Origin of the sequence: Phormidium tenue FACHB-1052, from assembly GCF_014696675.1 — a bacterium.
Lineage (GTDB): Bacteria > Cyanobacteriota > Cyanobacteriia > Phormidesmidales > Phormidesmidaceae > Nodosilinea > Nodosilinea tenuis_A.
In genome coordinates this window covers 1-57,671 of sequence record NZ_JACJQN010000024.1, presented here as the reverse complement: position 1 = coordinate 57,671, position 57,671 = coordinate 1, and the positions used below count along the sequence as shown (strand labels likewise).

The following is a 57,671-nucleotide window of genomic DNA, read 5'->3' as shown; positions in this document are numbered from 1 at the left end:
TGAAGACACACAGCAACGGGAGACTCAATTAGAGAATAAATATAAGACTGATACAGAAGCCTGGAGCTTAGACAGGAAAACCTTTGAAAGATTGATCGCTAGAATTTCTACACGTCAGGGAAATCAGCAAGGTCGAGCAGTTTTGCTGTCAGGCGATGTTCACTATGGATTTGCCACTCGGTTTCAGTACTGGGCAGATAAAGTTTTCGAGCAAGATGAGCTAAGTCAAGAAGCCCAACTGGTTATGGCTCAACTTACCTCTAGCGCACTCAGAAACGAAACGAGAGAAGGCTGGTGGAGACCTAGCAAGCTATTCAGTAGTACTTATAATCTCCACTGGGCTGGAGCAGTTATTGTCCCGCTCAGCCGCAGCAGAAGTTTTGTTGCTTGGGAAAATCAGAGCGGAAATGTGGTGGGGGAAAAGGTCTTTTTCCCCGGTATAAGTGCCGATTGGCTGATTCAAGAAAGTCCAGCAGTTGAAAAGCTATCCAGCCAAGTCAATTACACCGTCAAAAATGCCAGTCAACCAGATTGGATGTATCGAATTGATTTTATTAAGGGAGATAAAGAGGCTCCTGACCCTAGCAAAATTAAACCAGTGGCAGATCCTAGTACATCAGACCGTAGTGCCTTGCTTCAGCAACACAGCATGATGGCTAGGAATCACCAAAGCTACACCCGTGACTTGGGTGCAGGTCGGCAACTGGTCGGCTTGAACAATCTGGGCGAAATCAGCTTTCTAGATGACGGTCAATTGCAAGTGAGACAAGTGTTGTATTGGTGGGAAGACGCTCGAATCAATCCAGCGACAGTATTACCGATTCGCACAACTTATCAGGTGCCTCTTGATTTTGAAAATGCTGATTATCCCAGACCAGAGATCTCCGTGGAGTGATGAACTGATGCCCAGCTTATATGCGACTGTTCTACAGCAGCTTACCTATCTAATTTCTCCCCTTGCTGCTGCCAATAGTCCTGACAGCCAAAAGCTGCTGTTTCAAACAATCGGTTGGGACTTGGAGCAGATTCCTGGCTTTTCCAGAGTGAAATTAACTCAAGTTCTCAATACTTTTGCTGAACTAAAAACTCGTATTGAAACGTTATCAACAACTTCTGAAGCAACATTAGAAGAGTTACTAACGATCGCTCAAGATAGTAGAAACTTACTGCGATCGCTCCAGGATGATTTACAGGGAATTATTGAGCCACCAAGCTTACCACCACCCCAGTTTGAGCAAATTGGTCGCGACCTGATTGCGTTATTATTCACAACCTACTTACGACAGTGGCAACCTCAACTTTATGCCGTTGCAGTTATCGCAGAGTTGATCACGTTCACTGACGCGCAAGCTGAAAGTAGTGTTGTTGTAGAGAATCGGCTGCTGCTGCGGCTTCCCCACAGTCGCCCCCAGGTAAATCTCCAGCGACTCGGACAGTTCTTCAGAAACCCCTTTGCTGAGGTAGCTCGCGTTTATCACTGCATACCATCAGAATTAGGAAGTGAGACTCAAACGACTGCAATTCGCGATCGCCTATTGCCTCGTTTAGCCGCGATCGCAGAAGAATTAAATATTGGTGCCTTACCCGGTATCGCTGAAGACGACAAGTCTATCTTTGCCGGTGCAGTTGATAACTTTGGGCTGAAGTTAGGAGAAGATCTGATCACGTTCATTATTGCTGTCAATGAGCAAAATCAAGCGATTGGAGCCACCGTTGCCGTTTCCCCTCCGACTCCTGGAAATCTCGGTGTTGTAATTGCTCCCTTCGGCCCAAATGCCAATGCTGAATTGTTGCTGAAGCAATGGTTAATCCGCTGGCAATGGACAGATACCGTAACTGCTTTTGCAATTGGTTTTCCTGGTTTAGATAGCAGCGGGCAAATCATCCCTGGCACTCCTACCTGGGTGACTGACTCATCCCCCCTGCCGCCAGAGGCAAGTGCGACTCTACAATTCATTAAACTTCCTAACGAAGAAGGGTGTGCCTTACTAATTGGCAATCCATCAGAAACACGCTTGGAAGTTCAGCAGTTTCAAGTTACAGCGAATTTTCTCCTGAAAGGTGCACCTTCAGCAGGTGAAGCACCTCAAACCTATCGCCTGATTGTGGATGCCGGAGCCACATCTCTAGTTCTGGGACAATTCTTCGCACTGAGCTGGGAACAAGCCGAGTTCAACTTCAGTGCAGGCACCAGCACCTTTGTCGTCGAAGGGCTTCGCATTGCCAGTCCAGCCTTGTTAGAATCTGCGATCGCAGGTAAGCTCCAACTCCAATTTCAACAGGGCAATCTCGATTCCAATCCAGAGAGTTCCTACTTCGATCGCAATGCGCCCAATGCTGACCTGCGCGAGCGTATTGGCATCAATAAAGCCTATCTCGATCATCAATGTTTGGTGGTGGCATGGCAGGAAGAACAGGTCAACTACTGGCTCAACCGCCTAGTGCCCAATTTCCTGGAAAAAGGCAACCGTTCAGTTTCCAATGCTCTACTCCGTATCCTATTCGATTGGTTTTCACCGAACCCAATTCAGAAAATTCGCCTTGATTGGGAAATTGCTGGGAGCGATCGCCGCTTTGATTTACCAGGATTCTCCATTCAGTTGCCGGGTACTGGACAATTCAGTCTCCTGCTAGGTGCTGGACAAGCAGGAGAAGCCCAAAACTCGTCCCGGCTGAATTCTGCCAACTTAGTGCTGACTCTAGAACCTGGGCAAGTAATAAAGTTGCAAAGTAACTTTGCTTGGCAGCGTCCGACGGGTAACGTGGTGGAGCGCGAACTTCAATCCGATCGCCCTCAAGAGGGACCTCAGACAGATCAACCTCTGTTTAGTATTGAATTAACTACTGACCGCAAAACCAGTATTTGTTTAGCTAGCTTTACAATTAACCAAGACATCTTAAACCCCAAGCTACCCACTTTTTTACGTGATCTGAAGACTCCGCTCTCAACCCTCAGCACTGCTCTAGAAGCAGCAATTAATCCCCAAGACTCAAACCAAAAACAAGAAGCAATCGCTGTCCTCCGCTCTCGAACAAACTTCAACCTGTCAGAATTTATCAATCAAAATAATTGGAGAACACTCAAACTCCGGCTAGGTCAGTTGACGTTACCGTTCCTGAATCAGCAGGGTGACGTTAAACAATTCATCAGACTTGATAGTCTCAAAGAAGTTGAGGTTCAACTTAGTAAATCAACGACCAACGACGAAATTCCACTTGAGGAAATTCCAATTCAGTTTGATGCACTTGTTCAATTTGGTGAAATAGCACTTAAAACGAGTTTTACCGCCAAGCTCAACTTAAGAACTCTCGCGCTCTCTATCAATCACGATGAGGGAATAAGACTTTATGGCGACATAGATGAGCTTGCAAAGCCACAACTCCCTCACCTCGGACTAAGTTGGAGTTTTCAGGGACGCAATAAACATCCGGATGCTGCAACCGATCCAGATTTAGCAAAAAAGGTTTATATTTTTACACTCGTCACTCAGAATTATAATTACCAGCTTCAACAAGCTCCAAATACAGAATTCACGCTTGAATACACGGCAATTAGTAAAGAGCCAATCCGTTTTAAGATTCGTGATTTTATCCTCTCTGATAAAGGTATTAGCTTGAGTGCTGAAGTCACAGATGACCCAGTGACGCTCAATAGTTTAGATACCCGTTTCCGTTTCCGAAATACTCGGTTAGAGATTAAGGAAAATCAGATTAGTGATTTCACATTGAATGGTTCTGGACCTTTACCACCAGCATTAGTGGGAGAGGCGATCGCAGACATATCACTACAATTCAAGCAAGTTGATCGGAAAAAGCTTGCCTTAGTCACGGGTAGTGCCGAACTGCAAATGAACAAGCCCTTGATTTGCCAGGGAACTCGGTTTCAATTCTCTGTAAATGCACTTGGGCTTAAGTTTGTTGATGATGGGCACTATCATCTTTACTTTACGCTCACTGGAAGCGCTCAATTTGTCCCATTACCATCTGATGATAGTAATGGTCCATTGGCACTTCTACAACTCATTCGCATCGATTTAGTAGAATGCCCCATCACCGGAAATGCCCGTGTTTTGAGTCAATACGTACAATTTCTCATCAACTTACCCAGTCCCAAAACTTTTAGTTTTCTGGGTTGCTTTGAGATGGAAGTCAAGGCGATCGGCTTCCTGCCCCAGGCAGCAGTTTTTGGGGATGATGGAGCAATGATGATTACAGGGCAGTTGCGCTTTGCTCAGGGTGTAGGCGATACTCCCAACCCTAAACCCGACTACCATACTTTGTTAATTGGTTTACCCAAGCCCAGCGACTTTAAGCCGCGCATCCACTTCAAACAACTGGCAGTTAGCCTAGACTTTGGCGCAGCCTTCAAACTTACTGGTGTGGTCAATTTCTATGATGACGACCCCAACAAAACAGGATTTGACGGCGAGGGTACACTGGCAATCCAGGGACTGCCACCCATTGCTGCGAGCTTTGCCTTTCTTCGGGTGCGCCGTGATGAAATGTCTCAATGGTTGCGAGCCTGGTTTATTTATATTGAACTGCGCCAGGTTAGCTTCCGGGTTCCTGTCGTAGAGCTGTATTTGCGCGAGATAGGGTTGGGCTTTGGATACCGGTTCACCCTGGTTAGTATCAAGGCCGCCGATCGCGAGAACGATTTACGGCGACTGATTGGCGAATTGCGTAAGCTGTCGAGAACTCAAGGCAATCTTGCTAATCGTGATCAGTGGGCAATTGATTTAGAAGAACCTGGTCAAGATCCACGCTGGACAATTGCCTTACGTGCATTAATTGCTCAAAGTTCGGCATCGGTTTCTCCACTAGAGTACGACAAGGTTAAAGAGGAGAACCTACCCTGCGCTTACCTCTTTGATGCTGTGATCGCTTTTCGCAGCGACTTAACTTTTTTCATGGCTGTAAGAGGTTGGCTAAATACCAACTATGATTCCTTCGTCAAAAACCGAGATAACTTGAAAGAGAAACCACTTTTTAGTGGTTTTGCACTCCTCTCACCCCGTCAGAAGCGTTTTCTGGCACAAGTTTCCTCGAATCCAAATGGCTACCTGGGCGATCGCCCTCGCTTACCAGACTTTATCCAAAAAGCTGTTCGTAACAGCCAGTTTGCAGCCACCCTTCTAGTTGAACCAGGGTTGATTCACTATGAGCTTGGTTGGCCCAATATGCTGCGTTGGAGCGATCGTTTAGGCCCACTGCTCATGGAAGTTCGCGGTGGGTTCATCTTCCGAATCTCGCGGCAGAACCTTGTCATCGGTAGCAGCATTCTGGCAAGAGGGCAACTTCGACTGGATGCAGAAGCCAATTTAGGATTTGTTGGTGCGCGGGTCAGTGCTGAAGTCAGTGTTGCCTTCGGTGCACGATATATCGGGGTTTTAAGGAACTATGCCCAACCCAAAAAATTAGAGACTGCGTTCTATGCTGCTGTTGGTTTAGAAGCTCGCATTGAATTAAGCATCGAATTTTGGATTCGGATTAATTTATTGTTCAAGAAAATCACTAAATCCTTTCGGCTTAGTACCACAATTGGCTTCACCGCAGGAGTTGAGTTTGGCTTAAATAATCTAGAACCTGGGTTATCTGGGTCTGGCACTTTAGCTGTATCTGCAATGGGTCATAGTCTTCAGCTAAGCGTTCGTTTTGGACTGAATGAGGGAGCGCTGCGGGAAGCGAAAGAAAAAACATCTGAGTTCCTCCAAATGGGCTTGGAAGCCACGGATGTTGAAGGGATACCTGGTGTCGATCGTCCAAGAGCATCTGTTATGTCAGCAGGTACTACAAGACGATCTGTGCCAGCAGGTCCTTCAAGTAGGGCTGTGGGAATGAGTTTGACTGGAACACCGTCAACTGTGACCACGCCTGTAACCTCAACCAGTGATTCAACAGCCAGCCCAACGAATCCCACAGAGGATGAAATGAGCTTGACTGGAATACCGTCAACTGTGACCACTCCTGCAACCTTAACCAGTAATGGTTCAACAACTAGCCCAACGAATCTCATAGAAGATGATACGACTGACACTACTGTTGTGGCTAACGATACGAGTGAAAGTGTTAAACCAAAGTTTCATGCTCCAGACTACATCACTTTTGTTCTAGAGACTCAGGCAGAGCAAAAAGAAGGGGGATTTGTCTATTTCCTACTCTTGCCTCAGGGTGAGTCAAGCAATCAGGAGTTTGCTCATGAACAAGGATTTTTGCCTGCCCCACCTAAAGAAAGTTCAAGCGAGGATTTTGATCTGACACTGCTTGAAGCAATCTCTGGCTTGGAAAAATTCCAACCATCACAAGCTCAGGTAGCTACTGAAGTTGGCACTTGGCAATCTGTGTCAACGAATCAAATAACATGGCGAGGTAATTGGGCATCTATTGTGATATCTAATTCGGAAGGAGAATCTGATGAAAAAGAAACGGTAGAACATCAAATCGCTGAGAACGGAACTCTCTCGAAAGAATCAGTAGCAGGGGATGATATTTCCCTAAAGGAATATCTCGCCTATGCATTCATTTTCAAGCAATTTGGAGATAGTACACAATCACTAGAAGCACTTGGAGATCCAGAGCTGCTGCCAAGCAGTAAATCAATTGAAGATCCACGAGTTTTTAGTCCCTCAGATAATGCCTATGAAGCTGCCGTTCGAGGTGCAATTGCACAATTTCAGGGATCGCCTTATTTCAAGCGAGATCAGCAAAATAGTGAATACGATCGCTTATTAGATAGGTCTCTTGACAGTAACACCACCATCTACTCAGAAACTGGGCAAGTTACGTCAGTAAACCAAACAAATGGACAAAGCACTCCGGAAGCTCAAAAAAATCAACAAGCACTACAACTGCGGGGAACCATTATTCAAGATATGGTTGCTGATTTAAGAGACTACGTAGCAGCCGTTGAGCAACCTGATGGTAGTCGCGACGAAGGTCAAGGAACTGAAATTATTCAGCGATCGGTTGCTTTTCAAATGGGCTTAGTCTTCCGGGTGCCCAAACAGAACGCACCAGACTGGCTGCTGAAACTGACAGACGACAGCATGACACCAACCATTCACCAGCGCTTAGGAGATCAATCACTTCAAGATTCAGAAAAACGAAACGTTCGCACTTTCAATCCGAGCATCACAAGATTCAGTGAAACTCCACCTCGATTCGAGCGAGTCCATCAATTAGTCGATACAAATACGATCGCCTTGGGGTGGAATTTAAGCTGGGACGACACACGAGTTTCAACCACCTCCAGTGCCAACGGACAAAGCTTAACTCAATGTCAAGCTGATCCAAGACACCACCTTCAGCATTATGAGGTGCGTCGCACAGCACTGAATGGATTTAGTAATGACAACCAGGATGAGATTTATACAGTCACTCCCTGCGATCTTCTACATCGTGAATCGAATCAATTGATCCATTTGCAACCTCGTTTTCAAGTTGTTGACCACTTCAATCAAGAATCAGCAGAAGAACAAGCGGCGATTCCACCAGAGGGGATATCTTATCGCTACGTTATTACTCCCGTAGACTTTAGTGGTCATCGAAGTAACAAGCCACTTGTCTTGTTTGCCACACGCTACCCAAATACACCACCGCTTGTACCGACAGACGGTGAATTAGTCATTACCTACGATGCAGAAGAGCTAAATATTAGTAATAAAATTCCAGTTTGGGGCGATCCTGGCTCTGGTCTTAGCGCAAAGGACTTACTAGCCGTTTGGCAACCCGCTAGGTGCCGGATTGAATGGTCAGATCCACCACTTCCTCAAAGGGGTCCTAAAGTACCCATCAATCAATACCGGCTGATCTTCCGGCGAGAAAATACGTTACCGATCGGCACTTATGGGTTAGACAACAAAACTCAAGGGTCTCGGCAGACGTTACTGCCAACAAGTAATGCCCGTCAGTTGTCAACTGATATTGTGGTTGAAATTGACCGTACATCGATCGAATCAATAATCATTACGAATGATGCTGGGCAAGACAAGGAAGGAAAGGGCACTGATATCAAACTCGATGATCTGAAAGATGAAAACATTTTGCCCAGGGCTGATTTATCCTGGAGACCGGAAGCATGGCGAGTTTTCTTGCAAACGGAGTCCTGGAATGGTGTGAGTTCAGCCCTTGCACCAGTACGATTACGTCTACAGTTTGAAAAGCCAAAAACGGATAAAGAAAAACGATTTTTAGAGGAGCGCCGTCCGGCAGCTCTGGAATGGATACTAAATCACCGCTTTGTGTTTCCGGTGCTGCCGCCTAAAGACCATCGCGATGAGAAGGGTGATCCAACTGATGATGGGACCATTCCTTTTCCCGGAGATACAACACGAATTGCTCGGTTTCCGATGCCGTTGCCTGAGCGATCACTCAAGTTTGAACCGGAATTATCGAATATAGGGTATAGTCCTCACCCATCAGGAACTCGGTGCCTTCGTCATCGCTGGAATATTGCTCCCAGTAGTCAGCCCAATTATCCATTGGACTTACACGCTGGCTATCAACTATTCCGACTCGATGTTGACGCTCATCCAGATTCTGTTTTTGATGATGTTGATCAGTTACCAAAAGCGATACGCCTGACTCAAGATGTTCAACTCATCCCCAATGATGAACTGTTATTAGAACCAGGCGACACCCTTAATCCTGGACAGTGGGAAGCCTGGTATCCCAGCACAATGCGCCGTCTTCGTAATCAGGAACGTCGTCAAGGAGCAAATTTAGCATTAGGTGCCTGGTCTTCCTGGCGTGAGTCCTATTTAGTATGGCCCACCTGGTTGCAATGGCAAGAAGGACAGTTTGTTAAAACAACTGAGCGGAGCGATCGCCTCCACGGGGTTCTTCAAAGGCTAATCGAGATATTCAGCAAAAACGAACAGGGGAGTGAAGAATATATTGTAGATGTTCAAGCAGTACCACCTTTACAACCTTGTAACTTTGCAGCATTTACCAGAAGTACAGCCTCTGCTTCTGATCCCTATGGCTGGGGGATCTTACAGCAATTCGGATTGTCTGTAACATTCAGTTTACGTAAAGCAGACGGCAAAGTTCTTGCAGGAGATGAACTGTTGCCACGAATTACTGAGGCATTATTACAGCTTAGAAAAGAAGCTGAGAACACCCCTGCTGCTGAAATAGCTGAGCATCTGCATATTGAGTTGCTATTTCAACCAGGTCGAAGTGTAGAACTTCAGTCTACAGGAGCAAATCCAACTGCATTGTTGGCGATCGTTCAACTCAGCCTCAGACCCTATCCTAAGCAGCGATTGCAGTACAGCACCATTATGATTCGTGGTTTTGCAGGCAGCCAAATTGATGTTGAAATTGAATTGGCAGGTCGTTGGAGCTTAATTAATCAAGCTGACTCGGCAAATGGCCAGCAGGAGTCTTCTGCGGATAAAACTAAGGTTGATTTCAAGGTAACACTGCCACCATCTGGTGTTGCCAATCTACTACTGCGGAGCGAAATTCTCTCAGGCCCCAAGGAACTTCCGAAATTTAGGATTATCAAGTTTACGTATGATCAATCAGAGAAAGCAAATGAGGCACTTACGAATTTAGCGACAGAGCCAGATCTGAATCTGTCCAATTTGCCCAGTGAATCAGTGATGACTCACAAGATTCTTGTGACGGATGCGCGTACCGCTTATTTTGCTACAAGTCCTGACAACTTGGCCAATGCTTTCTCACAACCACCTGTTCCTGATACTGAAGGGCTATCTGATACAAGCCAGCAATGGCAGCGATTCAAAAACTATATTGAATCGCTTAACAGTAATGACCCCGATCTTGACCCAAAACAATTCAAAATTGCGATCCCCACTGATGAAGCAGGGCTAAAGCAGTTCCTACAGGAGGACTTCCTGGGCTGGTCGCAACGATTCTTCGATTTTTGCGGGGACATCAATCAAACTGAAGTAACGACATTAGATAAACCCTGGGTTGCAACGGCTTATCCTAAAACTGGCTCTCCCACTTATGCTGCCCCAGATGATGGTGGACGCATTACGTATGATGAACTGATTGAAGATCGTTATGCCCATGCATATCGCTATTTTGCTCATCCTTATGGTCGCTACGATTTACTCCTAGACAGCCTACGTCAATCATTTGCACTTTTCTCTGAAGCACTATTTCCAGAACGTTCGTTACCAATACCAAAGGTTGGAGGTTTAGATATTGTTTTACATCGAACTGAGCCGATCTCCATGCCTCTGGTACTGTCCTCCAGGCGGTTAGATCCTGTTGTGCCAGAAGGGCAATCCGTTGTTCCTGGTACAACCTGGGAAGTGATCATTGCACGCCATTTAGAACAATCTCTCAGTGAACGCAATCAAACCCTAGTGCGTCATCTCTCGTTCCGGCAAATCGCATTTACTCTGTTACGTCGATTCTCAGACCGAGAATTGTCTGACGATCTAGAGGAAGTCTTTGGTAAACGTCCCGTTATTCAGCCAGTTCAAACTTATCCCGAACGGGAGATTGCCATTCCGCAAGAGTACCCTGCTCGTCCGGTGGAGGTTAGGTCTACTCAGGAAGAACGCCTGAGCCTAGACTTACCTGCTCGAATTGGAGATTTTCAACAGGGTGCTGTGGTATTGCAATGGCAGGGCTTACCCTTCTACTATGAACATCGCTTACTGCTGATTGCTCAAAGCAGCACGACTGTCTCAGCAATAAACAAAATTACTCAGCGTGATTTCGAGTATCAAGCCCCCTCACCGATCGGTGCATCTCTCAGCGCAATTGACAACGATTCACTTTCTAACCTACGAACCCGACAAGTAAAATTGCCGCTGCAACGCTTGTGGGACAGTTTACCACCAGCAGCAAAAGGGCGATGGGCTGTAGAAGATCCGGCAAATGCTTCAGGTGAAGGTCGTTACTATAGCTCATTACCAGATCTAGACGTAGTTTACCAATTTGTTGAACTCTTTAGTGGCAATGTTGAAGTTCAGGGAGAAGTTTTCTGCGATCGCAAAACTCAATCATCCGCATCTGATAAATCTGATTTTCAGCATCGGCAACTTGGACAGCGTCTACTACTCAACATTACAGCTAAACAAGCTCCTACAACACCCCCGGAGGATTACTATCTCACCATTACTCTAGAGCAGGTAACAGAGCAATCCCTAAAATGCACCTACGACTTGAATCAACTCAGCAACGCTGATGCAGCACTCAAACAAAAACTCCTTAACTCAACCTTAAGCACTCTCAAAATTAAGAATGACTTGACAATCAACGAAGTTGAGAAAATTGTTGGCATTGCTAATGGAACAGCACAAGAGCAAGAACAGGATAGAAAAGCTTTACAGGCGATCGCGGCTGATTGGATGAGCGAGGCACCCATTTCTATTACTCTTCCTGATTCAGCCTTGAGTGGTTTGCCCGATCATCTTAAACAACGAGTCCAAACTATTGATGCACCAAACAGTATTCTAGTTTGGGAAGGCGGCATGACAGAAGTAGTCAGACAGCAGATTAAGGCAAGAGCTGGATCTGCATTATTGCAAAATGCCCTCAAAATGCTATCAGATATCACTCCTCCACCGCGCCCCACTCAGCAAGATTTACCCGATGCGCTTAGAGAACGTCTTGAAATCAGCTTACAAGCTCTGCGTTGGCATGGTGCGACTCCCAACAATGTTGAAAAGTTAGCACTACGCAATCTCAAAGTGGAGTCTCAAGCGCTTGATGCTAAATTTAAGGCAGCGATTGACGCTCTAATTGAGCGGGCCGGCGACAACCGGGATACTGCCGCCGTTACAGAGGTCTTGCTACCAATAATCCAACCAACTCAGCTATCTGTCACCGGCTTACTAGAAACTGCTGCTGCGGATTTACCAGATGAACTGTTAATTGCAAACGCTCTAATTCGTTTTCAGGGTTTAATGACACTAACTGATTTAGCAAGTTTACAAACGCTCTACCCAGATAAGCGCGATCGCTTGGCGCTTCGCCGCCTCTATACCACCGCCCTTAATCGAGGATTAAATGGTCGTGCATTGTACTTAAGAACCCGACGCGGTAGTGCTGCTCCTAGTCCGTTAATTCCCCTTGAACCCCTACTTATGCCATTGCCATGACTACTATTCCTGGGTTGCCTAATATTAAGATCAAAGGTCCTTTTTGGCAGGCGGATGCAAAGCTCATTCGATTGCGTGGACCGAGTGCAAGCACTGAACAGTTTGCATTCCGGAACTTACTAATCGAGAATTTTGCTCGATCAGCCATTGGTCACAACAATCTTTATCTTTCAGGCACCATAGAAGCACTGTGCTTCGTAACCCAGATGGAAATTAACTTAGGTGATGCGAACCTGAAGTGGGTGCGAGAATGGGTCGCTTATACAGTAAAAACCCGGAAAATATCGTCAGGGGAAGAGGTTGAATCGTTAGCTGACATTGCTGAGAAATTTTATGGTGATCGAGGCCAGAATAAAAAGATTTTCGATGGCAATCGAGACATTATTTCTGATAAAGATTTGATTAAGCCTGGTTGGATACTCCGAATTCCAACTACCTCTTTTCCGGATTTTCCAAAGCTGGATGCTTTAATCGAGAATCAACAAAATGGTGAATTCTCTCTACTTGTACTAGAATCTGACCCGGAAGCATGGACCGCTACGGGAGCACCTGCCTTCACCTGCACAAATGGTGAAATTCACCTGGTAAAAGGGTTAGTTCCTGATACTAATGCCCAGCAACGCCTTTATGACATTCTAGGATTACGTCAAGAACCTGACCATTTGCAAAATCGTGTCCCTCAAGTTAGCAATTTATCTCAACCTGATCAGAAGAATCTAGCTCGTTTGCTCAGTGCTGTGAGTGCAGGAAGCAGTGGATTAAACATATTTGGTTCAGTCGAGATTCCCTGGTTACAAGGCAAAGATAATCGACGGAATGTACCTTTTCAGTTTTTACCAATCTTCAGTGAAGGTCTAGAGCAGTTTACGAAAGGTCAACTTTTTCCCGATGCTCTACGCATGACGTATGAAGAAAGGTCAGAGTGGCAGGAGGCTTGGCAGATGCTCCAACAGCTGCTGTCAAACCCTGGTTCAAAGGAACCTCAGTGGGTTACTCTTGATTTGCTGAAGCTTGGGAAAAAAGATATTCCCAATATCTACTGGCATGTTGATCAACTTGACGCTGAAGTCTCGATCAAACTACAATTTCTTGCCAAGCTACTGCTAGCAGACCAGTCATTAAAGCGTAGTAGCCGATCGCCCGCTTCGTTTCTAGAAGTTGCAGTTCTAGTTGAACCTGTACGGACAGATGATGTGTTTCAACTGATTCTGTCTGCCACGAACGGTTCTCATGGTCAACACAGTCCACAGGTATGTGATCTTCGTTATAAGTTTGATAGCAATCAATCCTCTAATAAGGAAGAGCTTTCCTTAGCCGGATCAAGTACGCTCACCCTCGCCTTCAGTCCTGTAGAAGTTCCTCAACTATTGCGAGAGAAGCAGGGATTGTCAGAGCCAGTTTGGTTTAAGCGTGCTGATGACTCCAAAGCAGAGATTCCAATAGCACCTGCTGTTGTATGGGGATTTATGCCGCTGGAGAATGGGTGGGCACAGTTACCAATTCCCAATCTTAGTGAACAAATTTATATTGATACCCAACTTGCAAGAACAAGCGATCAGCAAGGTCAGACTGGTAAGCGTCCTTCAAATTTGAATCAAACATTGCTACAAGGTGCAGTTATTTTTAGCAATGAGGTCGCGGCAACTCAGACTGATCAAGATACTCACGAACAACCGTGGAGCTTTAGTCTCTTAGATGCTGCCTATGTCAACGGTTCTTGGAACTTTGAGATCTCCAATGATCTAACTGACAGTCAACTGAACCTTGACTCAGTTGAATTGACTATTGGCGCAACCAAAGCGCAATTGGATGGTTTCTTTTGGCTCGCTACAGGGCAACCGACTATCCAGGATGCTATTCCAAATCTGGAAAATTGGGTCACAGGTTTACAATCAATACCCCTACGCATTCCCCAGATCGACGATCCTTTTCCTGCTCTAATGCTCCTTCAGTTTGATCAGTTGAATTTACGCCCTCATCCTAAGCGGCAAGGTGCAACAAGTCTGGACGAATGGTCATTTACTTACAGCATCGATCGTGCAGCGTTACAAGGTTTCATTGATGCAAAGGTTCTTCCCAAAACGTCATTCAAAGCTCTGCCCCTACTGTGGTTGCACCACCCTTATCTACCCTTCATTCAATCGCTACCACTCACTCAAAATCAGTCTCCCCCAAATTATCCCAGTGCCAGCCGACAGCTAGCGCCATTTGAGCTAGAAATTGTGGAGGACGCAGGAACTTCTCTGCCTGCACCCTCCTGGCAATTTGGAAGTGAAGGCGCATCTCAGTGGTGCAAATTAACTGACAGTAGTACCGCATTAAAGCCAAGCAACGAGTGGAAAAACCTCAATGACCTACCACTAGTATCTTTGTCGCTCCCTGGACTGATTCTTGATCCAAATCGAGAGCATTCTACTGCTTTCACAAGCCTCCTCCCAGAGCTGTTTCTACAGTTTCGATTTGATCTACCTTACACTGACGAAATCAATGCTCTGGCACAGCTACCTAAACTTAAATTAGATAAACCTCAAGCAGGGACTTTATCCTTCATTGGTCAGCCAGCTACAGACTATGAAACTGTACCACTGTCTCGTGATACTTCTTTAGAACACTGGCAGCAATTGGCTAATCAGGCAAGTCTCGCCGCCGCAGATGCTGTAACGGCTTTACGCCAGAACAATGGTTCAGTTACTGTTCAAAATTTGGTACAACCCTACAAGTGGATAGTCACACCAGAATTTAAGCTAGAGTCATATCCCGGCTCTTTCACATTGATGGAAGGCAGTGGCTCAGCAGCACTTGAGTTAAAAGAAGATCGATCCCTTGGAGGCATCACTGGTAGCTTTCAGCCTGATGCAAACCGTAATTTGCAATATCGTGGTGAAGACACCTCTGATCCCTCTTTGCTACGGCTGATTGCAGGTAGCTTACTGGCTTTTGGGGACGAACAGGGACAACTTGATCAACGTGGATTGTATCGGCAACCAACACAGGTTTCTGAGGGAGCAAAGTTGGTGACAACCAATTTGCAGTTGATTCAGAAAGAAATAGCTGAGGATGCTAACTTTATATCAACGACCCTGAAAACTCCTTTAAAACTGCGAACAATCGCAGAAGTTGACGACTGGTCGCTTTGGTTCCGTGATCTACCTTTTAAGCTTAAAGAATCTTCCAACGGGTCTTCAGTCAGTGAACCAATTTACTACTTTGATTGGACTTTTACCCGTCCTGATGTAGAAGATAGCGATTTTCACCACATCTTTTCTCAAGAAGATGAAGCAGATACTAATGATCCCTTAGCGCTCAGTCGCGAACGCAATTACCTAAATGGTTATGAGTGGCGTCTATGGCAGCGAGATGGACGACCACTTGATCTCTGTGGATTAGAATTCTATCCTCTGACGTTGTGGTCGGCGAAACGGGATCTTCAGCAAATTCAGGAAGTTCAGATTCTAGGCAGACTACAACTGCCTTTAGCAATACCATCTGAACAGGAACACATTCCCAGTTATGTCAAGGTGACGTTTAAGTTGGCAGATGGGAGCGATCGCCTTGATCTGCACGCTGCCGAGGCATTTCCGAGTGATACAGAGCAAGTGTGGAATCTTGACTCAGAGTCCAATTCTAATGGGGGTGTTCCCCAGTTGATTTGGAGGCAGGTTCGCTTTGATCAGAGTAATCAGCAACTTATCTTTTCTAACCTCGCATTGCGTTTCTCTTTATTTGGAGTGAGTGGTAAGGTTAGCGAACCAGATGAGGGTGAGCTATTATTCCCCTTCAATTCTCCAAATTCAACTCAAACTTTGACGTTTCAGGTAACGCAGTCTGGTTCACTTGCTCTTCAAGCTCTCCGGATAACATTACAACCTCCTGACTATAGGGTGTCTGCCCATTTGTCTGTCCGATTGGGGCGGCAATCTGCCTCTGCATTCGCAGCAACCCTTAAAGTGCCAATCTTGAATGAATCAACAGAGAATCTCTGGCTTGAGGGAACTTTATTTAGTGCATTGTCCCTCACATCAATAGACAAACCCAGTCTGGTTGAAGTTGGCACAAAAAGCCTTCAGTTTCAATGGCAAGACTGTACTCCGCTTATTAGCGGAATGCAGCCGCCGCAAGTTTTACCAGGAATGAGCCTTGATACCACTCAGGCTTCCGGTTACTGTGTAATTGCGTTTGATGTAGTCGGTGGTGTTGATCAGATTCCACAATTTCAAGTTTCAGCAGCAAGCTTAGAGCTATTGTTGCCCTGTAAGTGGGGCGAGTTTTTGCAGTCTAGCTTATCTCCCTCTGATCCCAAGCAAATATTTGCATCTTCAGCAGGAGATTTGATAGTAGGTTATGTCGGCGAAGGTACTACTGGGTCTAATCGTGCAGAACTAAGTTGGAAGGAATCACTTTTATTCAATGGCTTTCTGGAGGTTAGAAATCTGATTTCTTGGGCGTTATCCCTAAAATCTGACGAACCCGAATTCAGTTTAGTAGTGCCTGCAATAACTTCCCAATCTCCAAATCCAAATCCCCAACTGAACCATACTCGCCACAGTATTCGTATCCTATTGAATCAGCATCAGTTGATTCCTCAGATTCCGCTAAGCGGAACCGATGCCATCCTATTTGATATTCATTCTGACCGTCCCTGGCAATTTCTAGCTGTTGTAGAGCATCAGCTAGTTGATGTCATGCTTCAAGATGAACAACCAGAATTACCGTTAAGCAATGAGCGACGCTGGACGGCTGTTCAAGAAGTGCGATTATGTACGCCTCAAGGCTTTAAGGCTTTTCTTGAATCACACAACAATCAGAAGATGTTGGATCCCTCAAACGGAGTAATTGATATTTCATCTGCTACCGATGGCTATCTGGGAACTCCTATTCGATCGCGGCTTACGGACTCAGAGTTAGACCAGCTAGGGACAACACTCTTAGTAGAAGCGAGTGCCCCTCATTGGCTGCGTCTAGCGAGTATTCCTCAACGCGAATCTGTAACGCTACAGTTTTTGCCTGATGGATGCCAGATGGGCATTCTCAGTGACCCTGATGATTTTGGTGTCTCTGATCCGGTTTCGCCAGACTGGTTACTTATCATCACCCCATTTTTTGGTCGATTACAGCAATCGCCCGCTGATGGTTTAGAGACTCAAGCGGCTCAAGGACAAAGTCTCTTGCAAATCGATCCAATTCTGACGCTGTTGCGATCGCGATCGCAAAACAGGCCGCTACCAGAACTTTCCTTAGGATTGACACATTGGGCTGCTGGTGAGGAGCCACAACGGATAAGCTTTTCTGGTTTTGATACCCTCGCTTGCAGTCGCTGGTCTCGTTTAGATCCGCTTTCACTCCGCGAGAGTTGGTTTCGGTTACAAAATCCGTTGAGTGATTCTGCATCTCAACTCCTCAGTAATGAAAAGCGATCTAATCCACCCCTTCAAAGTGTAACGGCTTCCTTGGTTGACTCTCCCGGTCGTAGTAGTCGTCCTTCATCGCTCAAGCAAGCCTTCGATCCGCGTCGCACGCTGGTGCCACAATCTGCTTCCGCTGATGTAGATGTAGACTCTTCGTTGTTGGTGTGGCGTTCCGATCGCCTGCTAACACTACAGTCTAGTAATACTTTGCAATTAAGTGATATTCCCTATGGTTGGGCTGTTATAGGGTTGCTACTCCGGCAAGCATTTGAGGCTGTAGAAGATAAAACCAATTTCTACTTTAGTGCAGCAACCGCTATTCCGGCGCAACTTAAGGTTGAAGATAAACTTAAGGTTAAAGATAAACTTAATCCTGTGCCTGTGAGTTTAGCAGTTAGCCCCTATTTAAGTTTGGCGTTTCAACCCGCCGGCCTGAGACGCGAACTCAAGCTCATTACCGCAGAGTTAGTCTGCTTTGATCTTGCCACTGGCAGTCTCAAATACGTAACAACCTACACTTGGGAATTGCAAAAACAACAAGTCTCTCGAACAGAAAGCGATCGGTTCAATTTACAGGATGATACCGGACAAGGTTCAGCACAATCGATATTGCCGGGTGTCATTATCAAAGCGACAAGCGCCAATCAGACATCAGGCTCTCAAGCTCCAGTCATTCAAGATGAAACGGTCGTTGAGGTCAAACGGCAACAAATTGATACGGTTGGTATTAATTACGAGATTAGGACAGAAGGACAGCTTCTTTACTCAGTGTGGGAGAGAAGCGATCGTTTTGACATATACCAGGCAGAAGAAACGATCACACAACAAATCGAGCGATGGGCAAAAGAAACCTATGCCCTACTTTGTCCGGAGTCACCAATTGCAGTTCTGCGACTGCGACGGCTGAATGAGGAAATTAGCCTTGCTGATGCTGACACCAGCATAATAACTCCACTAACGACGGCTCCATTAACGACTACCTACGCCTTTAAGGTCTTAGGGGAACTAGAGTCAAAGTTTGCACTAAAACGACAAATGTTTGCACTGCGGGCTGAACCGACCCAGCTTCGATTTCGTGACGGGCAGTATAATGCTCAAGCGATCGTTTCTGATGCGTTACACAATTTTGAACTGGCTCCTCCACAAATCTGTGGGGTTCAACCAGTTTATTCTCAATCCAAGCCACAGCCTATTCCTTGGGGATTAAGTGCCCTTCGCATTGCTGTCCGTTATACCGAAGCAGAGGCGGCTGTAATTGGGGCTACTCCTGCTGACAATTCCTTAGTTCCTTCAGTTCTATGGTGGCAGGCGGTGCAGCAATCGGTTCAATTTCGTCCGAATGCGGCTGGTTTACCTCCTTCATTCCGTGCCCCGGCAATTAAGAGTTTACTGCCAGTGCTGCCTGATTTGCCGTTGCCAGATCAGTCAGCTCTAGAAACTGCGCTTCAAGATTCCACTGAAAATCCCTCCAGAACAACAAGTCAACCTGGAGAAAACCTATGGCAGCCAATTCTACCTGGCTCTTTTGCCATGCTGCTGTTAGGTAGTAGAGCTGGGGTTTTTCTAGCAATGCGTAGTCAACTTCTGCGCCAAAGCTTTCTAGACAACCGCACAAACATTCTGACTTCTGGCAGTCTGCCAGTGCAGCATCGGGTGCCCAGACCTGTTGTTTTACCTCCTAACGACGATCGGGATCAAGCATTGCGAACGTGGGCTAGTTACTTTGAACCAACAAAGGATTTGTCAATTGAGCCTGCTCCATTCGCCACTGCATTCATCGCTGCGACTTCTACCCAAGTAGCTTTAGGTTTAAGAGTGGTATTAACCCATGAATTTGGCGCAATTCCGGTTGATTGGGATGGAACACTGACGTTTGAACTTCAAGCCCAATCAGATTCTCAGCCGAGCGTATCAGGTTGGAATATCCGTAACTTAGTTTTGAGTGATGGCGCAACGCAGTTTTTCTACAGCCAGATTGAACCTGGTCAAGTCCCTGAGCAAAATTCTAAGGTTCAGTTCAAATTACCAGACGATAGAGTAGAGAAGGAAGACTTGCGACGCTTTCTAAGCCGTCCAGTTGGCTTATCCTTTACTGCCACGATACGAGTTTACCCACCTGGAAGCCCTCTGGATGAGTCTGGTTTTTACCAGAGCTTGACATTCTTGCTACGGTTAAGCGATCGCCGTCGCCAACCTCTACCCTTGCAACCGAGATTTATTTGCTTTGAAGATCCGGAGTATAACCGCCGCCTTAGTTCATCTACGGCTCGTGCTAGCACCTTAGTGGAAGTTGAGAAAACGGTAGGAGGAGGCGAGAAGTCTCCTGAGCCACATACGCTGATTCTAGCGGCTGATCGTAAGGCTTATAACCCAGATGGAGTTATGGCACTGATGTGTTACTCAGAACCTCGCGATGAAGATTTAGAAGCAACCACTACGGATGAACCTTCACTCCCATTAACAGCCGAGTTAAGTTTCAGCAAGCTAGATAAGAATGGCAACAAAGTGCCTCTAATAGAACCAGTTCGCCTGAAAGTGAAGCAATTACTACAATTGCAACTCTCGCAGTTTGTGATGCGCTCGTCTGAGGATCAATCCTCCTCAATCCCTTCTCAACTTATTCCAGGGGATAAATTGTTGATCAAACTGAGCTTAAAAAAATCAGAATATGTCCTTGACAATAAGAAAATTTTTGTGCCCGAAAAGATACTTGTTTTAACCGTGGATGTTGTAGCAGAGCCTGTTATTCCTTTGCCGCAAGCTGCTTATGCATTGCTGAAGAAACATACTCTCAACGAGAAACCAGTGGTGGAGTGTGCGCGTTTTGCATGGGGGGCAGCACCTACGATCGTTGATCTAGTGCAACCTGACGATTTGCGGACGGAAATTGTTCGCCGACGAGCACTCTTTCAATGGACTGACACAGTGCGAGTAAAGTCCAAACGAGAAAATCCCGACCATGAGGAAAAGCCCGACCATGACTATAACTATGGCATCCAAAAGATTACTCAATCCGGATCAACCCATTGGATTGATGAATGGATTGATCAGGGTCAGTCTACTTAATTCTCACATTAGTGTCTGTCTCCACCAAGATGATTGCCCGTTGGCCCATTAACCAATGGAGAGTGCAGGAAATAAAACTATTCGTCGAAGTTAGACCAGTTTTCAGAAAGGAGATATTTCAAAATGCTAAATGCTGCAACGGTTACAGTTTTCATTGTTGGTGCCATCCATGTTCTCGTTTCCATCGTAGAGATGCTCTTCTGGAAGAACCCAGTAGTTTATCAAAGGCTCGATTTTACTACTGATGTGGCAAACCAGGTTGCCCCGATTGTTCAAAATGCGGGTTTATACAATGGCTTCATTGCTGCTGGACTCATTTGGGCAGCTTTTGCCAAAAGCAATACTGTGCAACTCCGAGTCTTCTTCCTGGTTTGTGTCATTATTGCTGGTATCTTTGGTGCATTCACTTTGAAGTGGACAACTCTCGCCTTGCAAACCATTCCCGGATTTATAGCGCTGGCTTTTGTCTGGTTCACGCGCTCTCAGTTGAAATTTCAAAAGTGAGTTGGTTTGTGATCTGACCGAGCAAAAGCAATCGCCCTTTTCTTTCCATTCATCCCACTCAGCCGTATTGAGATAAATACCCCGAAGTTTGCAATCACCTTCAATTCTCACCTTGCTAACCCCCCCCGAGAATTTTATAGCATGGCAAAGGGGGCTGATGACAAGGATTTTTTTCTACCCACACACCTACAAAGTCCTATGACACTTACTAACAAACTAGAACTGGCACAGGAAAATCCCCCTACAAGTGAAAAGCAGACAATCGCAGCGATCATCAAGCTATCGCAAGACCTCTTAAATAAGACTGCCGATCCGGTGCAGCGGCAACAGCATCCAAAGAGTCATGGCTGTGTCAAGGCCGAATTTATTGTGAAAGACGTGCCAGAGCATCTGAAATTTGGAGTGTTCACAGAGCCTTGCACCTAGGCACTGGTCTGCCAACAGGAGATAAATGGCGGAAAGCCTCTCTAGACAAGCGCTGTCAGGATTTTGGCTCCAATTGGCTCAACCCATTGCCGAATAAAGGTTTTAGGGCTCCATCACCTTTTAAGAGACCAGTACCTGCACCTATCCTGCCTGGGTTCGCTTCTCCAATGGGTCTTCTAACATCCAGCCCGATGCCAAGGGTGATGTGCGTGGTATGGCGATTAAACTGGTGGGCGTCCCCGGTGAAAAACTTCTGGATGGCGAGAAGGGTGCCACAACCCAAGACTTCATTCTGATCAACCATCCGGCACTTTTTTTGGAAGATGCTCAGGATACGCTGGCGATTTCTAAAGCCCTGCTGGCAGTCAAGAAAATGCCGAAGGCGTTGAAACCGTTGCCTTTCCTCTTAATGTATGCACCATCTCATCGGAAGCAGGTGGGCATTCTCAAAGCCATCCGTCAAAAGCCGGTGACCAACCTTCTACAGATACAGTACTGGAGCACCACCCCCTACAAGCTGGGGCCGCACGCGATTAAGTTTGCAGCTATCCCTCGGGAGCTACAACCAACTGGGGATAGCCAACCAACCCCAACGTCAGATAACTTTCTACGGGAAGCGATGGTGCAGCAGCTCAGTCACCAGGATATTTTCTTTGATTTTATGGTGCAGGTGCAGACCGATGCGGTACGCATGCCGCTTGAAGATGCCACAGTGGAGTGGAGTGAGGCAGATTCTTCTTTTGTCAAGGTGGCGACTATTCGGATTCCGCAGCAGCAGTTTGATACAAAGGCTCGCAATGAATTTGACGAAAATCTCTCGTTTAATCCTTGGCATGCTCTTCCTGACCATAGACCGCTAGGTGGTGTGAATCGGGTGCGAAAGGAGGTGTATCAGGCGCTCGCAGCAACGCGACACCAATTAAACGAAGTGTCTGTGCAAGAACCGACAGTAGCCGACTTCAACAATCCAACCCTTTGAAATAGGAAAAGTGCGATCGCCCCTTGTCTTGCCTGACATATACAAACTTCTTACCTGAAACCAACCATGCCATTTCTCAACCCCAAACTAGGAATTGATTTCTCAAATTATATTGCCGATCGCACGCTCAACTTCACAGGACGAGAGTGGGTGTTTGAGGCAATTCAGAGTTGGTTGGCTGATTCTAATGGTGATCGCTTTTTCTTGCTGACGGGTGAACCAGGGAGTGGCAAGACGGCGATCGCGGCTCGACTTGCTCAATTTGCTAATGGAGAGAAGCAAGACCAAAAATTTGACCAAGGTTTCCTAACGGCAATTCATTTCTGTTCTGCGCGCTATAGCACCTCAGTTGATCCCAAAAACTTCACTGAATCAATTGCCTTGCAACTTGCCCAAATTCCTGCTTATGCGAATCTTTTGAAGGAGATTGGTACAAAACAGGTTAACATTCAAATCACTCAAAATATTGGGATTGCCACAAACAGTGCTGTTCAAGGTGTAGTAATTAATAACCTGGATGTCTCGGGAGTAATGTCAGCTCAAGAAGCCTTTAATTTGGTTGTGCTGAATCCTTTAGAGTCTCTATATCAGCAGGGTTTTAATGATCCCCTTGTGCTTTTAGTAGATAGTCTGGACGAAGCTTTGACTCATGTTGGAGAAACCAAAATTGTAGATTTACTCTCTAGAATTCCTCCATCAGTCAAAGCACGTTTTATCTTGACAAGCCGCAAAGAGACACAAATTGAAAGTGAATTAACAGGAGTACGAGAATTATTTCTCTCTGCTACAGAGTTTGAAACCAGAAATCGGGAAGACATCACTGTATACGTAAAACATCGTCTAGAAAGCCTACCTCTGCCTGCTCAAACCACAAACGATACTTGGAGAAAGCAACAAGCTACAAAGATTTCTGAACTGTCGGAGGAGAACTTTCTATACGCTCGGTTTTTACTCGATGCCATCTCATCTGGGCAACAGTCTATTACAGAACTGGATAGACTACCAAAAGGTTTAGAAGCTTTATATTTCGATTCGCTGAGGCGGGTAGTAAAACTTGGGAAAAAAGATTGGGGAAGCATTTATGCTCCATGTCTTGGGATTCTTTCCGTTGCACAGGAAAGCCTTACTATTAGTCAGATTCAAGCTTTTACCCACAACTCAGAATCATTAACTTTGGAGTGCTTAAGTGACCTACGACAGTTTGTTGACGAAATCAAACCAGAAAAAGAAAGCCTTGTGCAGAAATATAAACTTTATCATCAATCAGTAATTGATTTTCTAGGAAAAAAATCCATTGTGATTGATAGTAAAGAAATAAATAATCCTTATTACACACCAGAAAAAGAGCAGTATGATCGCATTTTGCAATCCTACTGTCCATTAGACAAAGCGTGGAAGGATATTGCTATAGGAGATTTTGATGAATATGGTTTACGTCATCTCACTCAACATTTAGTGAAAGCAGAACGTACAAGGGAACTGCATGACTTGTTAGCTGTAGAGACAATCACTAAACGCCATGCATGGTTTGAAGCTAAAGATCAGATTGGCGATCTAGAAGGTTTTCTGACAGATATTGCATTGGCATGGGGTAAGGCAGAAGAGGAATTCCAACTCAATCCAGAAAGAGCAATCAGCCTACAGTGCCGCTATGCGTTAATCACCACTTCGGTTGGCAAACTGGCAAGTAATATTTCAAATAGCTTGCTAATTAATTTAGTAAAAGCTCAGGTGTGGACAGAACGTAAAGCATTGAGCTACGTGAAGCAGATCCCAGATCCAAAGCAAAGATTGAAAACACTGATGAGTTTGACACCGAATCTAGTTAGTGAGCCTATGCAGCAAACAGGATGGCAAGAGGCGTTGAATGCATCTTTAAGTATTAAAGATCAAGAAAAAGCTTTAGAGGCTTTAAAAGAATTATTTCCTAACCTGCCTGAATGCCTAAAGAAAGATGCTCTTGAAGTAGCTCTAAACCCCCCATCTGATAATTCAAGAGGTAGTGATTCAAGGTTTAGTTTTATCATCGACAAGTGGACGGATACTCTACTTGCAATTATTCCTTGCCTTTCAGAGACTCTCGCAGCAAAAGCTTTTACCACACTAATAGGAACCCGCTCCTGGCGCGTTTTAATTGATTCTCCTCATCTTTCAGATTCTCAATGGCTGATATTGTGGCAGAAGGAGTTAGAGGTGAAGTATGTTTGGCGCTCTAACGCATTGGATGAAGGAGCATGGTTTGAAAGGGCACTGTTCTCCGACAAATTTTTTGAAACTGGATTACATCAAGTTGCTGGATACGGGATCTTTTGGGAAACACGCATCGCTGCTCACTTATCTCAATTTGCGCTTTCAGACGCTTTAAGAATACTTTCAGAAGTCTCTGAGATCAACCAAGTTGCTGGCTTAACTGCACTAGTTCCTCACCTATCATTATCCTTTAAGCAAGATGCTTTAGCGATTGCTTTAAGGATCCAAGATGATGAATTAAGAATGTGGGCGCTTAGATTTTTAGTTGTTTATCTCAATGAACCTGAGCAACTTCAAAGCTGGCAAAAAATTCTAGAGCTGACCTCCACATTAAAGCTATCTAAGGGGAGAAAGCTACGTTTTTTTGTCGATTTAGCGCTTTGTATACCAGTATCATTACAGCAACAAGCTTGGCAGGAAGCGTTAGATATATTTGTAAGCCTAAGTGACAGTGAGCGTTGGAACGAAGCTAATAAATTTATTTCTTACATACCTGATATTTGGAAACGGGATCTTCTAAACAGAATATTGGCCCTCTCTAGTCAATATAGTAAGAGATATGCACTTCTAGATTTAGTTCCTCATTTACCAGTTCCATTGAGGCAAGAAGCTTTAGATGCTGCGTTGTCGATTCCAGCGCAACAGGTGTTAGCAGATAAAATCCAACGCGATCTAGGAACTACTATCGAGTTACCAGGATTGTTAGGGCAAGCAGGGAAAAAAGTATTTGACGTCGCGACTACTGCATTCAGCTCATTTTCGGAATACGAAACGCTTGAATCGTTATGCAATATTTCTGATTATTTACCTGAATCCTTAAAGCAAAGTGTTTTGAGCGATGTACTCAAAGTAAAAAAGGAAGAAAAACAATCAGGGCTACTTCAAAAGCTATTTCCTAACTCAAATGAAGCTCAAAAACAGCAAGTTTTACATTCCATTCTGAAATATCGCAACGAATCTGAGCAGTCAAAGTTATTTCAGAAATTACTTCTCCACTTAGATGAGGCTCAAATAACACAGATTTTACAGTTTGCACTGAAATATCGTAATGAAAATGGGCAGTCAGGCTTATTTCAGCAGTTGCTTCCCTATTTGAATGAAGTTCAAAGGCAACAAGTTCTACAGTCTGCACTAAGATACCGTAATGAGCATGAGAAGGCATGGCTATTATATGCAATCCTGCCATATTTGCTAGAAACTCAGAAGCAGCAAATTTTGTCAGAATTATTAAAGCTGACAATGAAGCTTAATGACGAGAAAAGTCGTGTAAGTTTGTTGAGAAATTTAATTCCTTCTTTAGCTGAATCAGTAAACCAGCAGTTACTTGATTCTGCCTTTTCGATCAAAGATGGAGTAAATCGCTTAAACCTTCTCTATTCACTCTTTTCTCGTATTCCTGAGTCTTCCAAATTGAAACTGTTAAAAGCAGTTGAAGAGATTCAAGAAGATGAGTGGCGTGCTGAAGGACTACAGCACTTGACACCTCGTTTAGCTAATGAATTACAGCAAGAGGCTCTAAGAATCGTAAAAAACATCAAAGACCAACAAGTACGCTCCCAAGCTCTCGAAAAGATTTCTGTTAGTTTACCAGAGCCACTGAAGCAACAAACTCTCAAGGATGCCTTGAACAGTGTTTTAGCAATTGGGGATGAGAAATGGCAAGGAATTTTAGTACATTCGCTTTCCAACTCTCTAGCTAGTTCTTTAGTCCAAACAACACTTAAAACTTTTGCTGGAACTGCTGCGGGTGTTGGACTATTTTTTGAGAAAAGAGAGAAGGGTCAAGAGTATGGACGGAAAATAATTTTAGAAGAGTTTGAGCGTGCTATGCCAAGCGCAATCAAAAATGAAATACTACAGGAATTCTTAGCATCAAAAAACGATTCAGAGCTTGTAGACATTTTTCTGAATCCAGTTAAGAATCTTCCTCAGTCTGTCAGACCATTAGCTTTACAGGAGTACATTGATTACTCAATGAAATCTGAGGATGGTAGTGCAGTTGTAATTGCGCTTGAGGTTATTGTTCCTCAATTAGCTCTTCTACCTACAGATGAACTATACACACTTTGGTGTCACTTCCTTAAAAATTCAGTTAATCGTCCTCGTTCAACTTTCCTAATGTTTCTACATCCTTTTGTTAAGGTTATATCCATGCTTGGAGGGAAAGATACGGCTAAGGCAGTAACGCTCGCCATTCGAGATGTTGGTCATTGGTGGCCTTAATGAAGCTTATATCAAGGAGTTTAGATGTTATTGAGTTTTTCGGTGAGCACCACCTGTGATGTGAAATTCAATGATTGAAGTCACCACGATGCAACTAAAAGCGATCGCCTTCCCCAACCTCCAACAACTCGCCGAAGGTTTCACAGGTCGATCGCACATTTTCACTAACACAAACCACTGGCTTCAACAAAAGGATCAGCGGTTCTTCATCTTGACTGGAGAACCAGGAGTAGGGAAAAGTGCGATCGCTATCCTTTCAAATCCTAAAGGTTATTTCAGCATCACTCCTGGGAATGGCAGATTGTAGATATTAATCTCTACACAGCGATCGCTCAATTGCTCTCCCCATTAACTATGCTATCCCTCACTCGCAAGCTAGGTATTAACAGCACCAATGAGACTAGCGATCGCCCCTCAAACTTCACAGGGCGTGAATGGGGCTTTAGGGCAATCTACCAATGGCTCTCTGACCCCACTGGCTCACGTTACTTTTTGCTCACAGGAGAACCAGGTGCAGGCAAAACTGCTATCAGCGATCGGCTAACTCAATTCTCCCAAAGCGCAGACCCCCTACATCCAGACCTATTGCCCAGTTTTCTTAGGGCAATTCATCACTGCTCTGCCCGCGACAGCACCTCTATCGACCCCAAAACCTTTGCTCGCGCTATTGCCCTCCAACTCGCACAACACATTCCCTCATTCGCTCAATCCCTAAAAGATACCGGCGAAAAGCAAGTCAACATCCAGATAAATCAGAGTGTTGGGGCAGCTAATGACAGTAGTATTCAAGCCCTCGTTATTCACAACCTCGATCTATCAGGCATAATGACCACCCAGGAAGCCTTCAACTGGGTCGTCTTAAATCCGCTTCACGCCATTTATCAAGCAGGCTTTGACCAACCAATTACCATTCTGGTTGATGCCTTAGACGAGGCCCTAATCCACGAGGGCGATCGCACCATCGTTGATCTCCTTGCCAACCTGGAAGGCTTACCGCCCCAAGTTCGCTTCATCCTGACTAGCCGCAAAGTCCCCCAGGTCGAAAACAAGTTTCTCAATGCCGTAGAACTCAACCTTTCCGCTCCGGAATTTGATATCCATAACCAGGCTGATATTCGTGCCTATATCCAAACCCGTATCTCCCAAGCACCCACACTTTCAACCCACCTGTCTAATCTAGAACCCCAGCTGCAAGAATCCGCGATTGATCAAGTCACCCAAAAATCAGACGGCAATTTCTTGTATGTCCGATTTCTGCTAGATGCAATTGAGCAAGGAGAGCGATCGCTCACCAATCTTGAAGGACTCCCAGAAGGGTTAGACGGCTTGTACTACGAATCCCTGGAAAGAGTCGTCACCCTGGGTAAGCAGAATTGGCGAACAACCTATGCTCCAATCATCGGTGTTCTCTCTGTTGCCCGTACCAGCCTCACCCTTAGCCAATTACAAGCATTTACTCAGCAAGCAGAATCTGCCGTTTGGCAGTGTTTAGGTGACCTCCGACAGTTTTTAGAAGAGCTTGAGCCACAGCCAACATCAACCACGGAAACCAGCTACAGGCTGTATCACCAATCAGTTGTGGACTTCTTGAGAGTGCGATCGTTCAATTGGAGCAAAAATAGCCGCCACAACCCCTACTACCTTCCACCCCAAGAATTCCATCAGCAAATTGCCCATCACTACTGGCAGCCATCTCAAGCTTTAGAAACTTTGAATTTGCATCATCTAGACAGCTACGGCTACGATCATCTGACATACCATTTGTTCGAGGGCGATCGCACCGCCGATCTACACCAACTCCTCACCGCCTCTCCTCAGTGGATGGAGGCCAAATTTATCCACTGCCAGGGCGATGCTGCTTACGCTGCCGACCTCGACCTATCGATTAGCAGCTTTGCTGACCCTCTCACTCCGGCACAGTTGCTACACCTTTTGCAACTACACACAGCCCGCCAAGTTGTAGCCCAACGAGTCAACCGCTATGACGACGTCAATCTCAGAACGCTGGTTTGGCTAGACCGTGAAACAGAGGCTTTAAACCAGGTTCGTCTGCGCCCCCAAACCCAGCAGCGGTTTTGGGGGCTATTTCTCCTCCATAAACTTCTACTAGAGAAGGGCGAGCCTTGTGCAGACCTGTTGACCGAGTTGCAGACAACAGCCAACATCATCGACGATCCCAAAGCCAAAGCGATCGCCCTGGGCGGTATAGCCCATGCCCATGCCAAAGCCGGTCAGCAGTCCACTGCTCAGGATTACTTTGCTGATGCCCAGCAGTTAGCCCACCAAGTAGACAATCCAGCCCAGCAAGCTTTTGCCATTAAGGAACTGGTAGCGTCCCTAGCCCAAACTGGATATTTTGCCGAAGCCGAGGCAATGGCCCGCACGATAGCTAGCCCTAGATGGCAAGCCTGGAGCTTGGCCACCTTAGGGACATCACTAGCCCAATCTGGCCAACCTCAAGCTGCCGCCCCCCTCTTTGCCGAAGCCGAAGCTATAGCCCGCACCTTGCCCAACGAGTATGACCAGAGTTAGCTCCTTACAGAAATTGTTGACGCTCTCCTTACCGCTCAAGCGGTAGAAGCCGCAGACAGGGTCGCTCGAAGCATCGACAAGCAGGCTAACCGAGCCAAAGCTCTAGCCCAGATCGGCAGCGCCTGGGCAAACGCAGGCTGCACAGATCAGGCAACCCTGTTGTTCACTGAAGCTGAGACTCTAGCCCGTTCCATCGATCAGGATTTTGAACAAGGAGAAGCCCTAAAAGACCTAGCCCAAGCGCTAACCCAAGCCAGGCGATATGCCGAAGCAGAAAGAGTAGCCCTAACGATTGAGACTGATTGGGCTAAAACCAAGGCGCTAGCAGACCTGGCCGCTTCCCTGGCCCAAGATCACCAGATTGAGGATGCGATCGCCGAAGCAGAGAGAATCGCCACCTTCATTCAAGATAACAGCGGCAAAGCCTTTGTGCTGAGGGTTTTGGCCATGATGCAGGCCAAAGCCGGTCGAACAGCAGAAGCTACCCAGCTATTTCAAGCCGCCAGGGCGATCGCTCCAGTGGTTGAAGATCCCCAAATTCCTATCGTAATTGCTCAACTCAGTAGCCAATCGGACTGGTATGAGGTAAGGGCGCGAGAAATGGCTTCAAAGGCAGACATACCCTGCCGCCGAGCCGTGTTGACCAGCGAGCGCACCTGGGCGAACAACTCTGCGCCCCAGTCGGAGCGAAGGCCATGGGTGACCTTGCGAAAGACCACACTCCAGCGCAGCGCCTGTTCACTGGAATTATTGGTCGGCGGTACCGGTTCATCGTCGAGGAATAGCAGCAGATGCGCTCGAATCTTTTGGTAGCGTTTGAGCAATCGCTGCCCCTCGGGGGACTTAGGCTTCAGATTCAAGACCTCCCGTAGGCTACCTCTCAATCGAGCACGGTACTGCTGAAGCGTCGAGGCGGCCAGGGTGTGTCGTCGTCGGTTCACGGCAATGGCACGCAGGAATAAGTGCTTCATTCGAGGGGCAAACAGGTCATCACCTGCGTCAATGGCATATTGACAATCCCTAAGTTGATGGGCCAGACAAACTTGCCAACGCTCGGCGGGGTGGGCCTTTTGGGCACTGAATAAGTCAGAAACCCAAACTTGGGGGCGATGACCGGCCATCATCTCGTCAATCACGGCTTTCCCCCGGCTGGGACGAATCACATGCAGACACACCTGCTCATTCTGGAACACCCACTCCCACTGGTTCTGGCCGTTGAGCCGAGCACTGGTCTCATCACTGCACACCAGGCGAGCACTGCGCAGACGCTCGACAATTCGGGCCACCGAGGACGCTAACTGGGTTTGAACCCGCTGGAGCAGGTTCGCAATCGCTCCAACGGAAATCGTTATCCCGTACAGATCCCCCATCAGTTGGCTGAGGCGCTGATAGCTCACCGCATGGTGGTACCTCAGATACGTCACCACGCTGGCAATACTCTGACCAAACGGCGACCCCACCTCTAAACCAACCGGTACGGGGGCTTCATAGCCCTGCTGACAGCATGGACAGTCTCCCCCATAGCGTTCGACGCGAGTCACTTGGGGTCGCACCTGCGGTAGTTCAATCCGCTCATACACGGCTTTGAGTTGCTGCTTAGTCGGGTCTACCTCAGTGCCACAGTGGGGGCAACGGCTCACTTGCGCTACCACCACTTGGTCGGGTGATGCACTCAGTTCTCGTCCACCGCCCGCTCGACCCACACTTGCGGTTCGCTGGCTTTGACTGGGCTTGGAACCCTCTGAGTTTGGCTTAAAACCCTTCGCCGGAGGCAAACTTGAATTGCGTGACGTCTTCTTAATGCGCTTGCCTTTGAGCCTTTCGACCTCGGCCTGCAAGGCTTGCACCATTTGCCATAGCTCTCGTATCAGAGCATCTTTCTCCTCAGAACTGAGGCCTTCTAACGGCGGCAGGTCTTTCATGCCAAAAGTTTACCACTCTCTCTTTTTAGCCGGTACCCGTCAACCCAGTTGAGCAATTACGGACAATGTTTTCCCTCGTGGTCTTAGGCACGACCATAAAGAAAGCCGGTCATCAAAAGGAATCTGAGCAAATGTTCCAAGCTGCTCTATCGGCTGCTAAATCCATTGAAGACGAGATAGACCAGAGGACGACCCTTGGGGCAATTGTGACCGACTTTGCAGAGCAGGGGTTGGCCTTAGAAGCCGAGCAATTCGCTCAAGTTATTCAAGAGCCCTTAGAACGTGCCGGGACACTACAGCAAGTTGCTATCTCCTTTGCTCTATCTAACCAAAAAGCTGATGCTCAAAGGCTTTTCCAGGAGGTTGAAGCTTTAGCTGAGGTTCTGAAAGACTATCGCCATGAGGATATTGCTCTTCCTCGCCGTGAAGGTGTACTGACAGGGTTATCTCGGGCTTTAGCCCAGATAGGCTATTTTGCAGAGGCCGAGAGAGTAGCTTGGGCCATTAATGATAAGGACTGTCGGCAGCAATCCGAAGCTTTAGCTACACTATCTAAAGCATTAGCTCAGAAACATCATTTTGAAGAAGCCGAAAGAATTGCTCGATCGATTTCTACAGACAATAGACAACGGATAGATGCCCTGAGTATTTTGGCAGTTGCTTTAGCCCGTGTCGGACAAGAGACCACGTCAGCGGCTCTATTAGCTGAGGCTCAACAGCTAGCCTTAACCATAGAATCTCCTGATCGGAAGCCTTGGGCATTACTCACTATAGCAACAGTGTTTATCCAACTTGGCCAATGGACAAAGGCAGAAGATACTATCTCGACCATTGAGGACAAGCAATGTTTGGGCTTGGCTTGGCAGGAGCTAGCGACAGCTTCACAAAATCCAAACTACATTGCTCAAGCCAAACAAGTAGCCGAAACAGATCTAATTAACTTTCAGCAAGTAGGTATGTTCCAAGATCTCGCCAAACTCATGCTTCAACTGGACCAGCCTGCTGAAGCCGAGGAATTTTTTGCAGCCGCTGAACAGGCAGTAGATCGTGATGTATCACAATATCAGGCATCTCTGCGTAAGGATTTAGCTATCAGCCATGCTAGACTGGGTCGGTTTTCATCTGCCAAAAAAATTATTGACAGAATTGACCGCTGGACAGAACGAGATAGAGCTTTGACTGCCGTGGCTAGAGAATTGTCGCAGGTGGGTCAGTTCTCGGAAGCCAAGCATTTAATTTGGGCCATTCAAGATGATAAAGAACAACGATTGGCCTTAGGTTCTCTTGCGCTCGCCCTTATGAGACAGCATCGCTTTGCTGAAGCCTTAGATACCTTGGACACTCAAACACCAGATGACTTTATCCGTATTCTGGCGATCGCCACCGCAAGTCTAGAACAATTAGAGGTAGGGCTATCCAGCCCCGTCCTCAGTCACATCCTTCATATTATTGGCTGGGTACGCCCAGACTGGCAAAAAATTGCCACCATCCTGTCCCCGCTAACATCACTCGCCCCATCCATGACCCGTTGAACCCACATCACCCGTTCTAATCCCCCAATTCCCACTGGTGCTTGTGCTGCTGTCGTGGGGATGGACGCTGTTTTTGTTGCTCAGCATAAATCTTGCGAACAAGCCAATTCACATAGCGTCGGGCTTTATCTTTTCCCTCGTTCTGTGCAATATCTCGAACCATAAAGCTCCCAGCGACCAACATCAATCCAACATCCTTGCGGGCACATCCAGCGTTCAATGCCCGCTGTGCAACCTGCCGATCCAAATCAACTTGGTTAGCTACCTCAATACCAAAGGAATATTGCTGCCACATCTGCCGATAATGGCTATTGCTAGAAAGAGAACCCGCTTCCGGGGTAGTCGCACCCACATCTAGCTCCCCATAGGTGCTGGTTAATGCTTTGCCCCTGCCATCTGAACTGTCACGGCACTCTCCTAGCTCTCGTTCAACCGGCCTTCCAACCGCTCTAGCGAGTCGATCAACTGCTGCTGCAAGGCCAATTCGGTCTGGAGCTGCCCGTTCCAGCTGCTCAAAGCCGCAATCAACAGCCGCAACTGCTCCTGCAAGGTCGCCTGCGCATCGGAGGAGGTCTCGTCGCTGACGATACGCTGCAATTGCGCGACCAAGCACCCCAAGCTCTGGTTCCAGTGCTGCGGCCACATCGCCAAATTCTCGCCCAAGATCTGGACGTGGTCTTCGAGGTGGAGTACCCGCTGCGTATTCACGCAAATCTCGGCCCGCAGCGGTTCTAAGCTGCTCCACAACACGCTGGCCAATACGCTCTCCCACTGCTCTGGGGTCAAAGCCGGAGAAGGGTTCTGGTTTCCATTCTTCCCGTTGTTCATGCTGTCCATAGGTCATCACCTGTTGAGTTAATGGCACATAGTCACTGACGTTCTCCTTGGCCCGCGACACCTGGGCCAGCCGCACTAGGTCGGCCTGGCTGGTGGTGTACAACGTCACCGCCTGCTTGGCTCTAGAAATCGCCACATAAAACGCTTCTCGATTCGTCGTTTCGCCCAGCAGGGCTAACACTCGTTCCGCCGTCTTGCCCTGGCTGCTGTAGGTGGTGCTCACCCAGGCGTAGTCCACGTACTGATTTCCGCTAAGGTCGATGGTGGAGGTTTGGCCTGCCCCATCCCGAATCGTCGCCGTCCCATCCGCTTCCAACCCCATCACCACAAACCCCTGCCCATTGCGGATTCCAGCGTTGGGGTTGTTGCGTGTCCACCGCAGGCGATCACCCACCGCTACCGAAATCGATTGCGTTGTGTATACCGTCTTGCGGGGGCACAGAGACGGATTGATCGACAACACCGACCCACTCGGCGTCTCCAGCACCACCTGCTGGGCCTCGGAGTTCACCGCGATCACTCGGTACTGTTCCCCTCTGATCAACCCCTGCTTCCGATAATCCTGAATTGGCACCAACACATCCCCCGGTGCGTAGGCCTTGAGGTAACTGGACTGGGCCGTAGTCAAATCCTTGCGGCGCAAGCTCTGCATCACAAAGCCATCCGCACCCAAAGCCCCTTCATTCTGTAAGCCAGATCGCATTGCCTGGGTCAGAGCCAACCGCTCCGCATTAGTTCCCGCCAGCACCAGCGTGGCCTTCCGCTCCTCTGTTGCCAGCACCAAATAGTCTGTCACCACCTGCTGAATCCGCTCCTGGGTTTGAGCCCCTTCCTTAACACACCCCGCCTGAGCCAGTAGCTCAATGCCTTCACTGACCTGCCCCTGGGCCACCAATTCCACCGCTGATCGCAGCACCCCATTCTGCTGTCGCCGATGGGTCTCCAGGTAGGCGGTGGTCATTCCCCCCGCCTGCAAACTTTTGAAGGGATTGCCCGCTTCTACTGCCGAAAGTTGCCGGGTATCGCCGATCAGCAACACCCTGGCCTGCTTCAGTGCCGCCCGCCGGAAGAGGGCATGGGCATCCTTCATGCTCAAAAGTCCAGCCTCATCCACAATCCAGACCGTCGGCTGAGGCGGTTTATCTAATGGCTGCGACACCAGCAGCCCAGCCACTGTGATAGTTTCAATCCCTAGCGATTCCCCCAAGACATGGGCCGCTTCAGCACTGGGGGCAAAGCCTCGGATTACGTAACCTTGCGCCTGAGCCAGATCCTTCAAAACGCTTAGAGCATAGGTCTTGCCCGCTCCGGCTACCCCTTGCCACGCCATCACCGCATCCGGTGTGGTGGCCGCCATTTCCACCGCGTTTTGCTGTTCGGAGTTCAGGGAATGGCTTACCAGACTGTCCAACTGGATGCCGTTGGGGACAATTGCGCCCACCTGTCCTCGCCCTTGCTGCATCAGACGAATGGTGTTGAGTTCTAGATTGAGGGCGGTTTGGGTAGTTAACTTGTCGTCGGCGACTCGGATGAGTTCAGGACTTTCGGCAATGCCTTGCTGGATCGCCTCAAACCCCTGCACCCCCAATTCATGCTCAAAGACAAAGCGCTCCAGCGCCGTCCTCCGAAACACCGACTCCCGTTCCCCACAGTGCTGAATAGCTGCGTCAATTATCGATGTGGCCGATGAAGATGATTTAGCTAAGGGAGCGACGCCTTCGGGCAACTCCGGCATTTCTAGCCCCTTCAACTGAATCAGCGCATTCCACCCTCGCTGCAACAGCCCCTCGTCCACTTCTTTGGGCTTCCGCTTCCGCGATACCAGGGTCGCCGTTTCCCGCATTGCCCGGTTGTTTTCAGACCCCGTCACCTCCCATTCCTCGATCAGCCTCAGAATCTGCTGCCGCCGGGTCGAGAACGCCTTTAGCAACTCTGGCGAATATCCCGCCAATTCAAACTGCCCGTGGGCCTTGGGCTCAATCTGGTATCCCTGCTGCTTCAGCGCGACGGCCAACTCGTTCTGGTAGATCTGGCCCAGGAGTTTTTGGTCGGCGATCGCGGCCTCGTTGCTCAAACTAAACCACCGCCCATCCTCCAACTGAGTCGCATTCATCACCACACAATGGCTGTGCAGCTGCGGCTCCGCCTCCCGACTGGTGGAGTGGGTGAACACCGCTGCGGCGATATTCCCTGTCGTCACCTTTGTCCTTCCGGCCTCGGTTGAAATCCGGGTCTGAGCATAGCGCTCTTCCAACACCGATAGCGCTTTAGCTACCGCCTGATGATGGGCCACTAACACCCGTTCGTCTTGCTGCACCAAGGCTGCAATGCTGACACTTTTGGGGGCGCTGAAGGTAAAGTCGGTTGCCGCCCGTCGCTTTTTTGGGTCAATTACCTTTCCTGTCAGCGATCGCCCATCGGGAGCCTGCCCGGAAAGCATCTGGCTGAACTCTTGCTGATTGACGACCCCAGCCAAACCCGACGACGCAGCCCCTTTGCCTACCCACTGCGTCGGGTGAGCCGCTTCTTCAGCCGAGTAATAGTCCTCGTGGGTGTAATAGGTCTCCGCTTGAGCGACAGAGAGGTTGCTCGTGGAAAGCATGGAGAAGCTGGGTTAAAAACACGACACCACCCTGGGGCGAAAGCGGCAGCGTCTTCAAAAGCGGTAGAAACCCCGAGGGGAGGGCCGTTGCCCGGTTTTTGCCAAAACCTTGGCGTACTGTGTGACCTCTCCGCGAAGCCCCCGATAGGGGCGCAGCATCCTGATACACCAAATTGTATTCCAATCAATCAGCATTGTGGGCACGCGTCCCAAAAGATCACATTGCTCTCTGTGAAAATCAGCGCTTTTCGCAAATTTTCACAAAGTTGCACGGATTTGGCTGAGTGAGTGCTGATAAATAAGTCAGTGATTGGGAGATGTTCCTATGAATTCTTATGCTCCGACGCTTTTATTAGCCTGCGACTTAGGTAAATCGGGCGGCAAGTTCTTCTACAAGCTGCTCCACGGCCAGACCCATGCCCTTTGGATGGAGGCGGAAGTAGCCCAACGCGAAGCCGCTGGGGTCGAATCGATCAGCCCTGGGGGCCGTCCGCAAGATTGTGCCTGGTACCGCAATGGTGAGGTGTTGACGTTAATGGTGAGGTGTTGACGTTTGTGGGCAAGGCCGCTCAGCGGTTTCTCGACTACAACAGCTTCAAGTAAGACAAGAGCCTAAAGGCTCCCGAGCGGATTGTCGGGGCACTGGGAGCGATCGCCAAAACCGAAAGCCTTCCAGCTCGCTTTGATGCGGTGGTCTGGGTGCTGCTGCCGATTAATGAATTGGCTACCCGTCAGCAGATCGCGTCTCGATTAACAACCCTGGCTCAAGGCTTTCGATTTCAAGATGAGGTGGAGTACCGGGTGAATCTGACGCTCAGCTTTCGGCCTGAGGGATACGGTATCTACGTCCAGCGCAAGGCTCAGCTTCAGCAGGCTGGGGTGTCCATCGCTCAGCGCACCACCTGGATTGAGATGTTGGGCCACCGCAACGGCACCCAACTCGCCTTCGAGACGGGGACGCTGAACTCGGCTAAATCAACCTCCAAGTTTCCGGGCTTCTGGGAGTCGTTTGAGAAAGCGGCCAATGCGGCGGGGGTGTCGGTGACGGAATACGACGTGCTGCTTAGGGCGCTGGAGACCGGGCAGTCACAACAGTACTCGGTAGCCAAGGGGACTTCGGTTGATTTCTCGGCGGCGATCGCCCAGGTGGAAGCGGCATATCTGGCCAGCCTGGAATCCCACTTTACCGACCACCTGCTGCCGAGTCTGGCGACGGGCAAGGGCGATGTGGTACTGGCAGGCGGAGCTGCTTACCTGATGCGGGAACCGTTACAGCAGTTTTTTAAGGAGCGCGGGTTTGCGTCTCGTCTGTCGTTTGCCTGGGAGCACCAGGAGGCGTTGTCCCAACTGGTCAAGGCTCAGCTGCCCGAAGCGGTGGAACTGCCGTCTCTGCCGATGCGGATGACCGATGGCTTTGGTCTGTTCCAGGCGTTACTGGGAGATGCTAATCGGATGCGGGGGGCGTCATGAGTCAAGACCGTTCAGATCGGGTCAAGTTTATCTACAACGCCCAATTCCCGGCGGCTACAGCGGTCGTGCTGAATTATCTGCTGAACAACCCGCATTTCACTGGTCGCCAAGGCCGACAGCAGGGGATGGATGCCATGATGGCGTTCTACCGTCCTCTGGCGGAAGAGTTCCACGGCCAGTTGTCGGTCTCGGAGATTCAGGAAATGGCGCGGCACTGTGTGGAGCGGTTGGCGAAGCAGATTGCTGATTTGTGCGATCGCTACCACATTGCCAATCCAGTCATGGCTAATGTCGGTGCTTCGGCTCCATTGGGCAGCACTGCTCGACTGGAAGCCATCTTGGAGGAGTTAGTGGTGGTCGTCAGAGGCGGAGGGGCGATCGCGCCCCCATCCCCTATCCCAGCATCTGTGGATATTGAGAAGGGGGTGGCGATGGATGGAGATGAGCTAGGCGACCTGGGAGATATCCTCAAGGACTAACTTGAGGGCGATTCTGAGTCGATGCTCTATGCCTAGGGCGTTGTGGGCCGCATCTACGCCACAAAAGCATCTGCCAGCAGTATTTATAGAGATTAGACAGATCCGCCAAGGCACCTAGTCATGCTGATCAAGGTTTAACTATTGTTAATATTCAGCATTAAATCAGCTAAACTGTTGTTGATTCCTTTAGGATGACAGTATCAGGACGGTACAACTTGAAATAACCAAGAAAAGTTGTGTCGCTATGCTCTACCAACTCTGAACCAGAATTTGTCTTTGCTGTTGACCCAGGAGTTGGGTGCCATGCTGCTTTTTGTCAATAAACGAACGGCCTCAGAATGTCTTAACCTCAGCGGCTCGACCCTGAAGAAGTATCGTCTGAAGGGCGACTGGGTTGAGGGCCTCCACTGGGTGAGGATTAACAGCCGCTGTGTGCGCTACAACCTGGAGTTGATTCAAGACTGGCTGCACAATCGGGATAACCCGAATGCCCACATGCGGGCGATCGAGGTTTATCGGCAGGGCCTATTGAGCTACCCTAGGAAGCCGCGAAAAGGGAAATAGTGTTGTGTTTTATGGGCTTGGCAGCCTACCGTACCCTAGGGTGGCGCGATCAGGCGGCTGAAGTTGGATCGCTGGAACTAAGGTTGAAATCGCGCAAAGTTTTGGCAATAGCTGGTTCTAGAGGCTGGTCTACAATATAGGCTCAACCTTTTCTGTCGGGGCTTTGCCAATGGTTTCTGCCCAAGTACACCATCGACTCACACCGCAAGAGTACTTTGAGTGGGAAGCCCAGCAAGAGCTGCGGTACGAGTATTTTGATGGCGAAGTTTTTGCCATGGCTGGGGGCTCGCTGCCCCATGCCGATATTGCTCTGAATGTTGCCAGTCTGTTAAAGGCACAGCTACAGGGCAGCTGCAAGGTGCGAAACTCTGATGCAAAGGTTGGCATCACTGAGGATGGCCCGTTTGTCTACCCGGATGTGAGTGTGAGTTGTGATGAACGAGACCGCACGGCGCAAAAATTTTCTCGCTACCCTTGTTTGATTGTGGAGGTGGTCTCGCCGGGGACAGAGGCTTATGACCGAGGTGGAAAGTTTACGCTCTACCGTCAGTTAGACAGCCTGAAGGAGTATGTTTTGGTGGGCTCTGAGGCTAAAACGGTGGAGGTGTTTCTCCGTAGTAGTGATGGAAGTTGGACGTTTATTCCCTATGGAGTAGGTGAAACTATCGAGTTGGCTAGCTTGGGAATAAGGATACCGATGGAAACCATTTATGAAGATGTAATGTTAGAGCAAGACGGTAGTAAAACTAGCGTCTAACAGGTTTTGAATTGGCAACACCAGGTTTATTTTGATATATGCAAAATTCAGTGATGGATACTATCCGCCATACTTTCTAATTCAAGATTAGCTACACAACCTGGGTAGCCCGAATGCCAATATACGGGCGGTCGAAACTTATTAGCAAGGATTGCTGAATTATCAGAAGGGTGAAAGGCGCTTCAAATTACGAGCAGTCAGTCTATGAATGACCTAGGTTGAGGTAAAGTCCTAATTTGAAGGCGTAGAGTAATCAACTGCACCTAATGCAAGCATTGAGGTTCGCTGTGCTTCACTCAAACCCTGCACTCCAGTAATGTTAGTTTCTTCATACGGACGAGGTGCCTGAAAAATCGCTGTACATTCCCCAGTTGAGACATCCCATAGACGAATTGTACCGTCATTACTACCGCTAGCTAGAGTTTGACCGTCAGGACTAAAAACTACTGAACGAATCCAACCACCATGGATGGAAAACATTTGTATACAAGTCTTTTCTTGAATATTCCAAAGACGAACTGTATCTCCGCTACTGCTAGCTAATCGCTGGCTATCCGGGCTAAAAGCTATTAGCCAGACTAATTTATTATGGCCAATAAATTCATGGATATATGTTTTTTTCTGAATGCTCCACAGTCGAATTGTATTATCCTTGCTGCTACTAGCCAGCCATTTGCCATCAGGACTAAAGGCAACTGACAAGATTGAATCAGAATGATCTCTAAACGTATGGATACATTGAAGATTTTGAATATTCCATAATCGAATAGTAGAATCTTTACCACCAGCAGCAATCAATTGACCGTCAGGGCTGAAGGCTACCGCTCTGACCCAATTATTGTGTCCTGTAAAAGAATGAATACATTGCCTTGTTTGAATATCCCAAAGCTTGAGTGTTGATTTTCGACCACCAGCCACAATATATTGTCCATTAGGGCTAAAAGCCATTGACGTAACCAGGTTTCCGTGATCTCTGAATACATGAATACACTGGTTGTTCTCAATATCCCAAAGTCTTATTGTTTCGTCCCCACCACTGCTCAATAACCATTGGTTACAAGGACTGAAAACAGTTGACCAGATCCAATTTTTGTGGCCAGCGAATGTATGAATGCATTGGTGTTTTTTGACGTCCCACAGCCTAACAATAGAGTCCTCTCCGCCGGTAGCAATCCATTTGCCGTTAGGGCTAAAGGTTATCGATCTAACCCGGTTAGTATGCCCTGTTAAGGTATAAAAACATTGACGCTTTTGAACATCCCAGAGCCGAATTGTAGCATCTTCACTGCTAGTTGCAAGCCATCGACCATCTGAACTAAAAGTTGCTGACAACACCCAATTTCTATGCCCTATAAAAGTGTGAACGCATTTACGCTGTCGAATATCCCAAAGACGAATGGCATGATCTCCGCTGCCACTAGCAAGCCATCTACTATCAGGGGTAAAGATCAACGACCTTACCAAATCTGTATGGCCAAAAAACTTGTGAACACATTGACACTGCTGGACGTCCCAAAGACAGATAGTATGATCTCCGCTACCACTGGCGAGCCATTTACCATCAGGGCTAAAAGCTATAGACCTAATCGTATTACTATGTCCTGTAAAAGTATGAATACATTGCCTTTTTCGGATATTCCAAATTCGAAGTTTAGAATCATCACCGCCACTTGCAAATAATTCGCCATTTGAGCTAAAAGAAACTGCCCAAATCTTGCCTTTTATAGTATCGTCATCTCTAAATGAGTGAATACACTGAAGTTTTTGGACATCCCAAAGTCGAATAGTTGCATCTCCACCCCCAGAAATAAGCAAATTGCCATCGGGATTGAAATCTACTGACCAAATGGCATCAGTATGGCCTGTTAATGTATGAATGCATTGGCGCTTTTGGAGATCCCACAGTCGAATTGTGGCATCCCCACTACCAGTAGCAAGCCAACGGCCGTCGGGCCTAAAACTGACTGAGGAAATTAAATCACTATGCCCTTCAAGTATGAAAGAGTTTTGTGGATTTCTAATATGAGATAAGCGGATTTGGCCATTGCTATCGCCTGTTGCCATAGTGCCTGTATCCGAGTGCAAAGCAACTGAGTAAATTCGGCCAAATGTATGGGTTAGAGATGGATTAACAAATGTTGCGTTAGCTAAATTGAGTTTGTGAAGTTGTATTCCTTCTATGTAAACTTGCCTGAGCGTAAGGCTTGAAAAGTTTAAGCAAAGAATTTTAGGTTGATCCTGGCATAGTAAGTTTATTAAGTTTCCTGCGGCATACCCCTGTGTCCAGTTGGAGTTGATACGAATATTTTTCAGGTATTCATCAACTTTTTTCCCAAAATTACTTATTCGCTCACTTATTGGTTTCAGAATCAGTCTTATTTGTGTTTCTCGCACATAATCTTGGGCTATAGCTTTCATAAGAGCATGTGTATGAAATAGCTCAAATCTCTCACTTTGAAGTTCATAGTAAACTTGCTCGATGAAGCGATCTGTGGCAAATTCCATGATCACGTTTTGCAGGGTAAACTGCTTGCCTACCGTTTCTATCAGGTAGCGATCGCTCAACCCTCTCAGCGCCCCCCGCACCTCCTGCTTAGTTACTGGTGGCAGCAGATCTTCCATCAACTCATCTAGGCCAACGGGTTCGCGGTTAATGGCCAGCCAAAACAAGACCGATCGCTCCAGGGGTGCAAGACGGCTCAGGTGCTGGTTTAGTAGGCTGCGCACATCTTCAACTGCCGTTACCTGCTCCTGCAAAAAATCATCCACATCGCCCAAAAACTCTCGTTGAATGGCCGTTGCCACCAGATGCAGCGCCTGGGGGTTGCCACTACAGCGGCGAATCAATTCTTGCCCCTGGTCATCAGCCTCATCCAGCGCCAAGCCCTTGGTTTTTAGAATTTCTCGCCCGGCCTCGGTGTCGATGCTGCCGACTGACCACAGACGTACCGGCGTCAGGTCACCCGCCAGGGGGCCAGTTCTCTGGGGCATTCTCGACTGGTGAGCAGCAGGCAGCTTTGATGCTCGGTGTTGCCGATGCGCTGAATGAGTTCGCCATAGCCCTCATAGCCGTCTCGGTAATGGCCCGCTGTTTCGGCTTGCAAGATCGACTCCAGGTTGTCGAGCACCACTAGGCAGCGATGTTCGCGCAGGTAGTGCAGCAGGCGAATGATGCGCTCTCCCAACCGAGTCGGCAGGTTGATTTCGGTCTCTTGCTGGTCAGAGAGAAACTGAATCAACCGCACCAAGATTTCATCCAGGGGTGGGGCTTCTCGCAGGCTGCGCCAGATCACATAGTCGAAGTGATCGTAGACCTGGTTAGCCAGCTTTGCCGCCAAGGAGGTTTTGCCAATGCCACCCATGCCCAATAGGGTGAGCAATCGGCATTGCTCCACTTGAATCCATTGATTGAGGGTGGCCAATTCTGCGGTGCGGCCAAAGAAAAGTGCAGTGTCGGGCTTCTCGCCCCAGTCTATTTTGGAAATTGAGGAAGAATTGCTGTTTGGGGGATGGGCTTCAGGAGTAGTCTGGATTGGCTCGGGTTGACCATAGTCAGCCGGTTCTAGCTCTTCTAGGCAAAAAGCCGCGAATAGAGCTCGAACAGATGCTTCATCAGTGGGGATTTTGCCTGCCCGAATCTTTTTAATCGTTTTGATGCTGAGTTTTGCCCGTTCTGAAAGTTCTGTCTGGGTGAACCGTGAGCCAAATTTTTCTTGTTCCTGTGCCAGGATAATAGCGTTCTCCAACCGCCGTAGGCCCTGCGGAGTTAAAATCACGCCTCGATAACGATTTTGGCTTTGGCTCATGAGTTAGATAAAGTGCAAAAAAGTGTTTCTAAAAGTATTTTCAAGTTCTTGACAATAACAGATATTAGATAAGAGAAGATCCCTTTAATTTTCATGGCTTTGCTTGTTTTATTCTGTTTAATTGTTGGCTTGCCCATTCTCTCAATTTTTCATCACTATCATTGAGAGCCCTGTCCTGCAGTAATTCATGAGTTTTCTCATGAGAAGGATGGTTTTCAAGAAGAGCACTCAAAGAAAATAAACGAGGGTTTATCTTGTTCAGCATGATTACGCGAGAACGGGTCATTTTGAGTTACTTGACACAACAGATTGAACGCTTCTGGAAGGCCAGAAAAATTCTTTGACAGGGTCTGTACAGAGGCTCGACGAACTCCCCAATCACTATCGTTTTTCAAAAGATATTTCAATAGATCAAATATTTCAGACGATTTACATGATGGATGAGCAGAAATAGCATCTACAGCGCCTACGCGGATGCCCCAGTCAGATCCGTTAATTGCCAATTCTTTAAGCCAATGAAAGATTTCTTCATTGTTGCTGCTTGCAGCAACAGAGCCCACGGCTGCACATTGTATAAAAGAACTCTTATTAGATTCTACTTGCCCTTTAAGCCAAGATAAGCTTTCACCTAATGGTTTAGATACTCTTTTAGTAAGGGCATTAGCCGAATCCCAAGATAAAGGATGTTCATAATTCTCTATCTCATTCTTGAGAGCTTCAATTACCTGGAATTGAATTTTAGAGATAGATCTAACATTCTTGACTTCAGAGAGGCAGTCAGAAGCTAGCATTAAATTCAAGAATCCACCAACTTGCAATCGCTTCTGGCCCCATGGTTCTCTAATAAGAAATTTTGAGCGGTCAATTTCTTTCGTGAGCAGAGACTGAATGATTTCTTCCGAAAAAGTGGCATCAATCATTCCGCAAATCAACCGCAGAACTTCATGCCAGGGTTCATCCTGCCAGTGCAGCCCAAACACCTCATCCCGCAATTGCTCAAAACTGAGGGTGCGCTGTTTCTCAAAACGATTGACAATCTCGACCGCGCAGAAATACTCCAAAAATGTTCGGTGAACAAATCCATAGGTATCTGCCCCGCGATCGCACAAAATAAAGTTCCGATGCCTGAGCTGATGAATTAGCCCATTCGCCTTCTCACGGGGTTCACTAAACCCCTGCTCTCGCAAATACTCCGTCAAAATCTGAGTCAGCCGATTCGCGCTGATCAAATTACCCTTTAGGCCATCCTCCCCAGCCTGCATCTCGTAGGCCACCAGGCGTAAAATCTCCTGCTTTTCGCGCCGTCCGATCGCATCCATCGGCAACTGTAGCCGCTTGTGATCTACATCCCAGTGGTATAGCAACACCCGCGATGCCTGGTCATAGAGATCGGCCCTATCCCTCGGTAACTCCTGCCGCCGATTCAAAATCGCCATCATCGTTAGCAGCAGCGGATTATCCGCCAGGTTTTGAATCGCCTTAGAACTGGCGATCGCCTCTCGCAGGCGCTGCTTCAGCCTTACCTTATCGGCATCGCTGCCCATGGCCAGGTCATACCAGCGCTCAATGAACTCATCCACCTCACCATCATCCAGCGGTTGAATGGTGAAATGGCGAAACTCAGCGTGCTGAAGCCGCTCTGGGTTGTAGCCAATAATCCGGGAGGTCACCAGAATCTTCGCCAGGGGATACTGCTGGGCAAAGCGAATGATGTCGTCAATGATGGCGGCCTGGGTGGCCCGGTCAAAGACCTCATCCAGACCGTCAAACATTACCAACGTGGCGTGCTGAGTCAGGTAGTCGTGCAGCACGGTGGGGTCAAACTGCCAATCAACCCCGCGCCCCCGATGCAGAAACTCTAGGAAGTTCGCCGATTCCGCCAGGGCGTACTCCCGCAGTTCGATTAACAGGGGCAGATCGGCAGCATCGTTCTCCACCCACTCCAACCCCAGATATTGCAGCAGGGTCGATTTCCCGGCCCCTGGGTCGCCCAACACCACACACCGTTGCGCCACCGCCACCGCCGCTAGCACCTTACAGGCAGGCTGCTGAAAATACTCGCGGCGATAGTAGTCCAGCGCCTCGGCAGATAGGTCTTCGCCTAGCGCATCCTCATCCTGAAGCTGTCGCTTTAGATCCAGGGGCAGTTCGTAGCGACTAGGCGGCAGGGCTTCGCGCACCGTCTGCTCAATGAACATGCTCCACAGTTTGATGTTGTCGGCGCGATCAGTGCTGTCGAGGGTATAAAGCTTCAGATAGCCGTAGTTGGCTTGCAGACACTTGCGATAAGCTGCGACATCAAAGACAGGTTGTAGGGTGTCATCCGCGTCTGGTTGGGGCCAGCCGTAGTCAGCTGGTTCTAGCGTCAGGTTAAAGGCACTGAATAACCCTTCCACGCGAGACTGGTCGGCGGGGCCTGCCTGGTGGCAAATTTTCTTGATGGTTTTAATGCTGAGGCCAGCGCGATCTTCCAGTTCGGTCTGGGTGAAGCGAGCACCATATTTTTCTTGGTCTTGGGCAGATGCGATCGCAGCTTCCAGGCGTTGCTTACCGCGATCAGTCAAGACCACACCACGTTGACGACGGCTCATGGCGGCAGACGGGTAGATGACGATTCAGCACAATCGGAAACTTAAGGGAAAGTTCTCAGGGAATGCATCGATAATACGCGATCTTTTACAGACCTGCTCAGCCGCTGGAAGGCTTGTCTTATAGGGGTTACTAGAAACGGTATCGGGTGCAGCCAAAAATTCTGCCAACTTTCTCCTAACCCACCCAAGTTTCCTGAGAGATTTCTGGCTTCTTTAGTTTACTGACCTCATACCGAGTTCAGTAAATGCTTCGTCCCTTCACCTTCGGAGGAAAACCCCCATGACGCTTTTTACCCTGTCCCCATCCTCTGACCTAACCACCTTTCAAGGTCGAGGTATCGTCGAGCGCACCATTACTCCCTCAATCCCAGGTCGCGTCTACTTTCAGGCCTCCTACTGGCCTGCCCGATTCTTTCAGCCGGATGCCGCTGGTGACCTGCACCCCGGTGCCCCGGTTGAAGTGGTAGACCGTGACGGTCTGACGCTCTTGGTCAAGCCCCTACCTTAGCGGAGGCCAATCCCATGAAACAGCAACAGCCCCGCAGGTGGCTTTTAGAATGGACGTTCAAAGCTGTGAAGTATCTGTTTCTCAGCTTGGCAGGCTGCACAATTGCCTACATCATGGCGCTTGTGCTGGAGTGTACAGTCATTACCGAGGTTATCGCGATCGCTGTAGAACACTTGCTGCCGCGCGCCCTAGTGTTGGTGGGATGTTTGGCTGCCGCAGCGATTATCACCGAGTCCGTCAGGTACTAGGGGACATTTACGTTGCCCCAGTACCTGACAGACAGCAGCAGCCATTACTCTTCCGCCGAATTCCCACTATCGTCGGGTGTTCCTTCCTGATAGAGATCAGGGATTTGGGGACGGGCAACAATACAGCCTGCGTAGTCTCTATAGAGGGTTTTCACATCATGCCCCGTGATCTCAGCCACCACCGATGGCGACATTCCAGCCTGTAGGCAGTGACTGACAAAGGTCGAGCGAGTCAGATAAGGCTTTCTATAGGCAATTCCTGCCTTTTCGAGCACCTTAGTCCAGGGGCGCTTGCAGAAGTTGTTATCGCCAATCGGGCCACCTTTAGGAGCCGGAAACACCAGGTCAGCCTCCTGGGCGTTTAAGGGGCGGTGCGCTTTCAGAAAAGCCTCCATCTGCTGGTTGCAGGGAAAATTCCTCACCTCGCCTGTCTTGGTGTTTTTCTCCTTTTTGCCCCTGGTAATGGTGCGCCCAATCCAGATATTGGTGGACTTCTCGTCAAGGGCGTTCCATCTCAACCCGGCAGCCTCAGCAGGCCTGCAACCGGTATTGAGCAAAAAGTAGACGTAGGGATAGTAGTGGGCGTAGTAGCGATCGCCTTTAAAGGTCTCCAAAATTTGCTGCACCTCGGCGTGGGTAAATGGCCTGGGCTTTGACTTCAAATCGTCCTTCACCTTCACCAGCTTCCACGGATCCAAATCCTGGCGTCCCCACTTCCAACATTCCGATAAGGTAGCCAGGCGATCGCGTATCGTCCGAGGCTTCTGGTACTGCCGGAGAAACTCCACAAACTCCTTTGCCTTTTCGATTCCGATAAAATCCACCCGCTGGTCTTGGAAAAACTGCTTTAACCTTGTCCCCAAGGTTCCGTACTTTCCGAACGTCCTGGCGTCTACTTCTTTGGCCTTTTGCTCCACAAACGGGGCAAAGAAATCCATCACGGATTTAACCCTGGGATCTGACCTGCTCATTTACATTCGTGGGCGAACTTGAACCGGGTACCTTTCGAGCGTTGGGTCGTAAGTCCCTTCCGCCAGATCAATCTCAATTTGCTTTGCCAGCAGTTTTGCCTTTTTGCGGTTGAAGCGCGTGTCGGGTAAGCCCAGGTACAGTACCGGTCTCTTGTCCGATCCCTCAACTCGCCATCATAGGCGCAGCAGTCCTCCTGACTCAAAGCCGAAACTGTGCCCTTATAAGATTTTGGGATCCTGACTGTCACGGTGGGTACCTGCCCGAAGCGTCTGGCACCTCTTCCGACCAGAGTACTGGCGCATCAGGATAGCTTCAAAACTTTTAACCACAAGGGTTTCCGAGAGTGCCCAAGAGTGCTCAAACGAGTTCCCAAAGTGCCTGAAAAAGTCCAAATCGATCTAAGAATAGCCAAAATATAAAAACCGCAACAAAGGCTGTATTCCTTGTTACGTAATGGTTTAAGGCGTATGTACGTCCGCACGCTAAATGTCGCGATTCGCAGATTGATGTCGCAAGTGGTGACTACCCCAACCCCTTTCATTAAGGGCACTCTAGCAAATTCAACCTGCAATATGGCATTTCGAGGCTTCGCAAAATAAGTGTCGCAAAATCATTTTTCGCACAATAGATGTCGCGAATACCTACCCCATTCATTCGCAAATTAGGTGTCGCAAATGCTAGATATTTGAAGAGAGGAGTGGTACATTCGCCTCATAGACAAAAAAGGCTGTTTCCTTCTATGAGCGAGAGACAAGTTGAAGATTCGTTAACATATCAAAACCTTGACGAAGTTTCTCTTGGTGAAACTGCCTTTGGTACAGATCCCTTCCAAGTCGTAATAGAGTCTTCAGATCCGCACAAACTTCGCTATCGACTAATTGAATGGTTGGCAGCGTCTCCTAATCGTAAAATTAAGTCTGAAAGGAAAACCAAGGTCGCAGAGACTCTTAAGCTCAATATCCGCCAGGTAGAACGATTGCTGAAGCAGTACTTTGACGGTGAACTGCAAGAAGATACTGGGATTGTGCGCTCAGATAAAGGAAGTCGTCGGATTAACGAATACTGGCAAAATAAAATTCAAGAAATATATAAAGATAGCTTAAAAGATAAACATCCTCTCAAGCCTGCTGATGTCGTGGGAGAAGTCAGGCGCCATGCTGAAGTAGATCTAGGGCTTAAACATGGCGACTATCCCCATCCAGCAACCATATACCGTATCTTAAATCCTCTCATCGAGCAGCAGAGGCGAAATAAGAAGATTCGAAATCCTGGATCGGGTTCATGGCTTGTTGTTGAGACAAGAGATGGGCAATCGCTAAGAGCTAATTTTAGCAATGAAATTGTTCAGTGCGATCATACAAAGTTAGATATTCGAATTATCGATCAAGATGGTAAAACTCTTCAATGGCGACCATGGCTGACTATAGTTGTGGACACTTTTTCTGGCTGCTTAATTGGCTATCATCTGTGGCATAAGCAACCCGGTTCCCATGAAGTTGGGCTTACCCTAAGGGTTGCCATTCTACCTAAACAATTCCCACCAGAGTATGAGCTTGAAAAACCTTGGAACGTCTACGGACCGCCTTTAAAGTATTTCTTTACAGATGGCGGTAAGGATTTAAGTTCATCAAAGCATATTAAATCAATTGGTCGAAAACTGGGATTTCTCTGTGAATTGCGAGATCGTCCTAATCAGGGAGGAATAGTTGAGAGGCTCTTCAAGACTATTAATACACAGGTTTTAGAGGCTTTGCCTGGATATCAACCTAGTCGGCCCAAAAAAGAGGAAATTGAGAAAGCCGAGAAGGAGGCCTGCTTGAACATAGACGATCTCGACAGGATTTTGGCAAGTTACTTTTGTGATGATTACAATCATCACGCGTATCCTAAGGATCCTCGTGAAACTCGTTATGAACGCTGGTTCAGGGGCATGGGCAACAAGCTGCCTGAACATTTAGACGAACGAGAACTCGATCTTCTTTTAATGAACGAAGTGGAAGTAACTGTCCAAGCAAATGGATCTTTTTATTTTAGAAATATCATATTTCGCTGTGAAGAATTAAAGGCTTTCAAAGGGAAATTTGTTAGTCTCAGGTATGATCCCGACCATGCTCTAACCATGTTTGTTTATGATCAAGTGTTAAAAGACACCTTTATTGGTTACGCTCACGCAATCAATATGGACAACCAAGATCTAAGTCTATATGACATTGATGAAATCAATAAAAAACGGAATAGTAAGAAGCGTGATCGTTCAAATTATAGTGCCTTGGTAGCTTTAGGCAAGCGTAAAGAGTTAGTTAATGAACGTAAACAAGACAAGAAAGATCGTCAACAGTCAGAGCAGAAAAAGCTGCGAACGAAAGGCAAAGGTAACTCAGAAGTAGCAAAACAACGAGAAGAACAAAAAGCAAAGGCTAATATATCTCTAGCATCTGTGGAGGTATTGCCTGAACGTATTGACCTTACACAAGTAAAACAAGCGCATGATGCTACGACTACTTCACAGAATATAGAACCGCCCATCCCACCATCTAATATGGTAGATCGCCATCAGCTCGTTGTTCCTAAAAACAGAAATGTAAGGAAGCTTTATTGATATGGCTGATTCTCCGCTGGCAAAGCAGGTTCTAGTTGAAGTACTAGCTCCAAAATTTGACTTGCAAAGTATATCAAACAAGACGGCAGAAATCGAGGAGACATTTAGGGCATCTTTCATTCCGACTGAAATGTCTTCTAGTTATTTCAAGTGGCTGGATGAGCTTCGCTTAGTAAAGCAGTGCGGGAGAGTTATAGGACCTAGAGAGCTAGGGAAAAGTCGCTCTTCACTAAATTATTGTGAGGAAGAGAAAGGACAATTTTCCTACGTTAAGGCATGGTCAAACTCAAGCTCAAGAAGGCTGTTCTCTCAAATACTTGAGGATATTAAACATGCTGGTTATAAAGGCAATCGAAAAGCTCTTCAACCTAGACTTTCTGGTAGCATTTCTATCTTTGGAATTGAATCAATTATCGTCGATAATGCAGATAGCTTACAGAGAGAAGCGCTGTTAGATCTCAAGCAACTTCACGAGGAAACTAGTGTCCCTATTGTATTAGTGGGTAGTCATAATCTTGATAACATTCTAGGCGATGATTTAATTTTTTCGTTTCCATCATTGTTTGAGTTTTCTCCTTTAGCTGAGGATGATTTTAAGAGAACTTTGCGAACCATTGAGGTGGAGATTCTAAACTTACCTGAGCCTTCTAATCTAGCTGATGGTGCTTCATTCGAGACTTTATCCTTAAGTACCGGTGGCCGAATGGGAACTCTGATCAAGGTTTTGACAAAGGCAGTCTTACATTCACTAGTGAAAGGCAATTGTAGAGTAGATGAATCTGTTTTAGAAAACATTACCAACTTTTATGGCCAGGAATACATCCGCCCGAAAAATCCACAGAGCTGAGGGTAGAGGTGATGACCGGTAATTATTCACCCAGATTAGGCTATGTTGAACCTTATCAGCACGAAAGTATTAGCCATTACCTGGGTCGCTTAAGGCGTTTTAAGGCCAACAGCCTTCCATCAGGCTACTCTTTAGGGCAACTCCTTGGTGTTGGGTCAGCCGTTGCGCGTTGGGAAAAGCTTTACTTCAATCCGTTCCCTGAGGAACAGGCGTTAGAAACTCTTGCCAATCTGTGTCATATGGATGCTGGACTACTAGAGGCAATGCTTCCTCAAAGGGAGAGTGCCATGCAGCCCAGACCTATTCTGCTGTGTGGGGCTTGCTATGCCGAAATCCCTTGCCATCGCATGGAATGGCAGCATAAAGCTGAGGTACCTATCTGCAATCACCACCATCTACAGCTTTTAAGCAGGTGTCCTTGCTGCAAGAAACCCTTTCAAATCCCATCTCTTTGGGAGAAAGGTGAATGTCATCACTGTGGAATGCCCTTTAGGTCTATGGGCAAGAAGCAAAGGCATGTCAAAACAATAGGTTAGGCAACTCCGAAATGCCATGTGAGCGTTAGGTGACTTTTCCTTTAAGAATAAGTATGTCGCTAGCCAGGCTTCAGCGGTGCATCTCAAGCTGCAATGCTGTCTGCGAACTGGTCGGGCCTCCTATAGTTAGTCCGTTTTAGTGAGGACCATGGATGCCGACACCTATATTTATGTTCTCTGGCAACATGCATTGAATATCCGTACTCGCTTGTTTTTGGCTCAATTTGGATCCATTTACGACAGTTTTCGGGTAGTGAACCTCTTTTACCTCACTTTCTTGATGCAGAGTACTATATGTACTCTGTATCAGCAGAAGCATATAGGGATAAACGCTATACAACTGCATACACTTACCAGCGCTTTTCGTAGAGCAATAACTAACTTTTAGCCAACGCAGCAAGCGCCGTTTTAGCGATTGTTTCGGCTCGCTGCGATGTCACCTTTTGATAGCGCAAGGTTGTCTGAATGTTCTGGTGCCCCATTAAGGCTCTTAATTCCTCGATACCCATTAGGCCTACCCGCTCAGTAGCGAAGGTATGGCGCAAGTCATGCATCCGAATGCCTTCTAGCTCAGGGCTTTGGGCGATTAAATCCGTCCAATCCTGGTGAGCCGTGCGATAGCTCATCCGGCTTACTTCCAACGTGAAGGGCTGCTGGGCTGTAAATAGGGCTGAACAACCTGAGTGTCGTTGGTATTTTAGATAGCGCTCCAGAACCCAAGCCGCGTCCTCGCTATAGAAGCACCACCGCCGTTTGTTGCCCTTGCCGACCACCTGAAACTTTCGCTGGTCTAAGTTCATGATTTTCAGATCAAGGGCCAGTACTTCAGCAATCCTTGCGCCTGTTCGGTGCAGCAGATGAACCAGCGCGTTCATCCGTAAATTTGGTGCTACCACTTGATACAAGACCTTAAGCTGCTCGGGTGTCAGATAGCGGATCACGTCATCCGTACCATGCTCACCTTTCTCCCGGTCAGGCTTCCGCCGCTTCAATCGAGCGATTGGGTTGGCTTTGATATAGCCTTGCTCGACTGCGAAGTTGAACAACGCCTGGATAGTGGCTTGATGTCGTTGGTGAGTGGTGTAAGCCAGGTTAGACAACTCGCTGAGATAGTCCTGCAACGTTTGCCTCGTCATGATCTCAATCGGCATCTGCCCATATTCCTGCAAGAGGGGCATCAAGGCGGACTCATAGGAGCGCCGGGTACTCTTTTCTAGTCCTGAGCGTTGTAGAAATTCTACCGAAACACCAGCTAGGGTAATGACCATTTTCATTTCAATTAGTTACTTTTACTTGAAGCTAAGATAGCGTTTATACAAACTCTTTTATCTATACTTCAATGCACCTTTTATCCCAAAACCTGGCTCCAACCCCTGGAGAAACCCTTGCAGCCTACGTGCAGCGGGGGCGGATGAGCCTAGGCCTGAGCCAAAAAGAGTTAGCGGAGAAGGCTGGGATTCATCCTCAAAGTGTAGGCAAGATGGAGCGTGGTCAAACCACGCGGCTAAAGCAGAAGGCTAAAAGCGGTCTGGCCCATGCTCTGGGTATTTCAGTGGAGTATCTAGATGCGGTCTGTCAGGGAAGGACTGTAGAGGAAATCGCAGCTCTCAAGTTCTGCCCCCAGTGTTGGGTGCCCGGCACATCACCCGATCCGATGTGGACGACTCCACGCTCAAAGCACTGCTTTGCCTGTGGGAGCAAGTTGCAAGATCGCTGCTCAGGTTGCCAGGAACCTATCGCCTCTCTCAAGTTCCGATTTTGTCCTTACTGTGGGAAATCGTATAAGGGTGGTGGCAGTGAGTGAGCTTCAACCAGCTCAGTGTGCTCCAAACAGATTGTTAGACACTGCGGATCTACTCTCTTGCTCTGTTTAGTCGCTAGGTAGCTGAAACCAACTCATCCCAGCGGGTTGTGTACCGTTGAGTTAATCTGTCGGCCCTCATCCTCCAACCCTGTCGCAGCCCCTCAGTCGCCCATCGAACAGTCCCGGATCCAAACTTCTGGTTAAGCGCATCAATCACCTCCATCAGCTCCCAAGATCGCTCTTGCCTGGCCTGACCTTCAAAGATGCTCCCTTGAACAATCCCTTCATGGCTTAAATCCATCAGCATGACCCCGGCTTTGTGGAAGCTGTACCCCGGCTGATAAAGCTGCTCCGTAGCTCCCAGCGCCGCCCTAACTAAAGTCGGTGTGTCGTTAGCGGGAAAGGGCAGTACCAACGTCTGAGAGTTGGCATAGTGTGGCTCCTTGGGCCGGAAGCGGCTGGTGGTAATAAAACGGTCATTGTCTTAGCGACCTGACCAGCACGCCTCACCTTCGCCGCTGCTGTTGCCCCATAGAAAGCCACGGCTTCCCTCAGCTCCGCCAGAGACTCCATAGGTCGCCCAAAGCCCGTGAAACACAACAGCAACGTTTTTCCAGGGCTTTCATGACTTTGTCAGGTAACCAAAGCTGCATCTGCTTGAGGAATTTGACAGTCTTGAATTTCTTTCAGGGTTTTCAGTAATTCCGCTTAGAGTACTTGTATTTTTAACTAACCTTCTTCAAAAGCAACAATGGGTAAGCGTAGAGAAAGCCTTGAGGCTGTTCAGCAATCAGTTGTTAGAATCAAGGACGCACAAGGTCAGACTTGGGGAACAGGATTCTTCATCAACCGAGAAGGTCACTTATTGACGTGCGCCCACGTAGTGCAGGATGCAGGGGGCTGGAAAAATGTACGAATTCTCGATCAACCTGTTAGCTGTTTGTACGAGGGAGATCCGGAACGCGATGATTTCTGCTTGCTTCAGGTTGAAGACATTCAAGTCATACCAGCTGAACTCCGAAAAGATTTTGATATCGGAGATGAATTTCTCAGTTTTGGTTTTTCCAATGACGATTTTTATGGTGCTCCAATTCGAGGAGAACTCACTGCCTTTGCCCGTTGTGGCAAACTAGGCGATCAAAAGTTAATTCGTTTAGAAACCTTCTCCGATGCCCAGCGCATTGAAGGCGGGCAGAGTGGAGCACCTATTTTAATCTATAAATACGGGAAGTACAAAGCGGTAGGATTGGTAGTCGCCTCTGAAGATTTGCAGGGCGGATTAGCAATTCCGTTTTCCCATATTTCAAAGGAAGTTTCACAAGCAGTTAAGCAAAGGGAGAAAAGAAGAATCCACTTAGCTGCGTCTGTTGTGATGACAGGTATAAGCTTGTCAGTTGCTATAGGCACAACCTATTCTCTGCTCAACAATTCTTGCTCATCCGAATCTATTGAAAATTACCGAAATTCTATTAACGAGGCTTTTTCTGGAGAACGATATGAATCAGCCTTAAATATTTCAGAGGAATTGATAAATAAGTGCAAAAATGCAAATGAACCTTATCTTTATAAGGGTGCATCCTTGATGTACTTGAACAGATTTGAAGATGCTATTGCAGCATTTAAGGAGTCTTTGGAAAAAGAACCTAACTTGAAAGCAACATTCAATCTAGGTGTTGCTTACGGCCGTGCAGGACAATTTGAAGATGCCATTGCTACACTAGAATCCCTGTTGCAAGATCCAGAAGTCACTACATCTTCCTCAATCAACAGAAATGACATCTATTTCACTATAGGCTTGTATAACCAAAAAATTGCTCGTTCAGAATTTGAAAAGACCAGTAAACTGTGGAACTTAACAAAAATGATTTCACACTTGGAAAAAGCAGAACAAATGTACAATACAGTGATTCGTGAAACAGGGGTAAGTTGCCAACTTGATGCTGCTGGCAGTTGTTATTCTACTCAACGAAGTAAAAGCGCTGACAATCTGACTGCTGTTTATGCAGTTCTTTATTCCATCAGCAAAAACGATATTTACTTAGAGCAAGCAACTAAATCGATTGAGACGGCGTTTGAAGCTAGAAGTCAGGAGGAGCGTACTGAGGACTTTCAGCTTTACATGACTGGAGAGTATAACGACGTTTTAACTGAGATAAAGCTAATTAGAGAGTCTTCTCAATTTGCTTCAATAATTCAGCAGCTACAGGTCAAATATAAAATGTAAGCTAATTCAATCAGCCTTCAGGTTTTGGGCGGATAATTGGATCTGGATCCCCGCCACCAACACCTTTTGGGCGAATAAGTGGATTTGGATCCTCGCCACCAACGCCTTCCGAGAGAATATATGGATTTGGATCCCTGTCACCAATGCCCTCAAGAGAAAGGCTATCTTTAAATCCGAAGGGTACCTGATCAAACTTCCAACAAATTTTTACCTTAAAGCTTGCTTGACCAGAAGCTTGAACGATGACAGCAGAACCGCTGGCTGTGAAACCTAAGTTAAACTCGACTTCTGCACTTTCAGCAGTAAGAGGTTGATTAAGTTCTTGCCAGACGTCAACAAAAGTTTCGCAGGCAGGCATTACGGCCTGACGGATGATTCTCTTGAAATCATCCTTGGTTAGTTTTTCGGCAAGACTGTCTCGCGATCTCTGTTTAATACCCGTTTGGTCTTCTGTTGGAAGCACTTCAATATAGAACTGGTCGCCCTCTACATCGATTGGAATAAAATTACTCATAAGGTCTTCCTCGCTACTATCGACAATTAAATACCAGTTTGCACTGTCTTGAGAAATTTTTCTAGACTACTTTCTAAAAAAGCCAAGTCACAAATTCTCACCTCCTGTCCGCTTTGCCTGCTTTAAGTGTAAGACTGCATTAACTTTACCCAATATGGGTTAGCAGACTCACAGTAATTTGTAGATTTTCTTTCTCACTATACTCACCGCTGTTCCGCTGAACCAACTCATCCCAACGGGTTGTATACCGCTGAGTTAGTCTGTCAGCCCTCATCTTCACAACCTTGGCACAACCCCTCAGATGCCCGTCGAATAGTCCTGGATCAAAAGTGCTGGTTAAGCGAATCAATCACTTCCATCAGCTCCTAGGCTCGTTTCAGCTCATAAGCCTTCAGCAGGTTAAGGCCACTGAGTACAAACCTCTCTCATCGCCTCAAGGCATAATGGCAGCGTATTCTTACCACCCAAGCGAGCGAGTGTGTTTTTAAGGTTTGGAAGACAGCGAAGAAAATCTTCACGGCCTCGATAAGCTAAGGTATCTAAGCCTTTTGCAAAGCAGGCCATGTCAACCTGCATATCTTCTAAACGCGGCAGTAGGCCTTGCCAAGCTGAGGCCCTATAGTACTTATCTCCAAATAGCTCTATTAAGCTGAAAGCACTTTGCAGCAGCTTCGGCGGCAGATGCTCCACCAGTTCACGCAGAGCCATGGCGCGGTCGGATTCATCGGTAATCTGACGGGTTGCTTCCAGGGCCTCCGGCAGTAGCTCCGGCAGGTGTTTCGCCAGTTCACGCAGAGCTATGGAGCGGTCGGATTCATCGGTAATCTGACGGGTTGCTTCCAGGGCCTTCGGCAGTAGTTCCGGCAGGTGTTTCGCCAGTTCCATAAGGGCCATGGCGCGGTCGGATTCATCGCGAATTTGATGGATCACCTCCAACGCCTCTGGCAGCAGTTCTGGCGGTAGATGCTCCACCAGTCCACTCAAGACACTAGCGCGGACGGATTCAATGTTAATCTGACGGGTCACCTCCAACGCCTCCGGCAGCAGCTCTGGCGGCAATTGTTTAGCCAGTTCCATGAGGGCATTGGCGCGGTCGGATTCATCGGTAATCTGACGGGTTGCTTCCAGGGCCTCCGGCAGTAGCTCCGGCAGGTGTTTCGCCAGTTCCATGAGGGCCATGGCGCGGGCGAATTCAGAGCGAATCTGACGGGTCACCTCCAGCGCCTCCGGCAGCAGCTCTGGAAGTTGTTCCGCTAGTTCCCTCAGGGCATTGGCGCGGACGGATATCAAATGTCAAGTACAAAGCGGTGACGCGACAGCTAGATGGGCGGGTTGCAGGGGCTGAGAAAAGAGCAGCCATCCCGACAAATGCCGCTTTTGCTGTG

General features: G+C 47.6%; 32 protein-coding genes and 2 pseudogenes (1 of these 34 running past the window's edge). 21 read left to right on the top strand and 13 right to left on the bottom strand.

The features are described 5' to 3' along the window. The 9 genes from H6G07_RS23895 to H6G07_RS23855 form a co-directional block, all read left to right on the top strand. Positions 1-895, top strand: the final stretch of a protein-coding gene (locus H6G07_RS23895; protein ID WP_073610813.1) for a metallophosphoesterase family protein. The gene continues 1,589 nt to the left of window position 1, outside the view; 895 of the gene's 2,484 nt are visible here — the last part of the coding sequence; its start codon lies off the left edge, out of view; the stop codon is at positions 893-895. Positions 896-902: 7 nt separating this feature from the next. Then, the gene (locus H6G07_RS23890; protein ID WP_073610814.1) at positions 903-12,089 is read left to right on the top strand and encodes a hypothetical protein; all 11,187 of its coding nucleotides are present in this window, start codon (positions 903-905) and stop codon (positions 12,087-12,089) included. After that, a complete protein-coding gene (locus H6G07_RS23885) occupies positions 12,086-20,560 on the top strand; it encodes a LysM peptidoglycan-binding domain-containing protein (RefSeq protein ID WP_073610815.1) in 8,475 nt (2,824 codons plus the stop codon). The genes H6G07_RS23890 and H6G07_RS23885 overlap by 4 nt, the downstream gene beginning before the upstream one ends. Before the next feature lie 123 nt (positions 20,561-20,683). After that, positions 20,684-21,064, top strand: a complete 381-nt coding sequence (locus tag H6G07_RS23880; protein WP_073610816.1) for a DUF1304 domain-containing protein — start codon at positions 20,684-20,686, stop codon at positions 21,062-21,064. Positions 21,065-21,262: 198 nt separating this feature from the next. After that, on the top strand, positions 21,263-21,490 hold the full coding sequence (locus H6G07_RS23875) for a hypothetical protein (RefSeq protein WP_139297188.1): 228 nt from the start codon (positions 21,263-21,265) through the stop codon (positions 21,488-21,490). A gap of 214 nt (positions 21,491-21,704) precedes the next feature. Continuing rightward, entirely contained in the window at positions 21,705-22,469 is a 765-nt protein-coding gene (locus tag H6G07_RS23870; protein WP_073610818.1) for a catalase family protein, read from the top strand. A 66-nt stretch (positions 22,470-22,535) separates the two neighbouring features. Further along, a complete protein-coding gene (locus H6G07_RS23865; protein ID WP_073610819.1) occupies positions 22,536-26,942 on the top strand; it encodes a P-loop domain-containing protein in 4,407 nt (1,468 codons plus the stop codon). Between the two features lie 70 nt (positions 26,943-27,012). Next, positions 27,013-27,249, top strand: coding sequence for a hypothetical protein (locus H6G07_RS23860; protein ID WP_073610820.1), 237 nt, complete (start codon positions 27,013-27,015; stop codon positions 27,247-27,249). Positions 27,250-27,296: 47 nt separating this feature from the next. Further along, a complete protein-coding gene (locus H6G07_RS23855; RefSeq protein WP_073610821.1) occupies positions 27,297-29,474 on the top strand; it encodes a P-loop domain-containing protein in 2,178 nt (725 codons plus the stop codon). A gap of 554 nt (positions 29,475-30,028) precedes the next feature. Here the strand turns inward: H6G07_RS23855 and tnpC are convergent. Next, on the bottom strand, positions 30,029-31,396 hold the full coding sequence (gene tnpC, locus H6G07_RS23850; RefSeq protein ID WP_073610822.1) for an IS66 family transposase: 1,368 nt from the start codon (positions 31,394-31,396) through the stop codon (positions 30,029-30,031). A gap of 65 nt (positions 31,397-31,461) precedes the next feature. Between tnpC and H6G07_RS23845 the strand changes: the two genes are divergently transcribed. Beyond that, on the top strand, positions 31,462-32,928 hold the full coding sequence (locus H6G07_RS23845; protein ID WP_073610823.1) for a tetratricopeptide repeat protein: 1,467 nt from the start codon (positions 31,462-31,464) through the stop codon (positions 32,926-32,928). Between the two features lie 16 nt (positions 32,929-32,944). On the opposite strand, the gene mobF is transcribed toward H6G07_RS23845, so the two are convergent. Next, positions 32,945-36,367 (bottom strand): MobF family relaxase, encoded by a 3,423-nt coding sequence (mobF, locus tag H6G07_RS23840; RefSeq protein WP_073610824.1) that lies wholly within the window; start codon positions 36,365-36,367, stop codon positions 32,945-32,947. A 325-nt stretch (positions 36,368-36,692) separates the two neighbouring features. Between mobF and H6G07_RS23835 the strand changes: the two genes are divergently transcribed. The 5 genes from H6G07_RS23835 (at position 36,693) to H6G07_RS23815 (ending at position 39,637) form a co-directional block, all read left to right on the top strand. After that, positions 36,693-36,917 (top strand): hypothetical protein, encoded by a 225-nt coding sequence (locus H6G07_RS23835; RefSeq protein ID WP_073610825.1) that lies wholly within the window; start codon positions 36,693-36,695, stop codon positions 36,915-36,917. A 140-nt stretch (positions 36,918-37,057) separates the two neighbouring features. Then, positions 37,058-37,837, top strand: coding sequence for a hypothetical protein (locus H6G07_RS23830; RefSeq protein ID WP_073610826.1), 780 nt, complete (start codon positions 37,058-37,060; stop codon positions 37,835-37,837). After that, positions 37,834-38,316, top strand: a complete 483-nt coding sequence (locus H6G07_RS23825; protein WP_073610827.1) for a hypothetical protein — start codon at positions 37,834-37,836, stop codon at positions 38,314-38,316. Before H6G07_RS23830 ends, H6G07_RS23825 begins: the two co-directional genes overlap by 4 nt. Before the next feature lie 303 nt (positions 38,317-38,619). Continuing rightward, complete coding sequence (locus H6G07_RS23820; protein ID WP_073610841.1) at positions 38,620-38,880, top strand: hypothetical protein; 261 nt, start codon at positions 38,620-38,622, stop codon at positions 38,878-38,880. Positions 38,881-39,049: 169 nt separating this feature from the next. After that, on the top strand, positions 39,050-39,637 hold the full coding sequence (locus H6G07_RS23815; protein WP_073610828.1) for a Uma2 family endonuclease: 588 nt from the start codon (positions 39,050-39,052) through the stop codon (positions 39,635-39,637). Between the two features lie 231 nt (positions 39,638-39,868). Here H6G07_RS23815 and H6G07_RS23810 read toward each other — a convergent pair whose 3' ends face one another. The 3 genes from H6G07_RS23810 to H6G07_RS23800 form a co-directional block, all read right to left on the bottom strand. After that, positions 39,869-42,628: a WD40 repeat domain-containing protein gene (locus tag H6G07_RS23810; RefSeq protein ID WP_084173611.1), complete on the bottom strand. Its 2,760-nt coding sequence runs from the start codon at positions 42,626-42,628 to the stop codon at positions 39,869-39,871. Next, the gene (locus H6G07_RS23805) at positions 42,592-43,413 is read right to left on the bottom strand and encodes an NB-ARC domain-containing protein (protein ID WP_171973098.1); all 822 of its coding nucleotides are present in this window, start codon (positions 43,411-43,413) and stop codon (positions 42,592-42,594) included. The genes H6G07_RS23810 and H6G07_RS23805 overlap by 37 nt, the downstream gene beginning before the upstream one ends. 245 nt (positions 43,414-43,658) lie before the next feature. After that, a complete protein-coding gene (locus H6G07_RS23800) occupies positions 43,659-46,034 on the bottom strand; it encodes an NACHT domain-containing protein (RefSeq protein WP_084173615.1) in 2,376 nt (791 codons plus the stop codon). A 280-nt stretch (positions 46,035-46,314) separates the two neighbouring features. On the opposite strand from H6G07_RS23800, the gene H6G07_RS23795 reads away from it, so the two are divergent. Together H6G07_RS23795 and H6G07_RS23790 are read left to right on the top strand one after the other, a co-directional pair. Continuing rightward, on the top strand, positions 46,315-46,542 hold the full coding sequence (locus tag H6G07_RS23795; protein WP_073610829.1) for an NfeD family protein: 228 nt from the start codon (positions 46,315-46,317) through the stop codon (positions 46,540-46,542). A gap of 14 nt (positions 46,543-46,556) precedes the next feature. Next, positions 46,557-46,790 (top strand): hypothetical protein, encoded by a 234-nt coding sequence (locus tag H6G07_RS23790; RefSeq protein ID WP_073610830.1) that lies wholly within the window; start codon positions 46,557-46,559, stop codon positions 46,788-46,790. Between the two features lie 44 nt (positions 46,791-46,834). On the opposite strand, the gene H6G07_RS23785 is transcribed toward H6G07_RS23790, so the two are convergent. Both H6G07_RS23785 and H6G07_RS27185 read right to left on the bottom strand, forming a co-directional pair. Further along, positions 46,835-47,614 carry a site-specific integrase gene (locus H6G07_RS23785; protein ID WP_171973099.1) on the bottom strand — a complete coding sequence of 260 codons (780 nt, stop codon included), beginning with the start codon at positions 47,612-47,614 and terminating at the stop codon, positions 46,835-46,837. 147 nt (positions 47,615-47,761) lie between these two features. Next, positions 47,762-47,911 (bottom strand): annotated as a pseudogene (locus tag H6G07_RS27185) (Arm DNA-binding domain-containing protein); the annotation flags it as partial. Between the two features lie 590 nt (positions 47,912-48,501). On the opposite strand from H6G07_RS27185, the gene H6G07_RS23775 reads away from it, so the two are divergent. Both H6G07_RS23775 and H6G07_RS23770 read left to right on the top strand, forming a co-directional pair. After that, the gene (locus H6G07_RS23775; RefSeq protein ID WP_073610832.1) at positions 48,502-50,361 is read left to right on the top strand and encodes a TnsB C-terminal domain-containing protein; all 1,860 of its coding nucleotides are present in this window, start codon (positions 48,502-48,504) and stop codon (positions 50,359-50,361) included. A 1-nt stretch (position 50,362) separates the two neighbouring features. Further along, a complete protein-coding gene (locus H6G07_RS23770; protein WP_073610833.1) occupies positions 50,363-51,208 on the top strand; it encodes an AAA family ATPase in 846 nt (281 codons plus the stop codon). Between the two features lie 913 nt (positions 51,209-52,121). On the opposite strand, the gene H6G07_RS23765 is transcribed toward H6G07_RS23770, so the two are convergent. Beyond that, positions 52,122-53,012, bottom strand: a complete 891-nt coding sequence (locus tag H6G07_RS23765) for a tyrosine-type recombinase/integrase (protein ID WP_073610842.1) — start codon at positions 53,010-53,012, stop codon at positions 52,122-52,124. Positions 53,013-53,083: 71 nt separating this feature from the next. Here H6G07_RS23765 and H6G07_RS23760 point away from each other — a divergent pair, with 71 nt between their 5' ends. Then, the gene (locus tag H6G07_RS23760; protein WP_073610835.1) at positions 53,084-53,548 is read left to right on the top strand and encodes a double zinc ribbon domain-containing protein; all 465 of its coding nucleotides are present in this window, start codon (positions 53,084-53,086) and stop codon (positions 53,546-53,548) included. Between the two features lie 73 nt (positions 53,549-53,621). On the opposite strand, the gene H6G07_RS27180 is transcribed toward H6G07_RS23760, so the two are convergent. Together H6G07_RS27180 and H6G07_RS27175 are read right to left on the bottom strand one after the other, a co-directional pair. Beyond that, positions 53,622-53,771 (bottom strand): DUF4113 domain-containing protein, encoded by a 150-nt coding sequence (locus H6G07_RS27180; protein ID WP_422393872.1) that lies wholly within the window; start codon positions 53,769-53,771, stop codon positions 53,622-53,624. A 54-nt stretch (positions 53,772-53,825) separates the two neighbouring features. Continuing rightward, a pseudogene (locus H6G07_RS27175) lies at positions 53,826-54,148 on the bottom strand (DinB/UmuC family translesion DNA polymerase); the annotation flags it as partial. 151 nt (positions 54,149-54,299) lie between these two features. Between H6G07_RS27175 and H6G07_RS23750 the strand changes: the two are divergent. Further along, complete coding sequence (locus tag H6G07_RS23750; protein ID WP_073610837.1) at positions 54,300-55,772, top strand: tetratricopeptide repeat-containing S1 family peptidase; 1,473 nt, start codon at positions 54,300-54,302, stop codon at positions 55,770-55,772. Between the two features lie 10 nt (positions 55,773-55,782). Here H6G07_RS23750 and H6G07_RS23745 read toward each other — a convergent pair whose 3' ends face one another. The 3 genes from H6G07_RS23745 to H6G07_RS23735 all read right to left on the bottom strand — a co-directional run bounded on the left by H6G07_RS23745 (position 55,783) and on the right by H6G07_RS23735 (position 57,501). Further along, positions 55,783-56,286 (bottom strand): CU044_2847 family protein, encoded by a 504-nt coding sequence (locus H6G07_RS23745; protein WP_073610838.1) that lies wholly within the window; start codon positions 56,284-56,286, stop codon positions 55,783-55,785. A gap of 145 nt (positions 56,287-56,431) precedes the next feature. After that, on the bottom strand, positions 56,432-56,566 hold the full coding sequence (locus tag H6G07_RS27170; RefSeq protein WP_422393871.1) for a DUF4113 domain-containing protein: 135 nt from the start codon (positions 56,564-56,566) through the stop codon (positions 56,432-56,434). A gap of 119 nt (positions 56,567-56,685) precedes the next feature. Next, positions 56,686-57,501: a leucine-rich repeat domain-containing protein gene (locus tag H6G07_RS23735; protein ID WP_139297190.1), complete on the bottom strand. Its 816-nt coding sequence runs from the start codon at positions 57,499-57,501 to the stop codon at positions 56,686-56,688. Between the last annotated feature and the right edge of the window lie 170 nt (positions 57,502-57,671).

Coding starts and splice junctions, on each gene's coding strand:
- H6G07_RS23890 (WP_073610814.1), top strand. CDS start 903: ATGCCCAGCTTATATGCGACTGTTCTACAGCAGCTTACCTATCTAATT.
- H6G07_RS23885 (WP_073610815.1), top strand. CDS start 12,086: ATGACTACTATTCCTGGGTTGCCTAATATTAAGATCAAAGGTCCTTTT.
- H6G07_RS23880 (WP_073610816.1), top strand. CDS start 20,684: ATGCTAAATGCTGCAACGGTTACAGTTTTCATTGTTGGTGCCATCCAT.
- H6G07_RS23875 (WP_139297188.1), top strand. CDS start 21,263: ATGACACTTACTAACAAACTAGAACTGGCACAGGAAAATCCCCCTACA.
- H6G07_RS23870 (WP_073610818.1), top strand. CDS start 21,705: ATGGCGATTAAACTGGTGGGCGTCCCCGGTGAAAAACTTCTGGATGGC.
- H6G07_RS23865 (WP_073610819.1), top strand. CDS start 22,536: ATGCCATTTCTCAACCCCAAACTAGGAATTGATTTCTCAAATTATATT.
- H6G07_RS23860 (WP_073610820.1), top strand. CDS start 27,013: ATGATTGAAGTCACCACGATGCAACTAAAAGCGATCGCCTTCCCCAAC.
- H6G07_RS23855 (WP_073610821.1), top strand. CDS start 27,297: ATGCTATCCCTCACTCGCAAGCTAGGTATTAACAGCACCAATGAGACT.
- tnpC (WP_073610822.1), bottom strand. CDS start 31,396: ATGAAAGACCTGCCGCCGTTAGAAGGCCTCAGTTCTGAGGAGAAAGAT.
- H6G07_RS23845 (WP_073610823.1), top strand. CDS start 31,462: ATGTTTTCCCTCGTGGTCTTAGGCACGACCATAAAGAAAGCCGGTCAT.
- mobF (WP_073610824.1), bottom strand. CDS start 36,367: ATGCTTTCCACGAGCAACCTCTCTGTCGCTCAAGCGGAGACCTATTAC.
- H6G07_RS23835 (WP_073610825.1), top strand. CDS start 36,693: ATGAATTCTTATGCTCCGACGCTTTTATTAGCCTGCGACTTAGGTAAA.
- H6G07_RS23825 (WP_073610827.1), top strand. CDS start 37,834: ATGAGTCAAGACCGTTCAGATCGGGTCAAGTTTATCTACAACGCCCAA.
- H6G07_RS23820 (WP_073610841.1), top strand. CDS start 38,620: ATGCTGCTTTTTGTCAATAAACGAACGGCCTCAGAATGTCTTAACCTC.
- H6G07_RS23815 (WP_073610828.1), top strand. CDS start 39,050: ATGGTTTCTGCCCAAGTACACCATCGACTCACACCGCAAGAGTACTTT.
- H6G07_RS23810 (WP_084173611.1), bottom strand. CDS start 42,628: ATGCCCCAGAGAACTGGCCCCCTGGCGGGTGACCTGACGCCGGTACGT.
- H6G07_RS23800 (WP_084173615.1), bottom strand. CDS start 46,034: ATGAGCCGTCGTCAACGTGGTGTGGTCTTGACTGATCGCGGTAAGCAA.
- H6G07_RS23795 (WP_073610829.1), top strand. CDS start 46,315: ATGACGCTTTTTACCCTGTCCCCATCCTCTGACCTAACCACCTTTCAA.
- H6G07_RS23790 (WP_073610830.1), top strand. CDS start 46,557: ATGAAACAGCAACAGCCCCGCAGGTGGCTTTTAGAATGGACGTTCAAA.
- H6G07_RS23775 (WP_073610832.1), top strand. CDS start 48,502: ATGAGCGAGAGACAAGTTGAAGATTCGTTAACATATCAAAACCTTGAC.
- H6G07_RS23770 (WP_073610833.1), top strand. CDS start 50,363: ATGGCTGATTCTCCGCTGGCAAAGCAGGTTCTAGTTGAAGTACTAGCT.
- H6G07_RS23765 (WP_073610842.1), bottom strand. CDS start 53,012: ATGGTCATTACCCTAGCTGGTGTTTCGGTAGAATTTCTACAACGCTCA.
- H6G07_RS23760 (WP_073610835.1), top strand. CDS start 53,084: ATGCACCTTTTATCCCAAAACCTGGCTCCAACCCCTGGAGAAACCCTT.
- H6G07_RS27180 (WP_422393872.1), bottom strand. CDS start 53,771: ATGGAGGTGATTGATGCGCTTAACCAGAAGTTTGGATCCGGGACTGTT.
- H6G07_RS23750 (WP_073610837.1), top strand. CDS start 54,300: ATGGGTAAGCGTAGAGAAAGCCTTGAGGCTGTTCAGCAATCAGTTGTT.
- H6G07_RS23745 (WP_073610838.1), bottom strand. CDS start 56,286: ATGAGTAATTTTATTCCAATCGATGTAGAGGGCGACCAGTTCTATATT.